This is a genomic window from Paractinoplanes maris (genome assembly GCF_023544465.1).
Classification (GTDB): domain Bacteria; phylum Actinomycetota; class Actinomycetes; order Mycobacteriales; family Micromonosporaceae; genus Actinoplanes; species Actinoplanes maris.
In genome coordinates this window covers 278,190-333,848 of sequence record NZ_JALPVL010000015.1, presented here as the reverse complement: position 1 = coordinate 333,848, position 55,659 = coordinate 278,190, and the positions used below count along the sequence as shown (strand labels likewise).

The 55,659-nt window shown below is 70.9% G+C and carries 48 protein-coding genes and 1 pseudogene (1 of these 49 cut by a window edge); 10 read left to right on the top strand and 39 right to left on the bottom strand.

Going from position 1 to position 55,659, the window contains the following annotated elements:
* Positions 1 to 410: 410 nt before the first annotated feature.
* Positions 411 to 1,667: a tyrosine--tRNA ligase gene (gene tyrS, locus NAG42_RS38120; protein WP_250037209.1), complete on the bottom strand. Its 1,257-nt coding sequence runs from the start codon at positions 1,665 to 1,667 to the stop codon at positions 411 to 413.
* Between the two features lie 84 nt (positions 1,668 to 1,751).
* On the opposite strand from tyrS, the gene NAG42_RS38115 reads away from it, so the two are divergent.
* Positions 1,752 to 2,501, top strand: a complete 750-nt coding sequence (locus tag NAG42_RS38115; RefSeq protein ID WP_250037208.1) for a polyphosphate kinase 2 family protein — start codon at positions 1,752 to 1,754, stop codon at positions 2,499 to 2,501.
* Here the strand turns inward: NAG42_RS38115 and NAG42_RS38110 are convergent.
* From NAG42_RS38110 to NAG42_RS38070, 9 genes are all read right to left on the bottom strand, one after another.
* Positions 2,498 to 3,154 (bottom strand): adenylate kinase family protein, encoded by a 657-nt coding sequence (locus tag NAG42_RS38110; protein WP_250037207.1) that lies wholly within the window; start codon positions 3,152 to 3,154, stop codon positions 2,498 to 2,500. The genes NAG42_RS38115 and NAG42_RS38110 overlap by 4 nt on opposite strands.
* A 1-nt stretch (position 3,155) precedes the next feature.
* The gene (locus NAG42_RS38105; protein WP_250037206.1) at positions 3,156 to 3,755 is read right to left on the bottom strand and encodes a hypothetical protein; all 600 of its coding nucleotides are present in this window, start codon (positions 3,753 to 3,755) and stop codon (positions 3,156 to 3,158) included.
* A gap of 52 nt (positions 3,756 to 3,807) precedes the next feature.
* Positions 3,808 to 4,293 carry a type II toxin-antitoxin system PemK/MazF family toxin gene (locus tag NAG42_RS38100; RefSeq protein WP_438872502.1) on the bottom strand — a complete coding sequence of 162 codons (486 nt, stop codon included), beginning with the start codon at positions 4,291 to 4,293 and terminating at the stop codon, positions 3,808 to 3,810.
* 38 nt (positions 4,294 to 4,331) lie between these two features.
* Entirely contained in the window at positions 4,332 to 5,105 is a 774-nt protein-coding gene (locus NAG42_RS38095) for a CAP domain-containing protein (protein ID WP_250037224.1), read from the bottom strand.
* A 200-nt stretch (positions 5,106 to 5,305) separates the two neighbouring features.
* Positions 5,306 to 5,935: a DNA-3-methyladenine glycosylase gene (locus tag NAG42_RS38090; RefSeq protein ID WP_250037204.1), complete on the bottom strand. Its 630-nt coding sequence runs from the start codon at positions 5,933 to 5,935 to the stop codon at positions 5,306 to 5,308.
* A gap of 57 nt (positions 5,936 to 5,992) precedes the next feature.
* Positions 5,993 to 6,652, bottom strand: a complete 660-nt coding sequence (locus NAG42_RS38085; protein WP_250037203.1) for a response regulator — start codon at positions 6,650 to 6,652, stop codon at positions 5,993 to 5,995.
* Complete coding sequence (locus NAG42_RS38080; protein WP_250037202.1) at positions 6,649 to 7,806, bottom strand: sensor histidine kinase; 1,158 nt, start codon at positions 7,804 to 7,806, stop codon at positions 6,649 to 6,651. The genes NAG42_RS38085 and NAG42_RS38080 overlap by 4 nt, the downstream gene beginning before the upstream one ends.
* Positions 7,803 to 8,648 carry a CPBP family intramembrane glutamic endopeptidase gene (locus tag NAG42_RS38075; protein WP_250037201.1) on the bottom strand — a complete coding sequence of 282 codons (846 nt, stop codon included), beginning with the start codon at positions 8,646 to 8,648 and terminating at the stop codon, positions 7,803 to 7,805. The genes NAG42_RS38080 and NAG42_RS38075 overlap by 4 nt, the downstream gene beginning before the upstream one ends.
* A gap of 77 nt (positions 8,649 to 8,725) precedes the next feature.
* Positions 8,726 to 8,956: a hypothetical protein gene (locus NAG42_RS38070; RefSeq protein WP_250037200.1), complete on the bottom strand. Its 231-nt coding sequence runs from the start codon at positions 8,954 to 8,956 to the stop codon at positions 8,726 to 8,728.
* A 6-nt stretch (positions 8,957 to 8,962) separates the two neighbouring features.
* Here NAG42_RS38070 and NAG42_RS38065 point away from each other — a divergent pair, with 6 nt between their 5' ends.
* Together NAG42_RS38065 and NAG42_RS38060 are read left to right on the top strand one after the other, a co-directional pair.
* Complete coding sequence (locus NAG42_RS38065) at positions 8,963 to 9,727, top strand: RibD family protein (RefSeq protein WP_250037199.1); 765 nt, start codon at positions 8,963 to 8,965, stop codon at positions 9,725 to 9,727.
* A gap of 43 nt (positions 9,728 to 9,770) precedes the next feature.
* Positions 9,771 to 10,325 carry a hypothetical protein gene (locus NAG42_RS38060; RefSeq protein WP_250037198.1) on the top strand — a complete coding sequence of 185 codons (555 nt, stop codon included), beginning with the start codon at positions 9,771 to 9,773 and terminating at the stop codon, positions 10,323 to 10,325.
* Positions 10,326 to 10,824: 499 nt separating this feature from the next.
* Here the strand turns inward: NAG42_RS38060 and NAG42_RS38055 are convergent, their stop codons facing one another.
* Genes NAG42_RS38055 through NAG42_RS38035 form a run of 5 tightly spaced genes read right to left on the bottom strand, consistent with a single transcriptional unit; the run spans position 10,825 to position 15,488 of the window.
* Positions 10,825 to 11,580, bottom strand: coding sequence for a hypothetical protein (locus NAG42_RS38055; protein WP_250037197.1), 756 nt, complete (start codon positions 11,578 to 11,580; stop codon positions 10,825 to 10,827).
* Between the two features lie 58 nt (positions 11,581 to 11,638).
* A complete protein-coding gene (locus NAG42_RS38050; protein WP_250037196.1) occupies positions 11,639 to 12,454 on the bottom strand; it encodes an ABC transporter permease in 816 nt (271 codons plus the stop codon).
* Entirely contained in the window at positions 12,451 to 13,284 is an 834-nt protein-coding gene (locus NAG42_RS38045) for an ABC transporter permease (protein ID WP_250037195.1), read from the bottom strand. The genes NAG42_RS38050 and NAG42_RS38045 overlap by 4 nt, the downstream gene beginning before the upstream one ends.
* A 1-nt stretch (position 13,285) precedes the next feature.
* Positions 13,286 to 14,452 carry an ABC transporter substrate-binding protein gene (locus NAG42_RS38040; RefSeq protein ID WP_250037194.1) on the bottom strand — a complete coding sequence of 389 codons (1,167 nt, stop codon included), beginning with the start codon at positions 14,450 to 14,452 and terminating at the stop codon, positions 13,286 to 13,288.
* Positions 14,453 to 14,474: 22 nt separating this feature from the next.
* Positions 14,475 to 15,488 (bottom strand): ABC transporter ATP-binding protein, encoded by a 1,014-nt coding sequence (locus NAG42_RS38035; protein WP_250037193.1) that lies wholly within the window; start codon positions 15,486 to 15,488, stop codon positions 14,475 to 14,477.
* Between the two features lie 88 nt (positions 15,489 to 15,576).
* Between NAG42_RS38035 and NAG42_RS38030 the strand changes: the two genes are divergently transcribed.
* Both NAG42_RS38030 and NAG42_RS38025 read left to right on the top strand, forming a co-directional pair.
* Entirely contained in the window at positions 15,577 to 17,010 is a 1,434-nt protein-coding gene (locus tag NAG42_RS38030; RefSeq protein ID WP_250037192.1) for a PucR family transcriptional regulator, read from the top strand.
* A 175-nt stretch (positions 17,011 to 17,185) separates the two neighbouring features.
* The gene (locus NAG42_RS38025) at positions 17,186 to 17,737 is read left to right on the top strand and encodes a DUF1062 domain-containing protein (RefSeq protein ID WP_250037191.1); all 552 of its coding nucleotides are present in this window, start codon (positions 17,186 to 17,188) and stop codon (positions 17,735 to 17,737) included.
* A gap of 37 nt (positions 17,738 to 17,774) precedes the next feature.
* Here NAG42_RS38025 and NAG42_RS38020 read toward each other — a convergent pair whose 3' ends face one another.
* From NAG42_RS38020 to NAG42_RS37995, 6 genes and pseudogenes are all read right to left on the bottom strand, one after another.
* On the bottom strand, positions 17,775 to 18,527 hold the full coding sequence (locus NAG42_RS38020) for a GNAT family N-acetyltransferase (RefSeq protein WP_250037190.1): 753 nt from the start codon (positions 18,525 to 18,527) through the stop codon (positions 17,775 to 17,777).
* Between the two features lie 110 nt (positions 18,528 to 18,637).
* Positions 18,638 to 19,492 carry a nucleotidyltransferase domain-containing protein gene (locus NAG42_RS38015; RefSeq protein WP_250037189.1) on the bottom strand — a complete coding sequence of 285 codons (855 nt, stop codon included), beginning with the start codon at positions 19,490 to 19,492 and terminating at the stop codon, positions 18,638 to 18,640.
* The gene (locus NAG42_RS38010) at positions 19,489 to 20,277 is read right to left on the bottom strand and encodes a hypothetical protein (RefSeq protein WP_250037188.1); all 789 of its coding nucleotides are present in this window, start codon (positions 20,275 to 20,277) and stop codon (positions 19,489 to 19,491) included. The genes NAG42_RS38015 and NAG42_RS38010 overlap by 4 nt, the downstream gene beginning before the upstream one ends.
* Positions 20,274 to 20,843 (bottom strand): RNA polymerase sigma factor, encoded by a 570-nt coding sequence (locus NAG42_RS38005; protein ID WP_250037187.1) that lies wholly within the window; start codon positions 20,841 to 20,843, stop codon positions 20,274 to 20,276. Before NAG42_RS38005 ends, NAG42_RS38010 begins: the two co-directional genes overlap by 4 nt.
* Before the next feature lie 7 nt (positions 20,844 to 20,850).
* Positions 20,851 to 21,743, bottom strand: a pseudogene (locus tag NAG42_RS38000) (P1 family peptidase).
* A gap of 121 nt (positions 21,744 to 21,864) precedes the next feature.
* On the bottom strand, positions 21,865 to 22,491 hold the full coding sequence (locus NAG42_RS37995) for a GyrI-like domain-containing protein (RefSeq protein WP_250037186.1): 627 nt from the start codon (positions 22,489 to 22,491) through the stop codon (positions 21,865 to 21,867).
* A 17-nt stretch (positions 22,492 to 22,508) separates the two neighbouring features.
* On the opposite strand from NAG42_RS37995, the gene NAG42_RS37990 reads away from it, so the two are divergent.
* Positions 22,509 to 23,666, top strand: a complete 1,158-nt coding sequence (locus NAG42_RS37990) for an amidase (protein ID WP_250037185.1) — start codon at positions 22,509 to 22,511, stop codon at positions 23,664 to 23,666.
* A gap of 49 nt (positions 23,667 to 23,715) precedes the next feature.
* Here NAG42_RS37990 and NAG42_RS37985 read toward each other — a convergent pair whose 3' ends face one another.
* From NAG42_RS37985 to NAG42_RS37965, 5 genes are all read right to left on the bottom strand, one after another.
* Positions 23,716 to 24,966, bottom strand: coding sequence for an MFS transporter (locus NAG42_RS37985; RefSeq protein ID WP_250037184.1), 1,251 nt, complete (start codon positions 24,964 to 24,966; stop codon positions 23,716 to 23,718).
* The gene (locus NAG42_RS37980; protein ID WP_250037183.1) at positions 24,963 to 25,550 is read right to left on the bottom strand and encodes an ArsR/SmtB family transcription factor; all 588 of its coding nucleotides are present in this window, start codon (positions 25,548 to 25,550) and stop codon (positions 24,963 to 24,965) included. The genes NAG42_RS37985 and NAG42_RS37980 overlap by 4 nt, the downstream gene beginning before the upstream one ends.
* Before the next feature lie 48 nt (positions 25,551 to 25,598).
* Positions 25,599 to 26,576, bottom strand: coding sequence for a permease prefix domain 1-containing protein (locus NAG42_RS37975; RefSeq protein ID WP_250037182.1), 978 nt, complete (start codon positions 26,574 to 26,576; stop codon positions 25,599 to 25,601).
* Entirely contained in the window at positions 26,573 to 26,932 is a 360-nt protein-coding gene (locus NAG42_RS37970) for a PadR family transcriptional regulator (protein WP_250037181.1), read from the bottom strand. Before NAG42_RS37970 ends, NAG42_RS37975 begins: the two co-directional genes overlap by 4 nt.
* Positions 26,933 to 27,084: 152 nt before the next feature.
* Positions 27,085 to 28,668, bottom strand: coding sequence for an MFS transporter (locus tag NAG42_RS37965; RefSeq protein ID WP_250037180.1), 1,584 nt, complete (start codon positions 28,666 to 28,668; stop codon positions 27,085 to 27,087).
* A gap of 132 nt (positions 28,669 to 28,800) precedes the next feature.
* On the opposite strand from NAG42_RS37965, the gene NAG42_RS37960 reads away from it, so the two are divergent.
* The gene (locus NAG42_RS37960) at positions 28,801 to 30,786 is read left to right on the top strand and encodes an ATP-binding protein (RefSeq protein ID WP_250037179.1); all 1,986 of its coding nucleotides are present in this window, start codon (positions 28,801 to 28,803) and stop codon (positions 30,784 to 30,786) included.
* Here the strand turns inward: NAG42_RS37960 and NAG42_RS37955 are convergent.
* A complete protein-coding gene (locus NAG42_RS37955) occupies positions 30,755 to 31,087 on the bottom strand; it encodes a hypothetical protein (protein ID WP_250037178.1) in 333 nt (110 codons plus the stop codon). The genes NAG42_RS37960 and NAG42_RS37955 overlap by 32 nt on opposite strands.
* A gap of 149 nt (positions 31,088 to 31,236) precedes the next feature.
* On the opposite strand from NAG42_RS37955, the gene NAG42_RS37950 reads away from it, so the two are divergent.
* A complete protein-coding gene (locus NAG42_RS37950) occupies positions 31,237 to 34,119 on the top strand; it encodes a tetratricopeptide repeat protein (RefSeq protein ID WP_250037177.1) in 2,883 nt (960 codons plus the stop codon).
* 80 nt (positions 34,120 to 34,199) lie between these two features.
* Here the strand turns inward: NAG42_RS37950 and NAG42_RS37945 are convergent, their stop codons facing one another.
* From NAG42_RS37945 to NAG42_RS37925, 5 genes are all read right to left on the bottom strand, one after another.
* Positions 34,200 to 35,702 carry an MFS transporter gene (locus NAG42_RS37945; protein ID WP_250037176.1) on the bottom strand — a complete coding sequence of 501 codons (1,503 nt, stop codon included), beginning with the start codon at positions 35,700 to 35,702 and terminating at the stop codon, positions 34,200 to 34,202.
* Between the two features lie 72 nt (positions 35,703 to 35,774).
* Complete coding sequence (locus NAG42_RS37940; protein WP_250037175.1) at positions 35,775 to 36,377, bottom strand: TetR/AcrR family transcriptional regulator; 603 nt, start codon at positions 36,375 to 36,377, stop codon at positions 35,775 to 35,777.
* A 147-nt stretch (positions 36,378 to 36,524) separates the two neighbouring features.
* Entirely contained in the window at positions 36,525 to 36,938 is a 414-nt protein-coding gene (locus NAG42_RS37935) for a CBS domain-containing protein (RefSeq protein ID WP_250037174.1), read from the bottom strand.
* A 48-nt stretch (positions 36,939 to 36,986) separates the two neighbouring features.
* A complete protein-coding gene (locus NAG42_RS37930; protein ID WP_250037173.1) occupies positions 36,987 to 37,820 on the bottom strand; it encodes an NAD(P)H-hydrate dehydratase in 834 nt (277 codons plus the stop codon).
* Complete coding sequence (locus NAG42_RS37925; protein WP_250037172.1) at positions 37,804 to 38,520, bottom strand: histidine phosphatase family protein; 717 nt, start codon at positions 38,518 to 38,520, stop codon at positions 37,804 to 37,806. The genes NAG42_RS37930 and NAG42_RS37925 overlap by 17 nt, the downstream gene beginning before the upstream one ends.
* 72 nt (positions 38,521 to 38,592) lie before the next feature.
* On the opposite strand from NAG42_RS37925, the gene NAG42_RS37920 reads away from it, so the two are divergent.
* On the top strand, positions 38,593 to 40,983 hold the full coding sequence (locus NAG42_RS37920; RefSeq protein ID WP_250037171.1) for a putative bifunctional diguanylate cyclase/phosphodiesterase: 2,391 nt from the start codon (positions 38,593 to 38,595) through the stop codon (positions 40,981 to 40,983).
* Here NAG42_RS37920 and pulA read toward each other — a convergent pair.
* The 5 genes from pulA to NAG42_RS37895 are packed head-to-tail and all read right to left on the bottom strand — an operon-like array spanning position 40,980 to position 51,797.
* Positions 40,980 to 46,352, bottom strand: a complete 5,373-nt coding sequence (pulA, locus tag NAG42_RS37915) for a pullulanase-type alpha-1,6-glucosidase (RefSeq protein ID WP_250037170.1) — start codon at positions 46,350 to 46,352, stop codon at positions 40,980 to 40,982. The genes NAG42_RS37920 and pulA overlap by 4 nt on opposite strands.
* Positions 46,353 to 46,363: 11 nt before the next feature.
* On the bottom strand, positions 46,364 to 48,145 hold the full coding sequence (locus NAG42_RS37910; protein WP_250037169.1) for a glycoside hydrolase family 13 protein: 1,782 nt from the start codon (positions 48,143 to 48,145) through the stop codon (positions 46,364 to 46,366).
* Positions 48,142 to 48,987, bottom strand: coding sequence for a sugar ABC transporter permease (locus NAG42_RS37905; protein ID WP_250037168.1), 846 nt, complete (start codon positions 48,985 to 48,987; stop codon positions 48,142 to 48,144). Before NAG42_RS37905 ends, NAG42_RS37910 begins: the two co-directional genes overlap by 4 nt.
* Positions 48,984 to 50,558, bottom strand: a complete 1,575-nt coding sequence (locus NAG42_RS37900; protein ID WP_250037167.1) for an ABC transporter permease subunit — start codon at positions 50,556 to 50,558, stop codon at positions 48,984 to 48,986. Before NAG42_RS37900 ends, NAG42_RS37905 begins: the two co-directional genes overlap by 4 nt.
* Complete coding sequence (locus NAG42_RS37895; protein ID WP_250037166.1) at positions 50,559 to 51,797, bottom strand: sugar ABC transporter substrate-binding protein; 1,239 nt, start codon at positions 51,795 to 51,797, stop codon at positions 50,559 to 50,561.
* A 234-nt stretch (positions 51,798 to 52,031) separates the two neighbouring features.
* On the opposite strand from NAG42_RS37895, the gene NAG42_RS37890 reads away from it, so the two are divergent.
* Complete coding sequence (locus tag NAG42_RS37890; protein ID WP_250037165.1) at positions 52,032 to 53,081, top strand: LacI family DNA-binding transcriptional regulator; 1,050 nt, start codon at positions 52,032 to 52,034, stop codon at positions 53,079 to 53,081.
* 611 nt (positions 53,082 to 53,692) lie between these two features.
* Here the strand turns inward: NAG42_RS37890 and NAG42_RS37885 are convergent.
* Entirely contained in the window at positions 53,693 to 54,946 is a 1,254-nt protein-coding gene (locus tag NAG42_RS37885; protein ID WP_250037164.1) for an Nramp family divalent metal transporter, read from the bottom strand.
* 73 nt (positions 54,947 to 55,019) lie between these two features.
* Positions 55,020 to 55,659, bottom strand: partial view of a ferritin-like domain-containing protein gene (locus NAG42_RS37880; RefSeq protein WP_250037163.1) — the 3' portion only. Its footprint extends 278 nt past the window's final position; only the last 640 of its 918 coding nucleotides appear in the window; its start codon lies beyond the right edge, outside the window; the stop codon is at positions 55,020 to 55,022.

Below are 55,659 nucleotides of genomic sequence, written 5' to 3'. Positions count from 1 at the left end.
AACCGACACCCCTATCCGAAGAAAGGAGTAAGCCGGCCGGGGTATTACTAATTGGCACTGGCTTATCAAGCACCCTGTTGAGTTCTCAAAGAACAACCACACCCGGTCAACCGCCCCGGGGCACTCGGTAAACTTTACTCGGGCTTTTCCTTTTCGTCAAACCCCGGTAATCCGCCGGAAATTCGCGATCGGAACTGCTCGAGCCCGCAGAAATCTACACCAGCTATTGCTGAGGTATTTCTCTGGGGTTCCTCCAGGACGGCCGCGCCGGGCCTCTGAAGAGTCCCGCTCGCTCGCCCGTCTCCCTGGCGGCTCGGTAAACATTACAGGGCCGTCCCATGGACGCCAAATCGGCCCCCTGCGAACCACGTCACAGGGGGCCGGGGACCGAGAAACCTCAGGTCAGAGGCCTAAGAGCCGAACTCCACGCCGGCGAACGTGCGCTTGCCGCGACGCAGCACCAGGAACTTGCCGTGCAACAGGGAACTGAGCGGAGGCACGGCCTCGCCATCGGTGATCCGCTCGTTGTTCACGTAGGCGCCGCCCTCGGTGATCGTGCGCCTCGCCTCGTTCGCGCTCGCCACCAAACCCGACTCCTTGAGCAACGACGTGTAATTCGGCAGCTCCCCGCGTACGGAAAGAAGCCCGGCCTCGCCCAGAGCCGCCCGCAGCGTCTCGGGGGAAAGCTGGTCGAGGGAACCTCGGCCGAACAACGCCTGGCTGGCCATCACGGCCTGCTGTGCCTCGGACTCGCCGTGGACCAGGGCAGTCATCTCCTCGGCCAGCGCCCGCTGGGCCAGCCGGGCCTGCGGGCGGTCGGCGGTGGCCTTCTCCAGCTCTTCGAGCTCCTCGCGGCTCTTGAAGCTGAAGTAGCGCAGGTAGTTGTTGACGTCGCGGTCGTCCGCGTTGATCCAGAACTGGTAGAACGCGTACGGCGAGGTCATCTCGGGGTCGAGCCAGACCGCACCGCCCTCGCTCTTGCCGAACTTGGTGCCGTCGGCCTTGAGCACGAGCGGGGTGGTGAAGGCGTGCACCGGACCGGCCCCGCGGCGCCGCACGAAGTCGACGCCGGCCGTGATGTTGCCCCACTGGTCGGAGCCGCCGAACTGCAGCGCACAGCCGTGGCGCTCATGCAGCTGGTAGAAGTCGTTGGCCTGGAGCAGCTGGTAGCTGAACTCGGTGAAACTGATGCCGCTCTCGAGCCGGTTGCGCACCACGTCGCGAGCCAGCATTTTGTTGACCGGGAAGTGCTTGCCGACGTCGCGCAGGAACTCGATGACCGACGTCGGGCCGGTCCAGTCCAGGTTGTTGACCAGCGTGGCCGCGTTGTCGCCGTCGTAGGTGACGAACGGTGCGAGCTGGGCCCGAATGCGCTCGACCCAGCTCTGCACCACCTCCGGTGAATTGAGGGTGCGCTCGCTCGACTCGCGCGGGTCGCCGATCTGACCGGTGGCCCCGCCGACCAGCAACAGCGGGCGGTGGCCGGCGCGCTGGAGCCGGCCAGCCGTGATGACCTGCATGAGGTGACCGACGTGCAGCGACGCGGCGGTGGGGTCGAAGCCCACGTAGAACGTGATCGACCCGCCGGTCAGTGCCGTGGCCAGCGCGGCCGGGTCGGTCGAGTCCTGGATCAGTCCACGCCATGTCAGGTCGTCTACGAGAGTCACCAGGCGATTGTCCCGCACCACCCGGCCGCGACGACACCGGGTTTGGACGCTGCGAAACGTGAGCGACAGGACCATGCTGTACGGATGAGTCGCTTGGGTAGCGGTGATCCGCCGATCGAGATCTCGAAGAAGAAGGCCGTGGCCCGGCTCGAGGAGGCCCAGAAGCGGCTGCTGCGGCTGCGGCTGCTCCTCGGTGGTCAGATCGGCGAGCAGAAGATCGGGCCGCCGCTGTGCTGCGTCTTCGAGGGCTGGGACGCATCGGGCAAGGGCGGGGCCATCAAACGGCTGGTCGCTCCGCTCGACCCGCGGTTCGTCCGGGTCTCCCAGTTCGCCGCACCCACGTACGACGAGAAGCGTCACCACTTCCTCTGGCGTTTCTGGCCGAAGCTGCCCGGCTGGGGCGGGATGGCCGTGTTCGACCGGTCCTGGTACGGCCGGGTCCTGGTCGAGCGGGTGGAGGGTTTCGCAACCAAGGAGCAGTGGTCGCGGGCCTACAACGAGATCGTCGAGTTCGAGCGGACGCTCGTGCACGAGGGCATGATCATGGTCAAGTTCTGGATGCACGTCTCCCCGGAGGAGCAGCTGCGCCGCTTCGAGGACCGGTCGGGCGACCCGCTGCGGCAGTGGAAGCTCACCGATGAGGACTGGCGAAATCGCGAAAAGCGCCCGGCGTACGAGGCCGCGATCGAGGAGATGCTCGAGCGCACCGACCCGACGTGGGCCCAGTGGCACGTCATCCCGGGCGACGACAAGCACTACGCGCGCTTCGCGGTGGTCGAGGCGGTCTGCGACGCGATCGAGGCCGAGCTGACCAAGCGCGGCCTCAAGTACTAGCCCGCGGCCGGCTTGTAGGGCGGCAGCCCGAGCGTGTCGCGGATGGACTGCTGCACCACGTCGGCCGACGGGCAGGCGTCGATGTCGTGGATGAACTCCTTGCGCGCGAAGATGTCCAGCACCGGACGGGTCTTCTCGTGGTAGTCGCGCAGCCGGGCGTCGAGCGCCTCGGGGGTGTCGTCGGCCCGGGTGATCAGCTCGTGGCCGCAGATGTCGCAGCGGCCCTCAACCTCGGGGCGGTCGGCGATCAGGTTGTAGTCCATGCCGCAGTTGGGGCAGAGCCGGCGGCTGAGCACGCGACGGCGTACCTCGTCGTCGGGGATCTCGAGGTGGATGACGCCGTCGATGTCGTAGCGCTCCATGAAGAACTCGGCCTGCCGCCCGTTGCGCGGGAAGCCGTCGATGACGAAGCCGTAGTTCCAGTCGTGATTGTCGAGGCGCTCGCGGACGACCGACTCGACCAGGTCGTCGCTGACCAGCTCGCCGGCGGTCATCGTGCGGCGGACCTGGGCGCCCAGTTTGGTGTGGTTCTGCACGTTCCACCGGAAGATGTCGCCGACCGAGATGTGGACCAGGTCGAGGTCGGTGCAGAGCAGCTCGCTCTGGGTGCCTTTGCCGCTGCCCTGCACTCCCATGATGACGAACTTGCGCATGTCAGCTCTCTCCGTCGGCCGCGCCGATGCGCAGCGGGCCGGGCGCGGCGCGCCCGGTCAGGGTGGTCGGGTCGATGCTCCAGGCGTTCGCCACGGTGAGCACATCCTTCTCGCCCACCAGGACGGTCGTCTCCTCGTCGAGGACGCCGGGCAGGCCGGCGTCGCGTTCGGCCGGGTCGGGCTCGCCGTGCCACGACGTGACCTCGCCGGTCTGTCCCACATACCCGAAAGTGCGGATCAGCTCACCTGCGGCGGCCCGCTGCCAGCGGTGCAACTCGGTGACCCGGTGGGTCGCGAAGAACTGCACCTCGGTCGCGAGCACGGTGGAGAGCTCGACGACGTCGACCGAGATGTCGGGCCGCAGCAGCCACCGGCCGGTGGCGAGCACCCACAGCTCGTCGCGGGCGCCGGTCAACGGCGGGGTGACCGCCACCCGGTCGTCGGTGAGGTGGGCCAGGTCGATGCCGTCACGCCACGGCACGGTGCCGAGGTCGCGCAGGCCGAGGGCGGCGATCACGGACTCCGGGCCCGCCTCCGGCCCTTGACGGACGGCGAGCCAGGCTTGCTTGCCGCCGAAACCCACCATTACGTCCTTATCCATGGCGTCAACGCTATCCGGCCGACGCGCATGGCTGTCCAGCAACGGTCGCCGTTCAGCGCCAGCCGTACTCCTGGCGTAGCCGAGCGGCGACCTCATCGAAGCGGGAGCGGTCGAGGATCGCGCCCTCGCGCCGGATGCCGTCGTGGTCGACCTCGATCACCCGGTCCAGGCGGATCCAGCTCGGGCGGTCCTCGCGGTCCCAGGCGCCGGTGCCGAGCGGGAGCCAGTTGTGCTCGCCGTCGCGGCGGTCCTTCGACGACAACATGAGGCCCAGGACCGTACGCCCGGAACGGCCGACCACCAGGACGGGGCGGTCCTTGCCCTGGGTGGGGTCGTCCTCGTACGGGACCCAGGTCCACACGATTTCGCCCGGGTCGGCGTCGCCGTCGAGATCGGGGCAGTATTCGATCTGGCGGCCGCGCTCGTGGGTCGGGACGTGGCGCGGCCGGGATGGCGACGCGGTCGGCTGGGGGGCTTGCGCCGGGACGCGAGCGGGGGCGACAACGTCCGCCACCCGGCGCAGGAGGGACTTGAGAATCTTGACCACGGGAGCACTCTAGGCCGCGGGCTCCCCGGTCAGTTCACGAAGTCCTGGGTCATCCAGGTGACGCCCTTGCCGTCGCGCACGATGCTCAGGCCGATCCGCTTGAAGTCCGGGTTGAGCAGGTTCTTGCGGTGGCCGTCGTTCGGCGGCACCTCGGCCAGCATGCTGTCGGTCAGGCCGTTGGCCGCCTTCACCTTGGCCGAGTCACTGGAGGCGCTGGAACCGAAGCCGATGTTCTCGCCGGCGCCGGACCACTTCACGCCCTGCGCGCTGAACCGGTCGCCGAGGCCCTTCTCGCCGGAGCACTGATGCGACAGGCCGCAGCCGTCGATCATCAGCTGGGTGTGGATGGCGGCCGCCCGGGAGAGGTTGGTGTCGAGGCTCAGCGTGCCCAGGCCCTCGGCCTTGCGGGCGGCGTTGATGTGGGCCAGCACCTGCTCGGCGACCGAGCCGCTGGTCTGCGGGGCCGGCGTCGAAGGCTTCTTCGTCTTCTTCTTCGTCGGCGCCGGCGTCGGCTTCTTGGTGGTCGGCTTGGGCGCCGGCGGCTTGCTGGTCGGCGCCTTCGACGTCGGGGTGGCCGACGGCGAGGTGGAGGCGGACGCCGACGGCGAGGGGGCCAGCGTGGGCGCGGCCGTCTCCTCGGGGGCCGGCGTGCCCGTCTCGGCGGCCAGAGCACCGGTGTTCACCGTGGTGGTCGTCTCGGCCTTGGCGTCCTGGGTGAGCCCGGCGACAGTGAAGCCGCCGCCGATCACCACGGCGGTGGCGCCGGCCACCAGTGTGTAACGGAAGCGGGCGGCAGCGGACATCGACACGGGGAAGGTCACCTCAGGCATAGGGGGACAGCGCGACCCCACTATGCGTGGTCCCGGCGGCGTGCTCAGCCTGGCTAATCAGGCCTTAAGGTTCGGCACACGGAGATCTAAAGATCGAACCCTTTCGTGATCTGCCGAGGATGGCGCCGCGGCCGACCTGTACGTCCATCAGGTCTCCGGCATGCAAGTAGGGGTCAGGACATGCCTCCAAGGTCTTTCCTGCCGCTTCGTGGGACGTGGCGACGGTAGGCGCTGACGGTCGGGTCACCGGCGATGGAGAATCGCCACGCCAGATCGTGAGCGGCGGTGACGCCTACACGCGGGCCGGCTACGACGCGTTCGTCCGGGACCGGCTCCGTCGGAGGATGCAGGGTCAGCGGGCCCGTGCCGTCAACCACCGATGTCCCATAGGCCGTGAGCGGCAGACCCAGCGCCTCGACGAGGCGCGCCGGCCCGGAAGCGAGATCGATATCGCGCTTTGCCGCAGGCCGCCGCGAGCGGGCGACGTCGGCACCGCCCACGACCTGCCCGGCGCGCAGGAGGACTGCCGCAGGCTCCCCCGCCGGTCCGCACGTCACATTGGCGCAGGTATGCAACCCGTATATGCGGTAGAGATAAAGGTGACCCGCCGGTCCGAACATGACCGCGTTACGTGGGGTTCGCCCTCGATGGGCATGGCTGGCGGGATCGCCGCCCAGGCCCGCATAGGCCTCGGTTTCAGTAAGCCGGATCGTGACGCCGTTGGCGACCGCCAGCCAGCCAAGGAGCTGGCGCGCGGTATCGGCGACTGCGGTGGCGGGAGCGTCGAGCCAGGCATACGTCACGTTTCCAGCAAAGCAGAAGGCCCCCGCATGCCCCCGGGCGGTGGCTCAGCGAGGCGCTCAGTTCACCAGGCCTCTGCGGTAGGCATAGACCACTGCCTGCACGCGGTCGCGCAGGTCGAGCTTGGTGAGGATCCGCGATACGTACGTCTTCACGGTCTCGTGGCTGATCACCAGGGTCGCGGCGATCTCGCTGTTGGACCGGCCGTCGGCGATCAGGCGCAGCACCTCCAGCTCGCGCGGGGTCAGCGGCGCGTCCGGTGGAGTGTGCTCGGCGGGACGGATCCGCGCGGCGTACCGGCCTACGAGCTGCCGGGTCACCTCCGGAGCCAGCAACGCGGCACCGGTCGCGACCGTACGGATGCCGTGCAGCAGCTGCGCCGGTGGGGCGTCCTTGAGCAGAAATCCGCTCGCTCCCGCGCGCAGTGCCTCGTAGACGTACTCGTCGAGGTTGAACGTCGTCACCACGAGCACCTTCACCGGGTGGGTCACCCCGGCGCCGGCCAGCAGGCGGGTCGCCTCGATGCCGTCGAGCACGGGCATCCGTACATCCATCACCACCACGTCCGGCCGCAGCCGGCCGGCCAGCTCGACCGCCGCCCGCCCGTCCCCGCACTCGCCCACCACCTCGAGGTCGGGCTGGGCACCGATGATCGTGGCGAAGCCCGTACGGATCAGCGGCTGGTCGTCGCAGACCACCACCCGCAGCGACGCGGTCACGACGGGCTTCCGCTGGGGATGCGGGCTCGCACGACGAAGCCGCCGCCGGTCTGCCGGCCCGCGCTGAACTCGCCGCCGAGCACCGCAACCCGCTCCCGCAGCCCGGCCAGGCCCCGCCCGCTGCCGCCGAGGGACGCGCCGCCCGGACCCGGGCCGCCGTCGGTGCTGACCTCCACGGTCGTCTCCTTCTCGCCATGGCGCACATGCACAGTGGTGCGGCTGCCGTAGGCATACTTGAGGGCGTTCGTCAGCGCCTCCTGCACGACTCGGTAGGCCGCGACCTCGGCGCTGCCTGTGCTCGCCGCTGGTGTGCCGCCCTCGGTGAACTCGACCGGCTGCCCGGCCAGCCGGGTCTGTTCCACCAGGGTGTGCAGCTCGCCGACGGACGGCAGGCGCGGCTCGGTGCTGTGGTCGGGGTTGAGCAGATCGAGCAGGTGCCGCAGGTCCGTGATGGCCCGCCGGCCGGTGCCGGTGATCGCGGTCAGGGTGTCGTCGAGACGGTCGGGGCTGGCGGTCAGGTAGCGCGCCGCCTCGGCCTGCACCACCATGGCGGTCACGTGATGGGTCACGACGTCGTGCAGTTCGCGGGCGATGCGGGTGCGTTCGGCGGTTCGGGTGGCCTCGGCAACGTGCCGGCGCTGCTCCGCCTCGGCGGCCCGGGTTCGCCGCATCCAGGCCCCGACGCCCCAGGCGATGGCCAGCGCGAGATAGAACGTGACGAAGTCGGCGACGGTCTCGATCGATCCGCTCCGGCTCAGCGCCACAGCCAACGGGACGTACGCCACGGAGAGGAGCACCACGGTGGTACGCCGGTGGCGTTCCTGGTGCAGCGCCGTGCTGAGCAGGGCGATCGGCAGGGCAATGCTCGCGACCGTGTGGTAGGCGCGGAGCTGATCGATCGCGAAGCCGAGCGAGACCAGGGCGACGCTGAGGGCGGGCCGGCGCCGTCGTACGGCCAGCGGCAGGCACTCCAGGGCGACCACCAGCGCCGTCAACGCGTCGAACGGGCGGGTCGGCAGCTCGCCGAGCTGCGTGCCGCGTTGGTGCAGCGCCGGCACCGTCGACAGGAGGATCAGCAGCAGCGCGAACGGAAGGTCCCGGACGGTGACGTCCCAGTGCCGCCACCGCTCCGGGACCCGCCGGAGGTCGATCATCGGGAAACTGTAGCGGTCGCCGCCGGTTCCCCGGCCGCGCGGCGGCGACGCGGGACGATGTGACCGCGGCGGTGGGCCAGCCACATGAACACGACGGTCATCGCCACACCCGCCGCGACCGCGTACAGGCTCGCCTCGGGACCGAAATCACCGCCGGTGACCACGGCCCGGCCCGACGTTGTGGCGTCCAGCAACCCCTTCGACTCGCCGTTGCCGGAGACCACGACACTGAAAACGGCCCCGGCGGCGAGGTTCCAGCCGAAGTGCAGACCGATCGGCACCCACAGGTTGCGGGTGGCGGCGTAGCAGGCGGCGAGCATGAAACCGGCCTCGATCGCGATGGCGGTCGCGCCCCACAGGGTCGCGTCCGGGTTGAACAGGTGCATCAGGCCGAACACCACGCCGGTCAGCAACAGCGAGATCCAGGTGCCGATCCGTTCCTCGATGACGCGGAACAGCACGCCACGGAACAACAGCTCCTCGGTCACCGCGGCGGCGGCCATGAACCCGACCAGCCCCAGCGCACCGGTCACCGAACCCAGGCCGTGGACGTGGACGTGGTAACCGTCGAGGAAGGCGACGTTGGCGATGACGGCCGCGAACATCCCGGCCCCGATCAGTGCTCCCCGGCCGAGCCGCGCGACGGCCCCAGCACGGGCCACCTCCGTGGGTGCGCGGTGTTCGGTGCGCCGGACCACCCACGCGTAGACCACGACGGCGAGCACCGCTGTCACGAGCCCGAGGATCAGGGTGAGCCACGGGTTTCCCTGCACCGCGCCGACGCCCTGACCACCGATGAAAGCGACCGCCGCAACTGCCAGGAACTGCTTCACCAGACGCATGTCGACTCCTCCTTGGGGCCGGCGGCTCCAGCGCCGCGGGCTGCCCTGAACGCTATGGATTCGTCGCGCCGGAATCGTCACCGCGCGGTGGACACTCTCGGGTAGCTCGCACGGGGGACAGGGTCGAACAAACCCTGCTCAGCGCCCCGGTCCGGGCCGAGGTCGATGCGCAGCTGCTCGCGGGTGACGCCGTTGCGGGTCATGAAGCCTGGGATGTCGCCGCCGTGGGTCCAGTAGCCGCCGCAGGAGTTCTGCGTCCACACGATGCCCAGGCCGCGCCGGAAAGTGTCGTAGGCCGCTGCTACCAAGGAGGCATGGACAAGCCTCGGGTGGTCGTGTCGGTGACAACGTCGGTCGATGGGCGGGTCAGTCTGCGGCGTGATCGCCCGCTGATGCCCACCGACGACGGCAAGGTGTGGGAGACGTTGCGGCCGCCCAGTGCCCCGGGTGTCGAGGAGGCGCGGGCCGCGTTGCTCGAGCGGCTCTACTCCCCCACGGTCACCCTGGAGGGCAGCGGGTCGATGGTGCCGCCCTCGGCCGGGCCGCTGACCGGGCTGCCGCCGGCGTCCGCCTCCGCCTCCGCCTCCGCCGGGGAGCTGTACGAGGATTTCGTGGCGGTGGACGCCTCGCGGTGGTTCACGGTGGTCGACGGGCGGGGGCGGGTCCGCTGGACGATGAAGGAGGCCGGCGGGCAGCATCTGCTGGTGCTGGTGTCCCGGGCGACGCCGGCCGCCTATCTGGCGTATCTGCGCCGGGAGGAGATCAGCTATCTGGTCGCCGGCACCCAACGGGTCGACCTCGGGGCCGCGGTGCGGCGGATGCGCTCGCTGCTCGGTGTCACCTGCGTGGTGTCGACCGGCGGCGGTGAGCTGAACGGCGCACTGCTGCGGGCCGGCCTGGTCGACGAGATCCAGCTGATCGTGCTGCCCGCCGCGGTGGGCGGCAGCGGCACGCCGGGGCTGTTCGACGGGCCGGCACTGGCCGACGGTGAGCTTCCGACCCGGCTGCGTCTGCTGTCGTCGCAGACCGAGGCCGACGGCACGCTCTGGCTGCGTTACGAGGTGGTGCGCTCTCGCTGAAAACGGCCTCGCGCGGGCGGCCGGGCCGCTAGCGTCCGAACTGATGATTCCGCAGCGGTGGTTGATCGTTTGCAGCGCCATGTGCTCCGCCGGCCTGCTGTGGTCGGCCGTGCTCATCGTGGCGCTGGTGGCCGGGGTGAGCCTGGTGCCGACCGCGTGGGCGGTCGGCGTGGCCGCGGCGCTGACCGTGCCCGGGGTGATCGCCGGCGTGGTCGGCAATCGCTGGTATTACCGGACCACCCGCCCGCGGACCCGGTGGAGCCTGACCTCGTGGGTGCCGCCGCACGTGCCGCACTGGGCGAGCGTGCTGGCCGGGGTGTTGTTCTTCGCGTTCTGGCTGGCTGTGGTGGTGGCTTTCGCCGGGCTGGACGGCGACCCGGAACTCCGCGACGGCCAATACGTGCTGACCCAGGACGGCCGCACGACGGTGGTGACGGAATCCGACTACTCCCACCAGAGCGACCTCGAGCAGCAGATCTCGCTCGGCGTGCTGGGCGCGCTGGCCGTCGGAGCCACCTTCATGACCGGCGCCATCCTGACCCACCACGCGGCTCCCCAGCCGACCGAGACCCAGTCGGCCGGCCTGCCGCTGGCCTGACCGGCCGCCCACCCGTGCGCCTCGGCGCTCGACGTCTGGCCGGCGCTTCCACGCCCAACGCAGGCAGCGCCGCAAAGCCCGACGCCGGTCAGAGCGCTTGATACCCGAGCAGGCCGACACAACGCGCGGCGTGGGCCGCGCCGCAACGCCCGGCACCGGTCGGCGTCTCCCGCCCGAGCAGGCCGACACACAACGCCCTGCGTGGGCCACGCCGCCGCAACGCCCGGCACCGGTCGGCGTCTCACGCCCGAGCAGGCCGACACACAACGCCCCGCGTGGGCCACGCCGCCGCGACGCCCGGCACCGGTCGGGTCTTTCATGCCCGAGCGGGCCGGCGCACAACGTTCGGCGCCTGCACGCCCGCACAAGCTGGCGCCACAACGCCCGGGTAGTCCAAGGCGCGATCGGCGCAGGCCGGCGCCTCTCCGGCAGCACAAGCCGGTGCCACGCCGCGTCACAACGCCCGGCGTGAGTGGGCGCCTCGCACGGGCCCGCGTCTTTACGCCAGGCGGAGGCCGTCGTCGATGGCCCAGCGGAGGAAGTCGTGTGTTTGCCGGCCTCGCTCGGTGGGGTCGGTGTAGGTGGTCGGGTCCTGCGGGCGCTCGCGGATGCGCAGGGCGTCGATGCCGAGGGGGCGCCAGCGGGGGTCGAGCTCGGTGACGATGTAGCGGCCGGCGCCGCTTTTGGAGGTCAGCTCGTCCTTGGTCAGCAGGTGGTGCAGGCGGGCGACGCCGAGCACGACCCACAGCACTGACGGCTCGTGGCGGCCCAGCTCGGCGACGTCGCCCTCCTCGATCTGGGTGAGGATCGACCGCCAGTAGGTGTCGAGGTTGGTGCGGGTGAACTCGCGCAGCTCGGCCTGGTCGGTGTGCACGGGCGGCAGGTCGCCGCGGATGGTCACGGCTCGGTGGGCCAGTTCGTGCCACGTGACCGGGTTGATGTCGATCTTGCCTTGGGGATCGAACTTGCCCTGGAAGAAGACGGGGCGGGGGCCGACGGTCAGCGAGGAGACGGCCAGGTCGGCGGGCGAGCAGTGGAAACCGTCGAAGACGACCTCGGGGTGCCGCGCCTTGGTGGCCTCGTGGGCTTCGGCCAGGGCGGTGTGGTCGGGTGGCTCGCCCCACACGCCGACGAAGTCGACGTCGCTGCCGGCGAAGAACTCGCCCCAGCCGAGCGAACCGTGCAGGAACAAGCCGGTGAGCGCATCCGGCTGCCGGGTGTCGATCTCGGTCAGAAACGTGCGGGCGACATCCACGCGGGGCACCCTAGCGGTTCGGGCCGGCCAAGCCGGCAGCACGGACACGACGATGCGGTCACGTACGGCTGGCACCCGCCGCCGGACCGGCCAGGCGCTGGGCCAGCCAGACGGGCAGCACTGACACGACGATGAGGACGGCCGCCACCACGTTGACCACCGGGGCCTGGTTGGGGCGGAACAGGTTGTTGAAGATCCAGATGGGCAGGGTCTGGATGCCGGGTCCGGCGGTGAACGTGGTGACGATGATCTCGTCGAACGACAGGGCGAAGGCCAGCAGGCCGCCGGCCAGCAGGGCCGAGCGCAGCAGCGGGAACGTGATGTAGCGGAACGTCTGGGTCGGTGAGGCGCCCAGGTCGGCTGAGGCCTCCTCGAAGGACACCCCGCTGCGGCGCAGCCGGGCCAAGACGTTGTTGTAGACGGTGACCACGCAGAACGTGGCGTGACCGACGATCACCGAGAACAGGCCCTTGCCGATGCCCAGCGGGGCGATCACCGAGCGCCAGGCACTGTCGAGCGCGATGCCGGTGACGATGCCGGGCAGGGCGATCGGCAGCACGATGAGCAACGACACCGTGTCGCGGCCGAAGAACTTGAAGCGCTGCACGGCGAAGGCCACCATCGTGCCCAGCACCAGGGCGATGGCCGTCGCGCCCAGGCCGGCTCGGACCGAGGTCCACAGGGCGTCGCGGGCGCCGCCGTTGCGCCAGGCGGCCGACCACCACTGGGTGGTGAAGTCGTGCGGGGGCCAGGCGAACGTACGGTCGCCGTTGAACGAGTTGACCAGGATGAGCAGCAGCGGCAGGTAGATGAAGAGCAGGCCGAGGGCCATCACCGTGCGCAATGCCCAGCGGCCCCAGATACTCAGCGTCACAGCTCCTCCAGGGCGCCCGAGCGGCGGACCGCGGTCAGGTAGACGACCATGATCAGGACGGGGACGGTGGCGATCGCCGCCGCGAAGGGCAGGTTGTTGGCCGCGCCCACGTTGGCGTACACCAGGTTGCCGATCAGTTGGGTCTTGCCGCCGACGATCTGCACGGTGATGTAGTCGCCCAGCGACAGCGAGAACGTGAAGATCGAGCCCGCGAAGATCGACGGCACCAGGATCGGCAGGACGATCCCGCGAAACGTACGACCGGAGCGCGCCCCCAGATCGGCCGACGCCTCCAGCAGCGAGTCGGGCAGCCGTTCCAGCCCGGCGTAGATCGGCAGGATCATGTACGGCAGCCACAGGTACGACAGCACGATCACGACGGCGAACAGGCCGTAGCCGGGCGTGCCGACCAGCGTGTCGAGCGGGCCGCCGTTGGCCAGCAGAACCCGCCACGCGTACGCCTTGACCAGGTACGAGGCCCACAGCGGGGTCAGGATGGCGATCACCAGCCAGTGCCGGGCCCGCGGCGACGCCACCTTGGCCATGTAGACGGCCATCGGCAGCGCCAGCAGGACGCAGATGACGGTGACCGCGACGGCCACCCCGAGGCTGCGCAGGGTGACGTTGCGGTAGACCTCCTCGGTGACGATGGTCCGGAAGTTCTGCAGCGAGAACTCCCGGACCACCTCGCCGGTGAACCCGTTGACGGTCCAGAAGGCCGAGACCAGCAGGACGGCCAGGGCCCCGAGGTAGGCGACAACCAGCCACAGCATGGGCGCCGAGAGCAGCGCGGCCAGGCGCAGCCGCGGGTGCCGGTGGAAGAAGGACACGCTATCCCTTGATCGTGGTCCAGGCCTGGGTCCAGGCCGCGTAGTCCTTGCAGGTCACATCGGCCCGCCCGTCGACGCACCGGGCGAGCGGGGTGGTCCAGAACCAGACCTGGTCGAAGTAGGGCTCGTCCTCGGCGTGGAAGGTCTTGCAGTGGTTTTTGTCGGCGGTCTGCGCGCAGGACAGCTTGTTGGACGGCGCCTCACCGAACCACTCGGCCACCCCGGCGTTGGCCTTCGGCGAGATGATGTGGTTCATCCACAGGTAGCCGCAGTTCGGGTGCTGGGCCTTCGACGAGATCATCCAGGTGTCGGACCAGCCGGTCGCGCCCTCGGTCGGCAGGATCGCCTCGACCGGTGCCTTGTCGGCCGTGGCCAGGTTGGCGATGACCTGCCAGGTGGTGCCGAGCACGGAGTCGCCGCTCTTGAAGGCCTGCACCTCCTTGGTGTAATCCGACCAGTACTCGCCGATCAGCTTGTTCTGCTCGGTCAGCAGGTCGGTGGCCGCCTTGAACTGGGTGTCGTCCAACGCGTACGGGTTCTTGATGCCCAGGTCCGGCTTGGTCTTCATCAGATAGAGCGCCGCGTCGGCGATGTAGATCGGCGAGTCGTACGCGGTGATCTTGCCCTTGTAGGGCGAACTCGGGTCGAAGACCGCACTCCACGAGGTCGGCGCCGGTTTGACCGTGTCCGTGCGATACATCAGCAGGTTGGCGCCGCGGCCGTGCGGCACTCCGTAGGCCGCGCCGTCGACCGAGTTCCACTGCTTGTTCTTGAGCCCCTCGAAGACGTCTTTGTAGTTCGCGATCAGGTCGGTGTTGACCGGGGCCACGTCGCCGCCGTAGATCAGCCGCAGCGACGCGTCGCCGGAGGCCGAGACCACGTCGTACTCGCCGGTCTTCATCAGTGCGACCATCTCGTCGGAGGTGCCCGCGACCTTGGTGTTGACCTGGCACCCGGTCTGCTTCTCGAAGTCCGACACCCAGTCGACCTTGGGGTCGGTCGAACCGTCCTCGACGTAGCCGGCCCAGGCGATGACGTTGACCGCGCCCTCCCCCGCCCCGATCGACGCCAGCTTGTCGACCTTCGGCACGCTCATGCCGCCGGGTCCCGAGCCGCTGCCGCTGCCACCGTCGTCGCCACCGCACCCGGCGAGCGCGAGCACGCCCACCGCCAGAACCGCTGTGAGAGATCTATGCCGCACGGTTAGCTCCAATCTCGATGACGTGTTCCCGCAGCCAGGTGAGCTGGACGCGGTTCCCCCGCAGGCCGGCCAGGGCCGCCGTCCCCGTACGGCGGTTCTGCTCCACGACGACCATCCGCACGCCCGCGTCCAGGTCGACGACGAATCGGGTGACCGGGCCGGCGTAGATGACCTCGCTGATCGTTCCCGGTGCTCCCTCGTCGGCGATGGTGATCTTTTCCGGGCGTACGGAAAATGTGCCGTCCCGCCCGGTCAGCCGGCGCGCGGCGGGACCGGTGATCAGGTTGGACGTTCCGACGAAGCCGGCCACGAACGGGGTCGCCGGGTGCTCGTAGACCTCCTCGGGCGTGCCCACCTGGGCGATCCGCCCGGCGTCGAAGACGGCCACCCGGTCGCTCATGGTCAGCGCCTCGTCCTGGTCGTGGGTGACGAAGACGAATGTGATGCCGACGTCGCGCTGGATCTGCTTGAGCTCGACCTGCATCTGCTCGCGCAGTTTGAGGTCGAGCGCGCCCAGCGGCTCGTCGAGCAGCAGCACCCGGGGCCGGTTGACCAGCGCCCGGGCCAGGGCCACGCGCTGCCGCTGACCGCCCGACATGGCGCTCGGCCGGCGGGCGCCGAAACCGTTCAACCGTACGGAATCGAGGGCCTCCTCGGCGCGGGCCCGGCGCTCCTTGCGCGCGACCTTGCGGACCTTGAGGCCGTACTCGACATTCTCGATGACGCTCAGGTGCGGGAAGAGCGCGTAGTCCTGGAAGACCGTGTTGACGTCGCGGTCGTAGGGAGCCAGCTGGGTGACGTCGCGGCCGTTCAGGGACACCGTGCCGGCCGTCGGCAGGTCGAAACCGGCGATCATCCGCAGCACCGTGGTCTTGCCGGAGCCCGAGGGCCCGAGCATCGAGAAGAACTCGCCGTCGGCGATCTCGAGATCGATCCCGGCCACCGCCTCGACCGGGCCGAACGTCTTGCGCAGCCCGGCCAGGTGGATCGCGGGGGTCCTCATAGCAGGACCGTAGAGGCGCGACTGATGTTGGTAAATGGACAGTGGAACAGTCCTTACGCGGGGCCACTGTGCAGTCGTACAGTCAGGCATGACGCTGCGATTGGCCGACGTGCTCGCCGATCCCGACCTCGGTCTGCGCCTGGTCGGGGGCGAGCCGGCGGCGCTGCGGCAGCCGGTGCGCTGGTGCGCGGTCACCGAGCTGGCCGACCCGCGGCCCTTCCTGTCCGGCGGCGAGCTGGTGCTGACGACCGGGTTGAGCCAGACCGGCGAGGCGGCGCAACGGCAGTTCGTGGCCCGGGTCGCCGAGGGGCGGGCGGTCGGGCTCGGCTTCGGGGTCGGGCTCTCCCACGTACGCATCCCCGCGGCCACCCTCGACCAGGCTCGCGCCACCCGGCTGCCGGTCGTGGAGATCCCGTATTCGACACCGTTCATCGCGGTCGACCGGTTCGTGGCCGACCGGGTGCTGGAGGAGCAGTACGGCCGGTTCGCCGACCTGCTCGACGAGCACGACACCCTGGCCAAGGCGCTGCTGTCGGGGCGTGGGCTGGGGGCGCTGATCACGGCGCTGCACCAGATCCTCGGCGCGCCCGCGATGGTGCGCGACCTCTACGGACGGGTGCTGGCCACCGCGCCGGCCACCGCCACGTGGCCCGCCGTTCCGGCTGGGCAGTCACCCGACCTGCCGACCGTGCTGCCGGTCAGCGTGGAGGAGACCGTGGTCGCGCATCTGTGCTGCCGCCGGCCCCGGCGGTCGGCCGACGTCCTGCCGTACGCGGTCTCGCTCGTCGGTCTGGAACTGGCGCGCCGCCAGGCCGAGCTGGCCGGCAAACGGCGGCTGGCCGGACAGGTCCTGGAGGATCTGATCCGGGCGACGATCGGCCCGCCGGAGGCGGAGCGGCGACTGCTGCCGTTCGGCATCCGGCCCGAGGACGAGCACGCCCTGCTGGTGGCCACAGTGGACGACGGGCGCGGGCTGCTGTCGAGCCCGCCGATGGCCGGTGCGACCACGGCGGTGTTGAACGACTGCCTGGTGGCCGTGCTCGAGCCCGGCCGGTCGGCGCGCGAGGCCGCGACCGAGCTCGGCACCTACCTGAGCCGCCGCGGCGATGACGTGCGGGTGGGGATCGGCGGCTGGTACTCCGGGATGAACGGGCTGCGGTGGAGCTATTACGAGGCGCACGAGGCGATGACCCGCGGGCCCGGCATCAACGAGCGCGCCCAGATGAGCCTGTCCGGTCTGCTGCTGGCCAGCGAGGACGTGCCGCTGCGCGACCTGGCCCGCGACGTGCTGCGCCCGTTGCGCGACTTCGACGCCGCGCACGCCGGTTCCCTGGTGGCGACGCTGCGGGCCTATCTGGACGCGGACGGCTCGGTGGTCACGGTGGCCGACCGCCTGATCGTGCACCGCAACACGGTCCGCTACCGCATCGAGCAGATCGAGCGCCTGACCGGACGGTCCCTGTCCCGCACGGCCGACCGGGTCCAGCTCTGGCTGGCGATGGCCGCCGCCCACCTCGACTAGGACGTAATTAATCGCTGTCGCGGCGGCTCGGTGCCCGCATACGGTGCTGGCGAAGTCGTCTGCTGAAGGGCCGGCCGTTGTACGTCCTGTGAGACCTCCCACGTGCTGATTCACAGCGCGCCGCGTTCCCGCGCCGCGCTGCTTCTCGCTGCGGACTTCTCACTGGAGTACCTCTGTGTCCACCAACTGGACCGTCGTGCCCACCCGCTTGCCGCTCGTCCGCCGCCGCTGCCACGCGTGCGGTTCCGAGCGTTTCCGGGCCGACGGCAAATTTCGCCTCAACGCCAACCACAAGCTGCTCGACGCCTGGCTCCTCGTGCTCTGCGTCCGGTGCGGGGAGACCGTGAAGCTCACGATCCTGGAGCGGGTCACCGTGCGCTCCGTCCGGCCCGAGTTGCTGGCTCGCTTGCACGATAACGACCCGCGACTGGCCGCCGAGCTGCTTCAGGACCCGATTGTGCAGCGCCGCAACCGTTTCGCCCTCGACTGGGACGACGCGTGGCGCCTCGACACCGGCGGATCGGACCACCGGGACAGCGAGGTGCTCGACGTCGCGGTCCACTTCCTGGCGCGGATCCCGCTGCGCCCGGTGCGGCTGATCGCCGAGGGCTGCGACCTGTCGCGGGCCGAGGTCGAACGGCTGATCAAGGAAGGAGACCTCGTGTCGGCGGTCCGGTTGGGCGCCCGGCTCTCCGGCGACTTCACGTTCACCCTCAAGCGCAAGTAGGTGCCGGCCCGGGCTGCGGCCCGGGCCGGCCAACCAGTCAGTCCAGCGACAGATAGAGCCGTTGGCCGGCCGGCCGGAAGCCGACGCGTTCGTACACGCGCCACGACTCCCTTCCGGATGCCTCCAGCCAGGCGGTGTCCACCCCGGCGGCGAACAGACGGGTGGTGACGGCCGCGGTCACGGCACCGGCGAGACCCCGCCGGCGGTACGGCGGACGGACGGCTATCCCGGCCACCTCGCTGACCCCGTCGTGCGGGGCCACCGCCTGACCGCCGCCGGCACAGGTGCCGTCACCGTCGACGGCCAGGACCGCGACGCCGCCACCGGCCTGCAGGCGCCGGACCCGGGCGACGTCGGCCCCGGAGGCCGTCGGCTCGCCGCCGAAGGCCTCGTTCTGAGCGCTGATCAGAGCGGCCCGCTCGGGATCGGTGGTCGCCTCACCCAGCCGGAACCCGTCCGGCGCCGGCGGAACGCGGAGCGAGGACGGTGAGCAGACCAGATATTCGTGCCGCTCCTCGACGCGGAACCCGGCCGCGGTCAGGAGCGTCTCGAGGCCGGGCGCGCCATCGACGACGTATTCCAGCCGGGGCCGGCGCCCGGCCTGCCGGAAGGCTTTGACCAGCTCGGTGACGTCGTCCGGCGTGATGGTGGCGCCGGGCCGTGGGGTGGCGTAGTTGATGTGCGGGCTGTCGGTGCCGGGATCGAGCCCGATGACGAACGGTCCGGTCTCGACCGGTGCCGGCCGGGCCGACAGATTGGCCACGACGGCCTGCTGAATGCGGGTACTCAACGACAAGGTGAACCTCTGCGCATGATGAGGGACGTGGACGGGACGTCGGGCCGCCACGGAACGGTGAATCGAACGAACGCCACCGGCTGACCGGCGGGGTCGCGAATACCTCAGGCGGCCGCTGGGCGCACTGAGATCACAGGCGTCATTCCCTCATGCTGAGCGTCCACGCCGGACTGCGCGGGATCCCGGGACGGTGTCACGGTGATCCACCGGCTGTCAACGAGTTGACGACCCGCGAGGAGCGCGGCGCTGACGGCCTCGACAAAGCCGCACACGTCGGCCGGGCGGCCGGGGTCGGTGTCCTGGCCACCCTCGTACCACCAGGCGCGAGCCCACTCGATGAGGCCGGCCCACTCGGGGAACGCGGCGGCCGTCGGGGCGGCGGCCTGTCGCTTCGACAGCTGGTGGCCGAAGCGCACCCGCTGGACGGCGCGGCACATGGTGAGCACCGAATAGGACTGGGCGCCGGGTGTCGTCATGCCGCGGACCCAATCCGGCCAGTCGCGGACATGGTCGAGCAGCGCGGCGCGAACCAGCTCGGCGTCGTACGGCGGCCACAGCGTCTCGGCGGGGGGACCCAGCAGCGGGCGTCCGCTGCGGTGGACCGTCGCCCAGGTGACCAGTCGGTGGCGGGTCGCGGGGAGCAGATGCAATTGCTCGCCTGGGCTGACGCGGGCGATCAGGTGCCGGCCCTCGGCCGCATCGGTGAGCGCGGCGAGCGACACGTACTCGACCTCGATGCGGCCCGCCCACTCGGGGTGGGCGGCGTCGAGCTCGGCGTGCAGACCGGCCAGCACACCGAGCAGCCGGTCGTCGGGGTCGGCGGTCAGTACGGCGAGCACGTCGAGATCGCTGCGGGCGGGCGCGAAATCGCCGGCGATCAGGGATCCGTGGACGTAGAGGGCGAGCACGTCGGCCCGCCATCGGTCGCGCAGGCCGGCCAGGACTGCCTCGTGGGTCACTTGATCTCCAGCCGGTTCGCGTACGGGTTGACGGTCTTGACGCCGGCGGCGGTGCGCACCTTCAGCTCGAGGCCGGTGGGGTCGCCGCGGTCACTGGGCCACCAGGCGCCCCACATGCCGTTGCGCAGGGTCGCGGTGATCCGCAGACCGTTGGTCAGCACCAGGTCGACACCGGTGACGGCGGGGCCGCTCAAGCCGTACACCTGGAAGGGTGAGAGTTGGGGACCACCCGGCGGCGGTGTCTCCAGCGAACCGCCGAGCACCAGCACCGAACTGCCCTGCGGCCGGGCGAACGGCTTGTCGGTGACGGTGGACCACATGCCGTTCAGATCGTCGTCGTCCGCGTCGGGCTTGACGCCGGACAGCGCGATCAGCGGGTCGGACGCCGTGCCGCTGCCGAGCGAGACGTCGACGCAGAACGTGTAGCCGCCTCGCCGGTCGATCAGCACCTCGCGCTTCGCGGCCGCCTTGGGGCGGGACGGAACACCTTCGATGCCCACCCCGCCGACGCCCAGGTCGCTGCATTTGGAGGACCACTGATCGATGTCGTCGCCGGGTTCGCTCAGCGGTGGCGCGGCCTGGGGGACGGCAGTCCACGGGGCGTTGACGCGCGGAGCGGGGCCGGGCCGGACGGCCACGGCGATGGCGACGGTGGCGATGACCGCGGCGGTGACGGCGATCAGGGCCTTGCGTCGCGCGGTGGGCCGGGGCCGGGCCTCGGCCACCAGGACGCGCCGGATGCCGGCGTGGCGCTGCGGGTCCAACCGGCTTCGCAGGTCGGTCATGGCATCTCCAGTCGCTGGGCGGTCAGGGCGTCGGCCGTCGCCTCGAGCCGGGCCCGGGCCCGGGACAGCCGGGATCGGACCGTGCCGACGGGTACGCCGAGCGCGACCGCGGCCTCGGCGTAGGTCAGGCCCTGCCACACGCAGAGCACGAGCACGTCGCGGTCGGGCGGTCGCAGCCGGTCCAGGGCGGCCCGGATGCGCGCGAGCTCACGCTCGTCGTCGAGACGGTCGGTGACCGCCTCGGCGTGGTCGGGAGAGGCCGGCGGGGGTGGCAGCCGGTCGAGCGCCCGGCGGTGCCGCAGCGCGGTGCGCCACCGATTCTGCAGGGTGCGGCGGGCTGTCCCGTACAACCAGGGCAGTGCGTTGCCGTCGACCAGCTCGACGTCGTCGCGCCGGCGCCAAGCCTCCAGGAAGACGATCGAGACCAGGTCGTCGGCGGCGTCGAGCGAGCCCGACCGGCGCGCGCAGAACGCCCGGACCGCCTCGGCATGCCGGTCGAAGAGCATCCCGAAACACTCGGGCTCCCCCGCGCGGGCCCGTCGCCACAGCTCTCCGTCGTCGCTCACGTCTGGCTTATGACCGCAGCGCCCGCAGAGTTCCCTCATGCGGCACGGCGATTTTGGTGTGCCCGGCGAACCCGGTGGTGGTCGTGGCCATGAACAACGAGTTGAGCACGGCCTCCTCGGTCGCCTCGAGCACGGCCGCGAAGGCGGGTTCGAGGTCGGACTCGGGCGCGGCCGGTCCGGGGCCGGCGGTGCTGAACGCGATCGCGTAGTCGCCGCTGCCACCGGCGAAGTCGGAGCCCACCCGGCCCAGGGCGAACACCGCCCGCCGGGCCAGCCGCGACAGTTGGCGCGCGTCGAAGCGGCCGTCGGTGGCGACGACGATGACGCAGGAGTTGCCGGCCGGCTCCGGCGGCCGGACCGGCGCCGGGATGGGCACGCCGAGCACGTGCAGCACGCCGGAGAAGTTCGACTGCACGAGTACGCCCACCGTCGCCCCACCGGCCAGCCTTGATGCCGTGCCGATGCCGCCCTTGAAGCCCAGCGCCCCGGTGCCGGTGCCGGCCCCGACCGCGCCCTCGGCGGGGCGGCCGCCGGTAGCGGTGTCGAGGGCGGCGTACACGTGCCCGGCCCGGATCGGGCGGGCGCGGATGTCGGACAGGTAGCCGTCGTTGGTCTCGGCCACCACCGGGTTCAGCGACTGCACCGCCTCGCGGCCGGGCTGGCCCAGGACATACGTGAGCAGCGCGTCGGCCACCAGGACGTGGACAGCGTGGCGGTGAGCAGCACCGGCGTCTCGATCTCGCCGAGCTCGGCCAGCTGGGTCGAGCCGACCATCTTGCCGTGACCGTTGCCGACGAACAGACCGGCCGGCAGGGCGCGTCGATCGGCGAGCTGGCCCGGGACGATCGCGGTGACCCCCGTACGGATGCTGTCGCCCTCGATCAGGGTCGTGTGCCCCACCCGCACGCCGGCCACGTCGGTGATGGCGTTGAACGGGCCGGGCGGCCGCGACCCGACGACGATGCCGAGCTCCCGGGCCCGCCGGGGCACCTGCGTGTGGTCCACCCCGGCAGGCTACGCGTCAGCGGCGGCGGGCCTCCTCGACCGGCTGCCTCAGGATCGTCCGCAGTTTGGCGGGCGCGACCTTGCGGGCGTCGCTCAGGTAGATCTCGTGATGCCGGCCGGTCATCGTCAGGCCCTGGGCCGGGATGAACTCGTCGTGCATCCGGGCCAGCAGACCGGCCTCGTCGTCGTACGAGCCGACGTGCAACGTCTGCACGCAGCGGCCCTCGGCCAGCGACGCCAGGCGGACCTGGGCCAGCCGCTCCGGCGCACCCTTGGCGGTGACCTGGTCGACCGCCTCGGCCACCATCGCCTCGGTGATCCAGTCGGGCGTCATGATCATCAGGGTCCAGTCCCATTGCGACTTGTCGCGGGCCGACGTGAACGTGGCCATGTCCCCGGCCCACCAGAGGCCCTCCAGCGGCATGACCACGTAGTCGCGCTCCAGCTTCTGTTTGCTGGCGAACTTCAGCTTGTAGGCCAAGGGGTACAGCGCCTCGGTGGCCGCGGCGAAATCCCCGCCGCTGTTGGGGTCGCCGTGCCCGTCGATCATCAGGTACCGCAGCTCGGGCACGTCGACGATCGCGAACCGGCCCCGGGGAGCGCGGTAGACGTCGAGGTCCTTCTTGAAGTCGGTCTTCTCCACCTGGGTATGGTCGCCGCGTGGCGATCTGGATCACAAGCTTCGATCAGCCCGTGTCCGGCGGCCGGGTCCGGGTCGCGGTCAAGGACGCCTTCGACCTCGCCGGCGAGATCACGACGGCCGGCTGCGCGGCGGTCCGCGACCGGGCCGAGCCGGCCACCTCGGACGCCCGCTGCCTGGCCGGCGCGCGGTCGGCCGCCGTGATCGTGGGCAAGACGACGCTGACCGAGCTCTGCGTCAGCCCCGTCGGCGACAACGCGGTCTTCGGCACCCCGGTCAATCCGTCGGCCCCGGACCGTATCCCGGGTGGGTCGTCGAGCGGGAGCGCGGTCGCGGTCGCGACCGGCGCGGCCGACATCGGCTTCGGCACCGACACCGGGGGCTCGGTGTGGATCCCGGCCGCGTGCTGCGGGATCGCCGGTCTCAAGACCACCTGGGGACGGGTGCCGGTCGAGGGGGTGTGGCCGCTGGCGCCGAGCCTGGACACGGTGGGGCCGCTCGCCGGTGACGTGGCCGGGCTGGCCGCCGGGATGCGCCTGCTCGAGCCGGGCTGGACGGTCGCCGAGGACCCGGCCCGCCGGGTCGGCCGGCTGCGGATCGACGGCGTCGACGCGGCGACCGACGACGCCGTCGACGCGGCGCTGCGTGCGAGCGGGCTCGACGTGCTCGAGGTGAGCCTGCCGGGGTGGGAGGCGACCTACGACCCGCTGGAGGCGATCATCCTGGCCGAGCTGTGGCAGTCGAACGGCCCGCTGCTCGGCGCGGACGGGCTGGGCGAGTTCGTCAGCGGCGGCCTGCAGGCCGGTCGCCTCGTCCCGGCCGCGCGGCTGGCCGGCGCCCGGACCGCCCAGGCAACGTGGCGGGCCGAGGTGGCCGCGGTGTTTCAGGAGGTGGACGTGCTGGCCCTGCCGACCCTGGTCGCCCCGCCACCGCTGCTGACCGGTTTCGCGGGCTTCCCGCTGACCCGGCTGACCGCGCCGTTCAACCTGGCCGGCGTGCCGGCGCTGGCCATGCCGATCCCGTCGCCCGGCTTGCCGGTGCCGGTGCCGGTGCCGGTCAGCCTGCAACTGGTCGGACCGGCCGGCCGGGAGGACCTGCTCTGCACGACGGCCCTGGCCATCGAGAACGGCGTCGGCGCCCGGCTTCCAGGAGGTCGGCCGCGCCGGCGCGTCGCCTGATCTCGCGAGGCGTGTCGTCAGCGGCCGTTGAGGAAGGTGACGTCGCCGGTCACTCGCCTGACATTGTCCTGACGGGAACGCCGCGCAGTGCTGCCTCGACCCGGCGGTTGGTGGTCATGGTCGCCGTGACGGCGGTCATGGTGAGCAGGAGGCCGGCGGCGGCGTAGAGCGGGGTGCGCACGTCGAAGGTGGATGCCAGCCAGCCGCCGAGGAAGGCGCCGAACGGGGCCGCGCACATGGCGAGCATGCGGGAGGTGGAGGTGACCCGGCCCATCAGGTGGGCGGGGACGATCGCCTGTCGCAGGGAGGGCGCGAGCACCATGGTGGCGCCCATGCCGGCTCCGCAGACGGCGAGCGCGAGGCCGGCGACGTACGGATCCGGGGCCGCCGCCAGCCCCAGGATGGCCAGCCCCTCGACCAGGGCCGTGCACGTCAGCGCGGTCCCGGTGCCGAGTCGCCGGCCGAGGAAGGAAGCGACACCCGCGCCGAGCAGACCGCCGGTGGCCTCCGCCGTGAGGAGCAGTCCGAAGCCGGCGGCGGCGAGGCCGAGACGGTCGTGCGCGAAGAGCGCGAGGATGGTCTCCACCGCGACGAAGGCGATGTTCCCGACCGCCGGGCGCAGCGCGAGCCCGAGCAGCAACCGGTCCCGGAAGACGTACGAGGCACCGGCCCGAGCCTGCCGGAGCAGCGACTCACGGGCCTGCGGCCGGGGCCGTGACGTGGCCGGCAGCGACCGCACGAGCAGCGCGGAGAGTGCGAACGACACGGCGTCAGCGAGCAGCGGAACTGCCCGCCCGAGCGCGAGCAGGGCACTGCCCGCAGGCGGCCCCACGAAGCCGGACGCGGCGGTCTGGGTGCCGCGCATGCGGGCGTTGGCGCGCTCCAGGAGCGCGGGTTCGCGGCCGAGCAGATCCGGCAGATAGGCCGCGGCGGCCGTGTCGAAGAAGAGCCCGCCGAGGCCGAGCAGGAAGGCGACGGCTGCGAGAAGCGGAATGCTCAGCACGTCGAGGACGGCCGCCACGGCCGGTATCGCCAGCAGCACCGCACGCGCCGCGTCCGCGACCCACATCGTGCGCCGCCGTTCCCAGCGATCCACCAGCGCACCGCCGAGCACCCCGAACAGCAGCCACGGCAGCGTCCCGGCGGCCGTGACAACGGCAAGCGCCATCGGATCGCGGGTCAACGTCAACGCGAGCAGCGGCAGCGCGGCATGCGTCACCCCGTCACCGAGCGAGGACACCGTCTGCGCAGCCCACAGCCGCCCGAACCCGGTCGGCAACGTCCGGGAGCCCGAGGTCATTCGGCGCCACCTCCGGCCCGCGCAGGCTGTGCCGGCCGGAACAGCGCGAAGACGAGTGACACGTCCGGCAGCGCTGGATCGGACACCTCGCGGTACTCGTCCGCCAAGGCCTGCAACCGCGCCCCCAGCTCCGCGAACTGGTCCTCGCTGAGCCGCAGATGTGCCATCCGGACGTGCCGCTCGCTCGCCGCGGGCGCGGCCTCCAGGTCGGCCACCGCGTGCCGCATCAGCACGTCCGGCCCGCCCTCGCCGGGATCCGGCAGCTCGATGGACCGCGCGGCCATGGCGTAGTACCGCTCGGTGACCCCCCGGACCTTCCGTGTCCGGACCACCTTCACCAGGCCGGCTCGTTCGAGAAGCCGTACGTGGTAGCTCGAACTCCCCTTCGCGAGGCCCACCCGATCGGCGATCTGCGTGATCGTCGCGGGCTCGAAGCGCAGCACGGCCATGATCCGATGGCGCGTGAGGTTGGAGACGGCGCGTAGCTGCTCGTCGGTGGTGACGTGGAACGTTCCGGGACGGTCATCGGCAGACATGCGAGCTTGGTTCACGTTTTCTTCACATTGGATCACGGTTGTTTCCATGGCGCCGCGCCCCTCGGAGAACCGAGGGGCGCGCCGGTGGTGCGGGGATCAGATGACGCTGTAGGAGTTGCCGGTGCCGGGGACCTGGGCCGGGATGCCCTTACGGGCCCGCTCGGTCTTGCGGGTGACGTCGAAGATGTCCCACAGCGCACCCAGGATCACCGCCACGATGACGGCCAGCGACACCCAGCCGCGCAGGTCGGCCTCGGCGTCGAAACCGGTGAAGCCGGGGTTGAAGAACTTGTCGGCGCTCAGCAGGTAGACCTGGACCGCGGCGGTGACGACGGCCAGGACGGCGTTGGCCACGGCGACCGGGCGGGTCCACTGACCGATCCGGAAGACCCAGACGGCCCAGACACCCTTGAGCGCGATCAGGACGATGAGCAGCGGCCACCAGAAGGACCAGTTGGCCGGGTCGAGCACGGGCTCGTCGGTGAAGGCGAACTGCTGCAGCACCAGGGCCACGATCAGCAGGGCGGGCCAGACCAGCAGGGCACCGAGGTCCATGCGGGAGAGTGCACCCGGCTCGTAGCGGGGCAGTTTGGCCAGTGTCCACGGTGTGTTGAGGTCGTCCAGGCCGGCCCCGGTGCGTTCGACGATCCAGAAGGCGAGCGTGGTCCAGAAGGCCAGGTGGACGCCGACGGTCAACGTGGCACCGATCGCCGCACCGATGACGGTGCCCACCGTGACGTCGGCGGCGAAGAGCTCGACGACGGCGACCACGGTCACGACCATCGGCAGCACGGTGGTGAACAGCACCTTCATCGTGCGGCGCCACACCCCGTAGAGCTCGGGGCCGATCAGGAAGTTTGATCGGCCGGCATAACTGTCGGCCAGGCGGTCGGGATCACCCAGCTCGAGCAGCGTGCGCTCGATCGCCGCCTCGCGGGTCTCGCCGGCGTCGACCCGGGCGTCCACCGCGTCGTCGATGGAGGCGCGCAGCTCGCGGTCGATGTCGGCGCGCTGCTGCTCGGGCACGCGGCGCAGGGCGGTGAAGACATAGCGGTCGGTCAGGCTGGCGCTCATTTGTCGCTCCCGGGGGTCGAGACGGTGTCGGTGGAGAGGTCGCCGATGGCCTCGTCGAGGCGGGCCCACTCGATGCGCAGGGCACCGGCAACCGCGTTGCCCTGCTCGGTGGTGGTGTAGAACTTGCGCGGCCGGGCCTCGTCGGTGTTCCACGCGCTGGTCAGCAGGCCCTGCGCCTCGAGACGGCGCAGCAGGGGGTAGAGCGTGTTGGCCTCGACCTCGAAGCCGGCCTCGCTCAACGTCTCGAGCAGTGAATAGCCGTAGCCCGGCGTGCGCAGCACGGTCAGGCTGGCGACGACCACTGTGCCGCGCCGCAGCTCCTGCAAGTGGCTGGCTAGTGTCGCGTCCGTTGTCATGTCCAACACCATACTGTGTCTCACACACTATGGCAACACATTACACCAATGCGCCTGCAAGGACGTTGTTACCGCGACTCGGCGGAGCGGGCCTCCGGGCCAGGCTCGGCAGAGGGGGTTTCCGGCCAGACTCCGCGGAGCGGGTTTCCGGCTCAGGCCCCGGCGGAGCGGGTTTCCGGCTCAGGCTCGGCGGGGTGGACCTCCGGCCTGGGCTCGGCGGGGCGGGCCTCCGGCCTGGGCTCGGCGGGGCGGGCCTCCGGCCTGGGCTCGGCGGGGCGGGCCTCCGGCCTGGGCTCGGCGGGGCGGGCCTCCGGCCCGGGCTCCGCGGTGACCGCGTCCGCCGACTTCGGAATGAGCGCCGCCAGCACCACCATCACGATGGCCACCAGCACCAACCCGATGAAGATGCGGTGCACCGCCGTGGTCAGCCGGGCCGGATCGACCTCGTCGCCGCCGATGATGGCGTTGGCGATCGCGCCGAAGACCGCCGCGCCCAGCGCACTGCCCAGCGAGCGCAGGAAGATGTTGTTGGCCGTGACGACGCCGCGCTCGGACCAGCCGACGCTGGACTGCGCGGCGATCAGCGTGGGCGCCGCCGTCAGGCCCATGCCGAGACCGATGAAGAGGCAGAACCCGCCCACCGCCCAGACCGACGACTCCGCGCCGAGCAGCAGGAGCAACGCGCAGCCGATCAGCACGAGCGTGCTGCCGATCAGCGCGCACACCCGGAAGCCCACCCGCAGATAGATCTTGCCGGCCTGGCTGGCCGAGAGGGGCCAGCCCAGGGTGAGCGCGGCCAGGGCGAAGCCGGCGACCAGCGGACCGTACCCGAGCACGTCCTGCACATAGATCGGCACGTACGAGCTCAGGCCGAGCAGGATCGCGCCGACGCCGATCGCCAGCTGACCGCTGGTGACCAGCAGCCGCCGCCGGAACACCCACAGCGGCAGCACCGGCTCGGGGGCGCCCCGCTCGACGAAGCCGAAGATCACCAGCAGGACCAGCCCGCCGCCGAGCACGCCCAGGCCGCTGAGTGACGTCCACGCCCAGGCCTGGCCGCCCTCCAGCACGCCCAGGATGACCAGCGTGAGACCGGCGGTGAGCAGCGCCGCCCCGCGGTAGTCGATGACCGGCCGGTGGCGCTCGGCCCGCTCGTGGAACTTCGTGAAAATCATGCCGCCGGCCAGCAGGCAGAGCGGGACGTTGACGAAGAAGATCCAGCGCCAGTCGGCCCACTCGCTGAACACACCGCCCAGCGCCGGCCCGATCACTGACGAGATGCCCCACACGCTGGCCACGTAGCCCTGCACCTTGGCCCGCTCGCGGACGTTGTAGAGATCGCCGACGATCGTGATGGTGGTCGGCGCGATCGCCCCGGCCCCCAGGCCCTGCACCAGCCGAAAGATGATCAGCGAGAGCATGCTCCAGGCCGCGCCGCACAGGATCGAGCCGACCAGGAAGAGCCCGATGCCCCACAGGATCACCGGCTTGCGGCCGAACAGGTCGTTGAGCTTGCCGTAGATCGGCACCGAGACGGCCTGGGCCAGCAGATAGATCGAGAACAGCCAGGGGAACTCGGTGAAGCCGCCGATGTCCTTGACGATCGACGGGACCGCGGTCGCGATGATCGTCGAGTCGATCGCGATCAGCGAGGTCGACAGCATCACCGCGACGAGGACGGGGCCGCGCTCGGACCGGAATCCGACGCCGTTCTCCGAGACTTTGTTCTCTGGCACCCTGTTGAACTACCCCTGTGCCGGGCGCCACGCGCGGCGAGGCGGGGCGGAAGAGTCGGAGATCACCCCTATGCGGGGATTGATCCGGCGAATGTCCCCGGACGGCAACGCGGCCGCCCTAGCCTGGTGGTCGTGGCATGTGTGGTGGTGGCCGAGGACAACCTCGATCATCAGCGGGTGATCGCTGAGGTCGTCCGCCGGCTCGGGCACGACGTGGTGGTGACCGGGGACGGGCGGGCGGCTCTCGCGGCGATCGCCGAGCACCGGCCCTCGCTGGTCGTCGCCGACGTCGACATGCCGCATCTCGACGGGCTCGAGCTGTGCCACGCCATCCGGCACGACCCGCAGATCGCCGGCACGCCGGTCGTGCTGATCACCGCGTACCTGCTCCCCGGCGACCCGCGGCTGACCGCGACGGGCGCGCTGGCCGTGATCGGCAAGCCGTTCGGGGTGCCCGAGCTGACCGAGTCCCTGCGCAAATATCTGGGCACGGCCGCGCCCGCGGACTGTCCCGAGCCAGTCGGGTCACCGGGCCAATGCGACGCGGCCGTGTTCGACGCACTGCTGGACTGCCTCGACGCCGGGGTGGCGGCGTGCGACGCGACGGGCCACGTGGTGCTGGCCAACCGGAAGATGCAGGAGTTCATCGGGCCTGGCGTCGGTGACGTGCCCATCAGCGACGCCACCCGCAGGTTCGTCCTGCTGCATCCGGACGGCACCCCCCTGCGTACGCATGAACTGGCCCTTTCCCGGGCGTTGGCCGGCGAGCACGTGAAGCAGGCGGAACTGCTCGCCCACGACGAGGCCGGCCGGCCCCGGTGGTTCGCGGTGAACGCCCGGCCGGTGCGGGACACGGCTGGCAAGATCACCGGGGCCGTGGCCGCGATCCACGACGTGACCAGCCAGCACCGCAACCGGCAGTACCAGGACTGCGAGAACGAGGTGCTGAAGGTCATCGCCGACCATCCGCACGCCGCCGACGCCACCGACCGGATCCTCGAGGCCATCGGCGGCGCGCTGGGCTGGCCGTACCTGAGGTTGTGGCTGGTCGACGAGGTGACCGACCTGTTACGCCCGGCCGGTGTCTACACCGCGCCGGACACGCGCCCGCCGCCGGTGCCGGTCAGCATGGAACGCGGGTCCGGGCTGGCCGGAACGTGCTGGCAGCGGGCCGACGTGGTCTGGGTGCCCGACCTGGACGCGCCCGACTCACCGGTGCTGCCGGGCCTGGTCGCCGGCACCGATTTCCGGGCGGCCGGCGCGGTGCCCGTCCGCAGCGGCGAGCGGGTGGTCGGCGCGCTCGCCTTCTTCTCGTACGAGCGGCAGGAGCCCGACCCCGCACTCGGGGTGCTGCTGACCGGGCTGGCCAGTCTGATCGGGGCATTCCTCGAATCGCGCCGCAGCGAGGTGCTGGCGTTGCACCTGGCCGCGGCCACCGACGAGTACATCGCGCTGGTCGGCCACGAGCTGCGGACGCCGCTGACCTCGATCGGCGCCTACGTCGACCTGATCGCCGAGTCGAGCGACGACGTGCGGCTGGCCGACGTGCGCGACCTGCTCGACGTGGTGCAGCGCAACAACGCGCGCCTGCGCGACCTGGTCGAGAAGCTGCTGGACCTGGCCTCGCTGGAGTCCGGGCACGCCCGCCTGGCCGTCCAGCCGGTCGACCTGACCGAGGTGGTGACGGCCGCGATCGACGCCGCCACCCCGGAGGCGGCGGCCCGCGAGATCATCGTCCGGGCGGCGTTGCCCGGCCGCCTGATCGTGCCGGGCGACCCGGAGCGCCTGCGCCAGGTCGTCGACGCCCTGCTGACCAACGCGATCAAGTTCAGCCGGCCCAACTCCCCGGTCGCCGTGACACTTTCCGACGACCAAGGCGAAGCGGCCGTGCTGGTGGTCGGGGACAACGGCACCGGGGTGGCCGCGGCCGAGCAGCCGCGCCTGTTCCGCCGGCTCTATCGGGGCGGGAACGCCCGCCACACGGGGATCCCCGGCGCCGGACTCGGTCTGGCGCTCTGCCGGGTGGTCGTGGAACGCCACCACGGCTCGATCACGCTGGCGTCGCACGAGTCCACCGGCACGGTGGTCACGGTGCGCCTGCCGCGCGAGGCGTCGTGAAGGTGATGAAAGTGTCGGGCGGCCGGGTCTCGGGGACCAGCCCGTCGGCGATCTGCCAGCGGTCACCGGCCACCTCGGTCGCCACCCGCGACCAGAACCGCTCGGCGCCCGGGTTGTAGCGCTGGAAGCCGATCGTCCACCGCCCCGGGCAGAGGGCGATGAGGAGCCCGAAGAACTCCGACATGTCGTGCCGGAAGAGCTGCCCGAGGTGGCCGAGCACCGCCCGATGGGTCCGATCGACCGGCACCAGCTCCACCGGCCACGCCTGCGGCCGAGGCGGGTTCGGCAGTTCCCACGGCATCCCCGCAGCCTTCCACACACCCGACGGTGAGCGTCGACCTCCCGGGGGATCCCCGGTGGCCGGAAATCCGAGCAATGTGGTCGGTCAGGACCGATCAACGGAGGCTGTGGATGCGCCGGCCATGGATACGGCAAGGACGATCGGCAGGCGTGTCGACGCTGCTGGCGGTATTGGTCGGTGCGTTGACCAATCTGGCGACCGGCGGCTGGTCGTTGCCGCTGACCATCGCGCTGGTGGTGCTGGCCGGCACGTGGATCGTCATCGAAGTGCGGCAGCGGGCCCATGAGCAGCGCACGGCTGCGATCGAGGCACGCGACCGGGTACTGGCAACGCTGGAACACAAGGCGACAACCGAGAAGGTGAGCGCGTTCGATCTGCTGATGGCGACTCGCCAGGTGATGCCGTTTCAGGGGCGCCGCAATGAGCTTGACGAGTTGGAGCATTGGTGCGACGGCGATGCCCCGGCGGCCGTGCTGATTCTCGCCGGGCCGGCCGGGTCGGGAAAGACGCGGCTGGCGATGGAGCTCGCCCGCTCACGGCCGGCGCACTGGGCCGGCGGATGGCTCACCATGGGCCGGGGAGGCGAGGCGGTCGAGAAGATCGTCGCCGGCGGTGACCCGGCGGTGGTACTGGTCGACGACGCGGGCACCCGACAGGATCTGCCCGCCTTGGTGACCGCGCTGGCGGGACATGAAGGACCCCCTTCCGTACGGGTTTTGCTGATCACCCGGGATGCGGCTGGGCTCCAGGCCGCACTCGAACGCGAAGTGCCGGACTCGGCGCGATGGCTCGCCCGAGCACGGGTGGTACGGATCGGACCCCATGGCGGGGAGGGTGACCGGGAACGCTGGTACGTGCAGGCCGTCGGCCGATTCGCGCGGGAGCTCGACATGCTCGCGCCTCCGACGACTCAGCTCACCGGCCGGGTCGGTGCGCCGGACGAGACGATGCTGTTGCTGCTCGCTCGTGCGCTGCTGACGGTGTACGCCGCGGGAGAACGGAGTCAGCCGGCCGACCGGGTGCGCCGCCTGCCGGTGGCCGAGGTGATCGAGCAGCTGTTCACCCACGAGGCGGCGTGGTGGGAGTCGGCCGCGCAATCGCCGGCTTGGGCCGTGTCCAGATTGGGCACCGAAACGCGGCAACGCGCCATTCTGGCCCTGGTCCTGCGAGGCGCGGACGACGAGGAAGCCGCGGTTGAGGTGTTGCGCCGGGTCCCCGACCTGTCGGATGCCGCTGAGATCGACCTCCGCAACACAGCGCGGTGGGTCGCCCACCTCTACCCGGCTGCCCGCATCGAGCCGGATCTGCTGGGCGACTGGTTCATCGTCGACCGCCTAAGTCGTCATCCGGCCCTCGCCGAACGCCTTCTAGCTGACCTCGGCCCGGCCGAGCACCGGCACGCGGCACTCGTCCTGACCCGAGCGACCACAGTCTTCCCAACGGGAATGCCGGTTCTGACCAAGCTCTGGGAGTCGGGCCATTCCGACGGCATAGCCGTTGCCGTCGAGATCGCCATGGTGCATCACGCAAAGCTCGTCGACGAGCAACTCGCGCTCTTCCTCAGTGACCGTGACCTGCCGGAACAAACCCTTGTGTCTCTTGACGATCGGCTGCCCGAATTCGCCCTTCCGCGGGCCTGTGGGGTTGTCAGCCGGCTTCTGGTCGCACACTGCCGGGCGGCGTCCTGCGACGGCCCTGTCGATCACGCCCGGCTCGCCCGCGCTCTGAACAGCCTGGCTCATCGGTTGTCGAACCTCGGAGATCACCGCGGAGCCCACAGCGCGATCAGCGAGGCCGTCGAGCTGTGCAGGACACTGGCCGCCGACGACCCCGCACACCGGCCCGCTCTCGCGGGCGCCCTGAACGGCCTCGGTACCTGCCACGCGGCCCTCGGAAATCATCAACAAGCTCTCGCTGCGGCGAGCGAATCCGTGGCCCTGTGGCGCACCTTGACCGCCGATGAACCGTCCGCTGTATCCGGTCTGGCCGACAGCTTGATCGGTCTGGGTGGCCCTCGGAGATCGCTCGACGATCGGCTAGGTGCGCACGCTGCCGCCACCGAGGCGGTCACCTTGTTACGAGTGCTGGCCGCGGAGGACTCCCGCCATCGTCCCAGCCTGGCTCGCGGCCTGAACAATCTCGGCGTCATGTGGGCGGCAGTCGGCGACCATCAGCAGGCACGCTCGACCATCAGCGAAGCTGTCGAGACCTGGCGAGCCCTGGTGGCCGAGGACGCCAGATTTCAGCCCAATCTCGCTCGGGCCCTGGACAATTCCGGCATCCAGGCCGCAAACTTCAGCGACTTCCCGCAAGCTCATGCCGCGAGCACCGAGTCTGTTTCGCTGTGGCGAGTCCTGGCGGCCGACAACCCCGCCTACCGGCCCGACCTCGCTTCGGCCTTGAGCAGCCTGGGGAACCGCTGGGCAGCAGTTGGAGATCATCGACAAGCCCATAAGGCGACTCAGGAGTCGGTGGCTCTTTGGCGAACTCTGGCCCCGGACAATCCCGCCCACCATCCCCAGTTCGCCGGCGCCCTGCTCAACCTCGGCGCCCGGTGGTCCAGTCTCGGAGACCACCGGCAGGCCCTTTCGGCGGCGGCCGAAGCCGTCACCCGCTGGCGAGCGCTGGTCGCTGACAATCCGGCTTACCGTTCCGAGCTGGCCGGCGCCCTCAACAACCTGGGTCTTCACCGGGCGGAACTACGCGATCATCGGCAGGCTCACATCGACTTCAGCGAAGCCGTCCAGCTCTGGAGGACGCTCGCCGCCGACAACGAGGCCCGGCAAGCCGACTTCGCCGCCACTTTGACCAACCTCGCGGTGAACCGTTGCAAACTCGGTGACCACGACGAGGAATTCGCTCACCGTCGCGAGGCCGTGTCGGTCCTGCGAACCGCTGCCGACCGCGACGCGGAGCTGTACGAGGGGCGTTACCAGCGAGCGTTGGCCAAATTGCGATCCGCGTATGTCCGCCACGGCCGGGAGGCCGAAGCGGTGCGTCTGAGCCGGCCGAGGCAAGCTGACTCTTCCTAGCCGAGGAGTAAGCGTGGCCGCCATCGGCGTTGATCGCGCCGGTCGCGGCGGGGGTGCCGCCGCGACCGGGGAGTGCGGGATCAGACTGCTACCGGGAGTCCGGTGTCGGTGGCGAGCTCGTCCTTCTTGGCGCGGATCAGGACGAGGGAGGCCAGGGCGGCCAGGCCGATCAGGGCCGCGCTGACCCAGAAGGCCACGGTGTAGCTGTGCACGGTGGCCACTGCCTGCAGGGCGGGCAGCTGGTCGGGGTTGGTCACCTCGGCGCGGTGGTCGGTGATGTAGGCGGCCACGGCCGTGGTGAAGATGGTGTTGAGCAGGGCCGTGCCCAGCGAGCCGCCGATCTGCTGGGTGGTGTTGATCAGGGCGCTGGCCACACCGGCGTCGTGGCTGGACACGCCGACCAGGGCGGTGCTCGACATCGGGCCGAAGGTGATGCCCAGGCCGAGGCTGAGGACCAGCTCGGCCGGGAAGACGTGGCTCCAGAAGCCGGTGTCCACGCCGATGCGGGTCAGCATCACCATGCCGATCGTGCCCAGCAACAGGCCGCTGAACATCAGGACGCGCGGGCCCAGGCGGGTCTGCAGCTGGGCGGCCAGGCCGGCGCCGCCGATGATGCCGAACGTGAACGGCAGGAAGGCCACGCCGCTCATCAGGGCCGAGTAGCCCAGGGTGAGCTGCATGTAGAAGGTCAGGAACAGGAACATCCCGAACAGGCCGGAGCCGATCAGCAGCGAGGCGATGAAGGCGCCGCCGCGGTTGCGGTCGAGCAGGACCCGCATGGGCAGCAGCGGGTGCGCGCTGCGGAGCTCGATCACGACGAAGGAGACCAGCAGGAGCACGGCGGCGACCAGCCAGGCGACCGTGACCGGGGAGCCCCAGCCGTCGTCGCTGGCCTTGGTGAAGCCGTACACCAGGGCGACCAGACCGGCGGTGGAGGTGAAGGCCCCGGGCAGGTCGTAGCGGGTGTTGCCCTCGGCGCGGCTCTCGCCGACGAATCGGACCGCGGCCACCGCGGCGACGATCGCGATGGGCGCGCTGACCAGCAGCGTCCAGCGCCAGGAGGCGTACTCGGTCAGGACCCCACCCAGCAGCAGGCCGACCGCGCCGCCGCCGCCGGCGATGGCGCCGTAGACACCGAACGCCCTCGCCCGCTCCTTGGCCTCGGTGAAGGTGACCGTGAGCAGGGACAGGGCCGCGGGAGCCATCAGCGCGCCGAAGGCACCCTGCAGGGCACGGGCCGCGAAGAGCGTCTCAGCGTTGGTGGCCAGGCCGCCCAGCGCGGACGCGGTGGCGAAGCCGAGCAGGCCGATGATGAAGGCCCGTTTGCGGCCGGTGAAGTCGGCGATCCGGCCGCCGAGCAGCAGCAGGCCACCGAAGGCCAGGGTGTAGGCGGTGATCATCCATTGCCGGTTGGCGTCGCTGATGTTCAGCGCGGTCTGCGCCGTCGGCAGGGCGATGTTGACGATGGTCGCGTCGAGCACGATCAGCAGCTGGGCGACCGCGATGACGGTCAGAGCCAACCACCGGTTTCGCGGTTTAGGCGATATATCCGGCGGAGTCGAGGCGTCGGCGGTGATGGACATGGAACGTCCCCCTTGGAGGCATGCGGAGATCCACCCTCGTCAGTGACGGGGTGCTGTCGAGCGGGAGCGGGTCTAGCTGCGTTTGAGCAGCGGCAGGACTATGTCGTCGACGAGGTGGTCGAGGAAGGCCTGGTCGAGCGGCTCGCCCAGGGCGAACCGGCGCATGAAGACCAGGGCCGGGACGATCTCGTCGATGAGACGGACGTCGTAACCGGGGGTGAGCTCGCCGCGAGCCTCGGCCCGCGCGCAGATGGTCTCCGCGAGCGGGATCTTGGACTCGCGCATCTGGCGCAGCTGCGCCGCGAGCTCGGGATCGGTGTGCAGGGCCATGAACAGGCCGGCGAGGAGCGGACCCTCCTCGCTGCCGATCATCGTGGCCATGTCACAGAACCAGGCGACCAGGTCGCCCCGCAGTGTCCCGGTGTCGGGCAGCGGCCCGTCGGCCGCCTTGCACGTGCGGACGGCGTCGGTGACCAGCTCGGCCTTGGTGGGCCAGTGCCGATAGAGGGTCGCCTTGCTCGCCTGCGCCCGGGCCGCCACCGCGTCGACCCGGAGCCCCTGGTAGCCCGTCTCGCCCAGCAACTCGTAGGCCGCGCGCAGGATCGCCTGCTCACGGTCGCTGTCGAGCCGACGGGCACGCGCGGCCGGCGAGGCGGATCGCGCCTGCTCAACCATGGTGGTCCCCCGTCATCATCGCTTTGCGAAACGAAACTGTTTCGTACACTACGCCTCCCGATCCGCTCCCGCGATCTCCGAGGCCAATTGTGACGCAGCGAACGGCGCCGCCCCCGAAGGGACGGCGCCGGTGAACGCGATGCGCGATTACTCGCTGATGGCGTCGATCAGGTCGCCGACCGGGCGGTCGGGCAGGGCGCGGGCCACATCGGCGACCGCGACGATGCCGACCAGCTGGTGGCCGTCGATCACCGGGAGGCGGCGCACCTTGTGCTCGGACATGGTGCGCAGGATCTCGGTGGTGTCGTCGTCGGCGCCGATCGTCACCGGCTTGCCCTGGGCGAACTCGGAAACGGTGCAGGAGGCCGGGTCGCGTCCCTGGGCCAGCGCCTTCACGACGATGTCGCGGTCGGTCAGCATGCCCTTGAGCCGGTTGTCCTCGCCGCAGATGGGCAGCGAGCCCACGCCGAGGTCGGCCATCTTGCGGGCGGCGTCGGCCAGGCTCTCCTTCTCGCCGACGCAGGTGGCGTCCGGAGTCATGATCTCGCGTGCGGTGGTCATGCGGATCGTTCCTTTCCGTGTCGGGGGGTGTTACTCGGCGTACCCCGCTCAGACGGTCGCAATCGTGCGCGCCACCTCGTCCACCAGCTCGCGGGCCAGGAAGCCGGTGCGGCCGTGGCGCGGGGTCAGGCGCTGACCGCTCACCGCGTGCACGTAGGCGCCCCAGCAGGCCGCCTGGGCCGGGTCGGCCCCGCGGCCGAGCAGCCCGGCGACGATCCCGGCCCGGGCGTCGCCGCTGCCCGAGGTGCCCAGCCCGGCGTCGCCGCTCTCCTCGACCCAAGCTTGGCCGTCGGGCGTGGCGATGTGGCCGTAGAGCGAGACCACCGCGCGGTACTTGCCGGCCAGCTCGGCCGCCGCGGCGCCCAGGTCGTCGCCCGGCTCCCGGCCCAGCAGGTGCTGCGCCTCGACCACGTTCGGGGTGAGCACGGCCCGGCGCAGCGGCAGCAGCTCCGGGTCCTTGCTGAGCGCGCCCAGGGCGTACGCGTCGAGCACGACCCCGGTCTCGGGCCGGGCCGCGCCGAGCACCTCGCGCATGAGCTTCGTCGTCTCGTCGATGTCGTCGAGACCGGGGCCGAGCGCGATCACGTCGGCCGACTCGGCCAGCTCGCGCAGCTTGTCCTTCTGTGCCAGCCCGATCACCTTGGCCTCGGGCACGGCGATGCTCAGCTGCACCGCCGTCTCCTCGGCCACCGCGAGCTGCAGGCGTCCCGCGCCGGCCCGCAGCGCGGCCTCGCCGGCCAGCAGCACGGCCCCCGGCGTGAACTGGGAGCCACCCACGACCAGCACCGTGCCGCGGGCCTCCTTGCTGCCCTCGGGGTCGGGCAGCGGCCAGTCCCGCAGCACCCGCAGGGTGATGGCCCGCTCGTCAGACCGGCTCGTCATCGACGTCCTCCTGCTTGGTCGGCGTCGTCCCCTCGGCGTGCAGGTGATCGACGGAGTTGAACAGCTCGGGCCGCAGCTCGCCGTCCTCGGCCCGCCAGCTGCTGATCGAGCAGTTGGCCACGGTCGTGCGGTGGGCGATCTCCATCAGCTCGGCCTCGCTCAGCCCCTCGGCCAGATAGCGGACGAGCAACACGATGGCCTCGTGACCCACCAGCACCACCCGGCCGTCCGGGTGGTCCTCGCGCAGCTCCCGCAGCAGCGAGCGCAGCCGCAGCAGCACGTCGGCCCACGACTCGCCGCCCGGCGGGCGGTAGTAGAACTTGCCGTGCCGGGCCCGCCGGGCCGCCTCGCCGGGCAGCCGCTGCTGGACGCCGTACGCGGTGAGCAGATCGAGGACGCCCAGCTCACGGTCGCGCAGGCGCTCGTCGACGACCACCGGGACGTCCAGGCCGCTCAGCGCGAGCTCGGCCGTCTGACGGGTGCGCAGATAGGGCGACACGACGGCGATCCCGGGGCGGGCGCCGGCCAGGACGGTGCCGACCGCCTTGGCCTGCTGCCGCCCCAGGTCGGAGAGCGGCACGTCGGCATCCCGCTCGGGGATGTCGATCTCCTCGACCCCGGCCGTCTCGGCGTCCTGGGCGGTGACGTTACCGGTGCTCTGGCCGTGCCGGACCACGGCGAGCCACTGCAGCTGTCTCATACCCGCAGCGTTTACCCCGGCGGCAGCGCGGAGAACGCTCACGCGGTCGCAAACTGCGCCGAACAAGAAGGGGTGAACGTTCGGCAGAAGCTGCTCGGCGGTTTCCTGACAGTGGCCGCCATGGTGGCCGTGACCGGTGCCGTGGTGTTGCACGCCGACTCGGAGACGACCAGCAAGGCGGCGATCACCGAGGCCGAGCAGGTGGCCCGGGGCATCGCCAAGGACGTCGCCTTCGGCCTGGCCGTGGATACGCCGGGCGAGGAGCCACCCACGCTGATCGACCAGCCGGACGCCCTCGCCGCGTATCTCGAGCGGCTGAGCGAACTGCAGGACCGGGATGTCGTGGTGGTCGACACCGGCAAGCGGATCCTGGCCGACGCCATCCCGGAGAACGTGGGCACGGTGTTCGACCACGACACCGGCAACGAGATCGGCCGGACCATCGCCGACGGCCGCTCCCGCGTCTTCGTCGAGACGAGCGAGGACTACCCCGAGGGCATCCGGCAGGTCGTCGTGCCCGTGCTGGGCGAGAACGACGTGACCCTAGGGGCCGTGGTCCTGGAGTACACCCCGCTCTACGAGCAGATGGAGGCGGCCACCGGGGACGCCGAGATCGTCATCCTGGTCACCGGCGTGATCTGCATCCTGCTCGTCCTGGCGCTGGGCGTGCTGACCGCCGAGTCGATCACCCGGCGGATCCGGGCGCTGACCGCCGCGGTCGAGCGCATCCGCGACGGCGACTACTCGCAGCGGGTGGCGCTGGGCCGGCGCGACGAGATCTCCCGGCTCGGTGACGCGTTCAACGACATGGCCGGGCGCCTCGACCGGTCGGCCCGCGAGATCCTGGCCAAGGAGTACACCGACCGCATCCTGGCCAACGCGGGCGAGGGGATCTGCGGGGTGGACGCGCGCGGGCGGATCACCTTCGCCAACGAGGCGGCCGGGCGGATCACCGGGCTCGGCGTGGAGGGCCTGCTCGAGCTGGAGGCGGGCACGCTGCTGCCGGAGGCGCACGACGGGGCCGAGGTCACCCTGCAGCGGCCGGACGGCAGCTCGGTGCGGGTGGCCTACACAGTCAGCCCGATCACCACGGAGAGCCGGCGGATCGGCGCGGTGGTGGTGCTGCGCGACGTCACCCGGCAGCGCGCGCTCGAGTACGACCTGCGTCACCAGGCCCTGCACGACGCGCTGACCGGCCTGCCCAACCGCAAGCTGCTCCTCGACCGCCTCGAGCACGCGATGGCCCGGGCCCGCGCCACCGGGGAGAACGCGGCCATCCTCTACCTCGACCTGGACGGCTTCAAGAAGGTCAACGACAGCCTCGGCCACAACGCCGGTGACGTATTGCTGCGCACCGCGGCCGAACGGCTGACGGTGGCGCTGCGCCCGCTCGACACAGTGGCCCGGCTCGGCGGCGACGAGTTCGCCGTCCTGCTCGAGAACGCCGGCCCGGGCACGGCCGAGAGGCTGGCCCAGGCCTGCGTCGACACCCTGGCCGAGCCGTTCCTGCTGCACGGCCGGGAGGCGGTGGTCAGCGTGAGCGTCGGCGTGGTGCCCGAGGTGCACCAGTACGACGACGCGGACGCGGTGCTGCGCAACGCCGATGTCGCCATGTATGCCGCCAAGGAACACGGCAAGGCCTGCTACCAGGTCTTCGAGACGCGGATGCACGAGCAGCTGCTGGACCGGCTGGACAGCGAGTCCCGGCTGCGCGACGCGGTGCACCACGGCCAGCTGCGGCTCAACCTGCAGCCGGTGGTCGAGGTCGCGACCCGGCGCACCCTCGGAGTCGAGGCGCTGGTGCGCTGGGCCGACCCCGAGCGCGGGCTGCAGCAGCCGGGCGCGTTCATCCCGCTGGCCGAGGAGACCGGGCTGATCACCGAGATCGACCGGTGGATGCTCAACGAGTCCTGCCAGGTGGTCCGGCACTGGCAGGAGACGGCCCCGGCCACGGCCCCGGAGTGGGTCAGCGTCAACCTCTCGGCGGCCAACCTGGGGGTGCCCGACCTGACCGACCGGGTGGCGCACGCGCTGGCCACCAGCGGTCTGCCGCCGCGCTGCCTGGTGCTCGAGCTGACCGAGACGGTGCTCATGCGCGATCTGGCGGTGACCGCGGGCCGGCTCGAGGAGCTGCGGGAGCTGGGGGTGCGGATCGCCATCGACGACTTCGGCACCGGTTACTCGTCGCTGGGCTATCTGCGCGACATCCCGGTCGACGTGCTCAAGGTCGACCGGTCGTTCATCACCGGGCTGGCCGGCAACGAACGACAGCAGCAGCTGGTCAGCGCGGTGCTGCAGCTCGGGCACACCCTCGGTCTCAAGGTGGTGGCCGAGGGGGTCGAGACCGAGGAACAGCTCGACCTGCTCGCGGCCATGGACTGCCGGTACGCCCAGGGTTACCACCTGGGCGTACCGGAAGCACCGGCCACCTTGATGAGCCGGGTGGCCGTGGCCGTGAGCTAACTCTGCACGAACACCGCCGTGGTGCGGGCGGGCACGGTGAACGTGCCGGTTCCCTGGGCGTACGAGGCCGTGCGGACCACCGGGTCGGCCGAGCTCCGCTGCACGGGGTGCAGGGAGATCGCCCGGCCGGCCAGGCCCGGGACGGTCTGGGTGGTGGCCGCCGAGGTGCCGTTGAAGACCACCGTCACCGATTTCCAGGTGCGGTCGATTCCCCGTCCGTCCAGAGTCATCGTGATGACCCCCGGGGTCTCGGCCGCCCCGGAGAGCGGGAAGGTGAGCCTCTTCTGCACCTCGGCGGCGGTCGGCAGGCCGAAGACCGGCGACGAGCGGCGGATCTTCAGCAGTTCCTGATAGCGGGCGTCGGACAGCGCCACCGCGGCACACGACGGCACCAGCGCCGGGTCGGCCAGCAGCGGCCGGGCGAAGACCCACTTGTCCTCGTTGTCGGCGGCCGGCGGCAGGCCCCGGCCGAAGCCGTTGCCCTTCGCGCAGTCCCAGACGATCTCGTTGAACCAGTCGCCCGAGTTGTAGGAGTTGCGATCCAGCGATTTCGACCGCAGCCGCTCGGAGCCGGTGGCCACGAACCCCGCCCCCTGCCCCAGAGCCGTGGTGGCCAGGGCGACCGACTGGGCCCGGGCCCGCTCCACGGTGTCGGTGGCCGGGGGCAGCTTGAACGCCATCGCGTCGTACAGGATCTCGTTGTCGTGCGCGTCGACGTAGGTGATCGCCTCCCCCGGGGCCGCCGTGTAACCGGCCGGCGAGCCGTTGTAGTCCACTTCGGAGCCGGTCACGGTGGTCCCGGCCGACGACACGAACCGGTAGGACGAGAGGTTGCCGCTCAACCCGACCTTGATCAGGTCCTGGTAGTGCCGCAACCGCGCCTCCTGCGCCGCGGTGTCACCGTTGACCGGGTCACCGTTGGGAGCGCTGAGCAACCCCGTGCCGAAGCCCTGCACCCGCGGGTTCTCGTCGAACGGCCCGCCCCCGCGCACGGCGTCGCGCAGCCGGTCGTTGAAGGTGGCGATCCCGGTGCCGGCCATGTTGGCCTGGGTGGCCTGTTCGAAGCGGGCGTCACCGGCCACCTCGCCGAAGTCCCACCCCTCGCCGTACAGGTTGATGCCCTTGCCGTCGACCCCGTCACGCGCGAGGGTGAGCCGGTCGAGCGCCGCCCGGACGGCCAGGATGTTGGCCTTGGGGTGATGGCCCATCAGGTCGAAGCGGAAACCGTCCACCTTGTAGGCCTGGGCCCAGGTGACGATCGAGTCGACCACGAGCTTGCCCATCATCGCGTTCTCGGTGGCCGTGTTGGCGCAGCAGGTGGAGTTGGCCACCGTGCCGTCGGCCAGCAGCCGCTGGTAGTAACCGGGCACGATCTGATCGAGCACCGAGGTGGGCTCGGCGCCGGCGGCCGATGTGTGGTTGTAGACGACGTCCATCACCACGCGCAGCCCGGCCCGGTTGACCCCGGCCACCATCTGCCGGAACTCCTTGGTCCGCTGCACCGGGTCGACCGCGTAGCCGCCCTCGGGGACCGTGTAGTTCAGCGGGTCGTAGCCCCAGTTGTAGCCGTCGGTGGCGGCCACCTCGGCCACGCACTTCTGCTGCTGGTCGCTGTCCGGCGGCAGGGCGGCCAGGTCACACGGCGGCTGCTTTTGGTCGGCCCGCTTCTCCGGGATGGTCGCGAAATCGAACACCGGCAGCAGATGCAGGTGCGTGGTCCCGGCATCAGCCAGCGCCTTCAGGTGCTTCATGCCGGCCGTCCCCGGGTCGGTGAAGGCGCCGTACGTGCCGCGTCGCGCAGCCGGAACCGTGGTGTCGGCCGTCGAGAAGTCGCGCACCGACAGCTCGGAGATCTGGATCCGGGCCGAGGGCACCGCGGGTGGCTTCCGCAGCTTCGTCCAGCCGGCGGGCGCGAGAGCCGGATCGGCCAGGTCGACGATCCGGCTCTGCTTCGAATCGGTCGAGAGGCCGAGACCGTACGGGTCGGTGACCGCCGCCGTGAACACGCGGTTCACCGCCGGCTGCCACGCGGTGACCCGGTACTGGTAGTACTTCCCCTTCCACGACGCCGGGCCGCGGACCGACCAGATGCCGGTGCGGTCGTCGCGGGTCATCGCCACGATCGACGGCCCCGACTCGGCGGTGTCGTAGAGCTGGAGGTCGACCTTCTGGGCAGTGGGAGCCCACACCGACAGCGTGGTGCCGACCGGGCCCAGCTGGGCACCGGCCGCCGCGGCCGCGTACAGGTCGTCGAGGACACCGGCGGTCTGCACACCGGTCGCGGCCAGCAGCTCGCCGGCCGCGTCCCGCTCGGCGAGGACGATCTGGCCGCGCAGGATCTGCTTGGCGTCGACACCGGCAGGCAGCCGGAAAGCGTCGTACTGCCACAGATGCGGGAAGCGGGTGCGCTGCCGCTCGGTGAGCCCCGCCGGCCGGGCGGTCAACGGCACTGTCCGGTAGGCGCCGGTCAGCCGGCCGTCCGTGACCCCGATGCCGCCGGGTGCGTAGGCCAGCTCGTACCTCTTGCCATCCGTTCCGCCGCCGGGTTGCCAGGCGATCGTGGTCCGGTCGAGCCACACCGCCGACGACTTGGTCAGGTCGATGACGCCGCCCGATCCGGTGGGCTGGACGACCGGCGCGAGGCGGGGTGAGGTCCCGGCCAGCAACCAGATCTCGCGGCCGCCCTCGGCGAAGGTGAGCCGCTGATCGTCCGGCAGATCCTTGGTGTCTCCGTTGTGGAGCAGGTAACTGAGTGCGGTCGCGCCGGCGGCGAGCGGCACCTCGTAGACGGCGCCGAACGCGTCGGTCCGGGCGGGCGGCAGGGGTGACGCCCAGTCGGTCGGGGTGGCTGCGCCGTCCCAGACGTGCAGGCCCCAGCCGGCGTAGTCGCCGTCGGTCCGCCGGTAGTGGATGACGACCTTTTCCGGGTCCTGGGTGACCGCGGGCGGTGTCGTGGTGATCGTGGCATCGCCCTGCTTGAGCCAGATCTCGCCGTTCTTCGACGGGTCGAACGAGCGGTCGGCCTCGACGTCCTTGACGCCGTCCTTACCGACCACGATGAAGCCGACGTTCTTGGCCCCGGGCGCCAGCTTCACATAGGCGAAGCGGCCGTACGCGTCCTCGCCCGCGAACGGCTGCCCGGCGGGCCAGGTCGTGGTCATCGACGGGTCGACGTCGCCGAAGACGTAGAGCCCGTGGTCGTCGTAACCGCCGGCCGGCCGCTGGTAGTGCACCACGGCGTAGCCGGGACTGGTGGTGGTGACCGGCGTGCCCACCTTGATGCTGGTGGTGGTCGAGGCCAGGCGGCCGCGGCTGTCGCGGACGACGGCCTTGTAGCGCACGGTCGTGCCGCCGGCCAGGCCGACGAGGTCGTGATAGGCCGACTTGCCCCGGCCGACCAGCTTCCACGGCCCGTCGCCGATCTGCGCCGCGAAGGTCACCGTGGACAGCGGGTCGCCGGTGGTCTCGGCGGCCAGCTTCGTGCGGGCCGGCACGACAACGTCCGCGCCCGGTGAGCTCAGCTTGATCGCCGGCGCCGCCGAGGGCGCGGGGGTGGCCTTGTCCGCCTTGATGGCCAGCGCCGAGAGCGGCGGCACGGTGATGGTGATCCTGCCGTCCGCGGCCGCGGTGACCGTCGTCGCGCCGCCGTAGACGCCGCGGAACGTCGTCGAGGCCGACCAGGTGTCGATGGTGACGGTCTGCGCGGTGGTGGCGCTGTTCGTGGCCACCACGTATTCGACGCGTTGGGCCGGGTCGATGCGCGAGGCCGCGTACACGCCGGGGCCGTCGGCCGCGTGCCGGGTGACCTGGACGCCGCCCCGCAGCGCCGGGTGGGCCTTGCGGAGCGCGCCCAGCGTGGCGATCGTGCGATAGATCGGGTGCGCGGTGTTGTAGTTGTCGACCGCGTGGGTGCGATCGGTGCCGATCAGGTCGTCGTCGAGGTAGTCGGCGGTCTTCGAGGCGAACAGGTCCTGGCGGGCGTCCTTGTCGCCGCCCGGCCCGGTGAAGCCCTGCTCGTCGCCGGAGTAGACGACCGGCTGACCGCGGGTCAGGAACATCAGCTCGTGGGCCAGCTGGTCGCGGCGCAGCTTGGCGGCGTCGTCCCCGGTCAGGAACGAGCCGATCCGGCCCATGTCGTGGTTGCCCAGGAAGGTCGGCAGCCGCCCGGCGCCGGTGTCGCGCGCGGTGTAGAGGTCGTCCTTGGCATACAGGTCGGCCAGTGCTCGGGCCGAGCCGTCGCCGGCCACGAAGTTCTTGGCCGCCTCCTGGAACGAGAAGTCGAGGGTGGCGGGCAGGCCGCCCCGGCGTACGTAAGTGCTCTGGACCTCCTGGTCGGCGCTGTAGACCTCGCCGAACATGAAGAAGCCGGGCTTGCCGGCGCGGGCCGCGGCCTTGGTGATGCCGGCGCTGAACTGCGGCCAGAAGTCGAGGCCGACGTGCTTGACGGTGTCGAGCCGGTAGCCGTCGATGCCGGTGGTGGCGATCCAGTACGCGTAGATGTCGGTGAGGCCGCGCACGACGTCAGGCCGCTCGGTCCACAGGTCGTCCAGGCCGGAGAAGTCGCCGTACTCGCTGTTCTCGCCGGTGAAGGTCGAGTTGCCGCGGTTGTGATACATCGTGGGGTCGTTCAGCCAGGCCGGTTTCTTGACGCTCTTGTCGGCGGTGGCCGGAAAGACCGGGGTGTAGGGGAACGAGGCCGTCGAGACCCGGGGGAAGTCGCCCTTGCGGTCGTCGAACGGGCGGCCCTGGGCATCCTTGTAGGGGCTGGTGGCTTTGTCCATGTAGTCGTTCTTGGCCTCGGCGTAGCGGATTACGTCGGCAGTGTGGTTGGCGATGATGTCCAGGTAGACCTTGAGGCCGCGCTGGTGGGCCAGCCGGACCAGCTTCTTGAGCTCGTCGTTCGTCCCGAAGTGCGGGTCGACCTGGGTGAAGTCGGTGATCCAGTAGCCGTGGTAGCCGGCCGAGACGTCGTCGCCGGTGCCCTGCACGGGCCGGTTCTTGAAGACCGGGGCGAGCCAGATCGCGGTGGTGCCGAGACCCTGGATGTAGTCGAGCTTGTCGATCACGCCGGCCAGGTCGCCGCCGTGATAGAAGCCCTTGTCGGCCGGGTCGAGGCCGGTCGCGAGCCGGTCACCGCTGAGCCCGCCCCGGTCGTTCGCCTTGGTGCCGTTGGCGAAGCGGTCGGGCAGCACGAAGTAGAACTGCTCGTTGCCGGCGGGTGCGTCGGTGCCCCACTGGGCCACAACGGCGTCGGACGGGACCGGGGTCGCGGAGGAGGACGGGGCTGCGGCTCGCGCCGGGACGGCTGTCAGGAAGGGCAGCGTGAGAGCTACCGCGGCGGCCAGGAGCCGCCGGCTTCGAGAGACCACTAGGTGCCTTTCTAGGGCAGAGCCCAGACCTGGACGGCCGGGCCGTAACCATCGATGACGGTGGAACCATCGGATTCAATGTGCAGCGGCGGCGCGCCGCCGTAAAGGTTCTCCAGGGCGGTGCCGGGCGGGAGACCGGTCAGCCGCAGTGACGCCGGGGCGCGGGACGCCAGCACGAGCACGCTCTGGGCCGCGCTCTCGCGCAGGAAGACCAGGCTGTCGCCGTCGGCGTGGACCCAGCGGAGCCCGCCCCGGCTCAGGGCCGGCGACGTCTTGCGCAGCGCGACCAGATCGCGATAGCGGCCGAGCGTGGTGGTGTCCCAGGTGTCGGGCCGGGTCCAGGGCATCGTCGCGCGGGCGGTCTCGTTGCCCCCGCCGGTGAGTCCGAGCTCGTCGCCGGCGAAGACCATCGGCGTGCCGGGCAGCGTGAAGAGCAGCCCGGCGGCGACGTGCTGCCGCTCGGCGTCACCCACCACGGTCCGGATGCGGGCGGTGTCGTGCGAGCCGAGCAGCTGCCAGGACGCCTCCCACGACCGCCAGGACATCTGCGAGGCGAACGCCGACATGGTCGCCACCAGCGCGTCCGCGCCGAGCCGGGGCAGCTCCTCGGGGCGGCCCAGGAAGCCGTCGAACGGCACCTCGTCGGCGCGCAGCCAGCACCAGACCGGGCGGGTGAAACCGGCGTAGTTCATCGTGCCGTGCCAGCCGCCGCGGTCGAGGTCGCCGGTCGCGTCGTGGCCGTGCTCGGCGATCAGCAACCCGTCCGGGCGGGCCTCGCGGACGGCCCGGCACAGCAGGGCGGCGACCTCGTGGTTGAAGTCGTCGGCGCCGAAGCGGGCGGTCATGTTGGCCACGTCGATCCGCCAGCCGGCCAGGCCGTACGGCTCGGCCAGCCACCGCCGGGCGATCTCCGCGAACTCGTGGCGCAGCCCGGGGCTCGACCAGTTGAGCTTGGGCAGCGACGGCACGCCGAGCCACGACACGTAACCGCCGTCGGGCTTCGCGTAATAGAAATCCGGATTCGAGGCGAACCACGGGTGCGTGTCGCCGGTGTGGTTGGTGGTGAGGTCGCCGATCAGCCGGATCCCGCGGTCACGGGCGGCCGCGGCGAGCCGCTCGAGGGCGCGGTCACCACCGAGCAGCGGGTCGACCCGGTCGAATCCGGAGGCGTCGTACCGGTGGTTGGAACGGGCCGGGAAGAACGGGGTCAGATAGACGGTGTCGGCGCCCAGCTCGGTCACGTGGTCGAGCCGCCGGGCGACGCCGTCCAGGTCACCGCCGTAGACCACGCGGGTCGCGTCGGGGCCGGCCGTGACCGGCTCGTCCCAGGACGACGGGCGGATCGCCCAGTCCGGCGTCTCCCGCTCGTCGGCGGCGGCCGATCGTGCGTACCGGTCGGGGAAGATCTGATAGACCACGGCGTCGCGCGCCCAGGCCGGGGCGCCCGGGTGGGCCACGAGCCGGAAATCGGTGCTGTCCGGCACGTCGTACGCGGTCAGTCCGAACGCCGTCAGCCAGCGCACACCCGCTGTGGTGCCGAGGAGGAAGCGGTAGCGGGTGACCGGATTGTGCGCGGGCAGGTCGGCCCGCCACCACGTGTCCCCGGAGGCGGAGCGCCGGTCGATGACGGCCGAGGTGAAAACCGGCTCGCCGTCGCGCACCCAGCGCATGTGGACGCGCGACACCCGGGTCCCGCGCGGCACCCGGACGAACACGCTGACCGTGTCGCCGAGCGCCGGAGCCGGATCGCTCAGGTAAAGCTCGCTGCCGTCGTGGTGCGGACGCCGGATCATCCCTTCACCGCCCCTGCCGTCAAGCCGTCGGTGATGTACCGCTGGAGCAATTGGAACACCAGGACCGTCGGGATGGCGGTGAGCAGCGTGCCCGCGCAGAACATGCCGAAATTGGCGTTCCGCTCCCCCGCGACCAGGCCGTAGAGGCCGACCGGCAGCGTCTTGGAGCCGGCGTCGGTGAGGAACACGTTGGCGATGAGGAACTCGTTGATGGTGCCGATGAAGGCGAGCAGCGCGGTGACCGCGAGGATCGGGGCGACCAGCGGCAGCAGGATCCGGAAGAAGACCTGCGCGTGCGAGGCGCCGTCCATCGTGGCCGACTCGTCGAGTTCGCGCGGCAGCGTGTCGAAGAAGCCCTTCATCAGCCACGTGTTCACGCCCAAGGCCCCGCCGAGGTAGAGCAGGATCAGGCCCCACCAGGTGTTGAAGCCGATCGCCGGCCACAGGTCGGTGACCGTGGAGAAGATCAGGAAGATCGCCACGATCGCCAGGAACTGCGGGAACATCTGGATCAGCAGGACCGCGAGCAGGCCCACCCGGCGGCCGCGGAAACGCCGGCGGCTGAACGCGTAGGCGGCCAGGGCCGAGATGAAGACCGAGGCGAGGGCCGACACCGCCGCCACGACGATCGAGTTGACAAACCAGCGGCCGAACCCGGTGTCGGCGAAGAGGCGGGTGAAGTTGCCGAGCGAGGCGCCGGTCGGCACCAGCTCGCTCGACGACAGGGTGCCGAGCGGATTGATCGCGGCCGAGACGACGAAGACGATCGGCACCATCGCGAACGCCAGCACGACGACGCCGACCAGGTGGCGCCACCCGACCTCCCGGAGCCAGCGGGTCATGAGTGGACCTCCTCGAGGCGGCGGGTGCGGCGGAAGCTGATCGCCGACACCACGGCCACGATCAGGAAGATGAAGATGGAGATCGCGGCGGCGTAGCCGTACTGGGCGCCGCCACCGCCGAAGGCGATCCGGTAGGTGTAGGTGATCAGCAGGTCGGTGGCGCCGTTGGCCGGGTTGTCGGCCGGGAAGGGCGCCCCTTCGGTGGTCAGGTAGATCGCGTTGAAGTTGTTGAAGTTGAACGCGAACGACGAGATCAGCAGCGGGGTGAGGGCGACCATCAGCAGCGGCAGGACGATCCGCCGGAAGCCACCCCAGGCGCTCGCGCCGTCGATCCGGGACGCCTCGGACAGCTCGCGCGGGATGGCCTGCAACGCGCCGGTGGCGACCAGGAACATGTACGGATAACCCAGCCACAGCTGCACCAGGATCACCGCCAGCCGGGCCGAGGTGCTGCCCCCGAACCAGTCCACATCGGATCCGAAGAGCTCGTTGACGAGGCCGAAATCGGTGTTGAACATGTCCCGCCAGACCAGCAGCATCGCGAACGACGGCATCGCGTAGGGCAGCACGAGCAGGATCCGGTAGGCGGTGCGGCCCCGCACGCGATCGGAGTGCAGAGCCATCGCGAGCAGCAGGCCCAGCACGAACGTGCCGCCGGTCGAGGCGATCGCGAAGGCGAAGTTCCAGACCAGCGTACGAAGGAAGGGCCCCGCGATGGCCGGGTCGGTGAGCACCCGGGTGAAGTTGCCGAGGCCCACGGCGACCTTCCAGCCCTGGGCCAGCCGATCACCGTCGGCGCCGACGAAGGCGCCCACGCTCTCGTCGGCCGTCCAGGTGCGGCCGGTCGTCGTGTCCCGGATGCAGTCGCAGCCCTCGTCGTAGGCCCGGCCGGCCTTTCCCTCGTACGCCCGGGACAGCCCGGACGAGCGGATCGCGCCCCCCGCCGTGGGCACGGCGAACGCGGTGATCTCGGTGCTGCGCAGGCTGGCCTGGCCGGCGGTGAGCACGGTGTAGCCGGCGGCGGCGGCATCGGTGCCGGGCACCGCGGTCAGACCGCCGGCATCCCCGGCCGAGACCTGCCGGGTGGCCGGGTCGGTGATCAGGAAGACCAGGGGGCCGGTGGCCGGGTCGCCGGTGGTCGCGATCCTCAACGCGTACTGCTGGGACCCGGGCACCTGGGTGACCGACGCGGTCTGGATGGCCACGACGGCCTCCTGCTTGCTGCCCCGGTGGCCGTCACCGAAATTGGTGAAGGCCGTGCTCGCGGTGTAGAGCACCGGGAAGACCTGGAAGAGGACGAGCAGGACGGTGCCCGGCGCCAGGTATTTCAGCGGGATGTGGCGCGGCGTGAGATAGAGGTAGAGCAGACCGGCCGTGGTGGCCACGAGGATCGCCAGGCCGGTCCACTTCTCGTTCTCGATCAGCGGGAAGGCGGCCCAGACGGCGATGGCGATGGCGAGGCCGAGCAGTGTCGCTTTCAGCAGGATCGCCGCCGGGGAGCCGCCACGCCGCTCCGGTTCGGGGGCCGGGCGGGCCTGCGTCACAGGCCCGCCGAGCTTGGTCGCCGTCATTTACTTGATCGCGGCCGCGATGGTCCGGCCGGCGGCCGTGATCGTCGTGGCCGGGTCGGCGCCGCCGACGACGGCGGCCTCGGCCTTGCCGAACGGGTCCCAGATCGCCGCCATCTCCGGCACGGCGGGCAGCGGCCGGCCGTCCTTTCCGGCGGCGACGAACTTCTCGAGGTCGGCGTCCTTGCCCTTGACCTGGTCGAACGCGGCGGTCAGGGCCGGTGGGCGGGGCTCGGCCTGATAGAGCGCGACGGCCAGCTCGGGCGTGGTCACGTAGTTGGTGACGAACTCCTGGGCCAGGGCCTTGTTCTTGCCCTTCGAGGCGACGTAGAATGTCTGCACGCCGAGGAACGGGCGGGCCGGCTGTCCACCCTGGAATCCCGGGACGGCGCTGATGTCGTACTTGATGTTCGCCTTCTTGACGTCGGTGATCGCCCAGGGGCCGGAGACCAGGAACGCGCACTTCTTCGAGGTGAACGTGGCGATCGAGTTCTCCGGGGTGATCGACCGCTTGAGCGCGCCGGAGCCCTTCTCGCCGAGCGTGGCGATCTTCTTGAACGCCGCGACCGACTCCGGCCGGCCGACGCCCAGGTCCTTGGGGTCGTAGTCACCGTCGGCCGACGTGCCGAAGAGGTAGCCGCCGGCACTCGAGTAGAGCGGGTAGAGGTGGTAGGCGTCGCCGTTCTGGCCGACCTGCAGGCAGAGCTTCTCGGGGGTCTTGGCTTTCCCGGCCTCGGCGACGAGTTCCTCGATGGTGGCCGGGGCCTTCGGGGCGAGGTCGGTGTTGCGGATGAGGGCGAGATTCTCCATCGCGTACGGGACCCCGTACGTCTGGCCGTTGAAAGTGACCGCCTTGAGCGCGTTGGGGTTGAGCCCGGCGGTCTGGTCGGCCGACAGCTGTACGGGGTCGACCGCGCCGTTCTGCACCAGGTTGCCGATCCAGTCGTGCGCGCCGACCATGACGTCCGGGCCGCTGCCCTGCTGGGAGGCGGTGACGAAGGTGGTCTGCTGGTCCTTGCTGATGGCCTGCACCTTCACGGTGACGCCGTTCTCGCGGCCGAACTTCTCGGCGAACGGCTGAAGGGCGGCCGAGCGCTTGTCGTCGGCCCAGATCACCAGCTCGCCCTGCTGTTGCTGGGCGCTCGGACCGGTGCCCGGACTGTCGGTGTCATCGCTCCCGCCACATCCGGCCAGGGCGAGAGCGCAGGTCAGGGCGGCGGCAACACCTGCGGCTGGGCGCATGTGTGTCTCCTGTCGGGTTGTCGTATGTCTGCATGAAGTTTCATCAGCCGCACGAGCACGTCGTTCGGCTTGCTCGGGGCGTTCTGGGCGCACGCCGGCTGAAGCACCGTGCCACCCGGCCGATTAGGGATCGGTCGATATCATTGGCGTTGCCGGGACGTTAGCAACTCCTTGCAATCAATGGAAGAGCTTGCAGGAACTCGCCGGCAACACCGCACCACTAGAGTTGGCGTCATGCGTGCACGGATGGCCGACATCGCCCGTCAGGCCCAGGTCAGTGAGGCGACGGTCTCGCGGGTCATCAACGACCGCCCCGGCGTCTCCTCCGAGACCCGCCAGGCGGTACTGACGGCGCTCGACGTGCTGGGCTACGAGCGCCCCGAGCGGCTCCGCAAACGCAGCGCCGGCCTGGTCGGCCTGGTCGTTCCCGAGCTCGACAATCCGATCTTCCCGGCCTTCGCCCAGGTGATCGAGTCGACGCTGGCCCAGCAGGGTTACACGCCGGTGCTCTGCACCCAGTCCCCCGGCGGCGTCACCGAGGACGAGTACGTCGAGATGCTGCTCGACCGTCAGGTGTCCGGCATCGTCTTCGTGGCCGGGCTGTCCGCCGACACCACCGCCGACCACGCCCGCTACCAGCGCCTGCTCGACCGCCCGCTGCCGATCGTGCTGATGAACGGCTACGCCGAGGGCATCGAGGCCCCGTTCGTGTCCTGCGACGAGCGCCTGGCCGGCGACCTGGCCGTCACCCACCTGGTGGCGCTGGGCCACCGTCGCATCGGCATGATCTCCGGGCCCAACCGCTTCATCGCGGTCCAGCGCAAGCTGGCCGGCTACCGCCAGGCGATGAAGCGGGAGCTCGGCATCGCCGACCCGGCCCTGGACGACTACGTCTCGCTGACCCTGTTCGGCGTCGAGGGCGGCGAGGTGGCGGCCGACCGCCTGCTCGCGATGGGCGTGACCGGCCTGGTCTGCGGCTCCGACCTGATGGCGCTGGGCGCGATCCGGGCCGCCCGCCGCCGCGGCCTCTCGGTGCCGGGCGACGTCTCGGTCATCGGTTTCGACGACTCCCCGCTGATCGCCTTCACCGACCCACCCCTGACCACGCTGCGCCAGCCGGTCACGTCGATGGCCGTGGCGGCGGTCCGCTCGCTGATGGACGAGATCAACGGCCACGGTGCCCCGCACTCGGAATACCTCTTCCGGCCCGAGCTGGTCGTGCGCGACTCGACCGCGAAAGCCCCGAAGCGCCACGACCGGCCGGTCGACACGTCGGCCGCCTGACGGATCACTGCAAGTTCTTTCAGATCGCGCCGCTTCGGGCTCGCCTCAAGTCGGCGCCGATGGTGCCGAAGGGAAGCCGACAGCACCATTGCCCGGCCCTACTGCTCGGCCCTCTTCCCCGCCTCCTCCAGCCAGGCCGGGAACTGCGGGAGTTCCGGGCCGGCCTGCCTGCTCTTCCTGCTGCGCCGCCGCGCCCGCAACCGGCTCAGCCAGGCCTACGACGCCCTGCTGGGCCAGGTGACGGAACGGCGCACGCTGCACCAGGCGTTCCACGACGCCCTGACCGGGTTGCCCAACCGCCGCCGGTTCCCTCGCGTCCTCGGCGCCGCCTGGTGCCCGCGCTCGCCGAACCCGCGATGTTCGCGTCCTCGGTGAAATCAGTCGATTGTCATGACGTCCGGGACCATGCAGTCCGGGGACGTGGATGAAACATCCGGCCAGGAAGGGTGCTGCCGGGACGGCGACAGCCCTACAGTGGATCACCAGGCTTGCCCAACGCGCGGGATGCCGGGTAACCGCGCGTCACTGAACCCAAGGATGGCTGCACCGTTCGAGTCGGGCCAGGCTCCCGCGCGATGTCAGCTGACGCCGGCCACGCGGGTGCACTCCTCTCAGAGGAACTGCTGGCCCAGGAGCATGAGGTTGAGTCCGCTGAGGACAGCGACCACGGCAGACATGCAGACGATCGTGACGCGGCCGTTGACGTGCTCGCCCATCAGGCTGCGGCGGCTGGTCAGGATGAGCAGCGCGACCAGCGCGAACGGGATGCCGAAGGACAGCACGACCTGGCTGAGCACCAGCGCCTGGGTCGGGTCGACGCCCGAGCAGAGCAGCGCCACGGCCGGGGCCATGGTGACCAGCCGGCGCAGGGTCAGCGGCACCCGGGCCCGCAGGAAGCCGTCCATCACCATCTGGCCGGCCGCGGTGCCGACGCTCGACGAGGCGATGCCCGAGGCGAGCAGGGCCGCGGCGAAGGCCAGGGCGGCACCGCCGCCGACCATGCGGTCGAGACCGGTGTGCACCTCGTCCAGCGTGATGGCGGCGCCGGAGCCGTTGTTGTGGAACAGTTTGGCCGCGATCGCCAGCATGCTCAGGTTGACCAGGCCGGCGAGGGTCATCGCGATGGCGATGTCGGCCCGCTCGAGCCGGAGCAGTTGTCGTTTCTCGTCGGCCGAGCGGCCGATCGCCCGGCCGCACATCAGGCCCGAGTGCAGATAGATGGCGTGCGGCATCACGGTCGCGCCGATGATGCCGACCGCGAGCAACAGGGTCTGGTCGCCGCTGAACGAGGGGACCAGACCGCCGAGGCTGCCGGTGGCCGAGGGCGGGACGCGCAGACCCAGGTAGAGGAAGCCGGCGCAGATCAGGAAGAGGAGGGCACCGATCGCCAGCTCGAACGGCCGGTATCCCCGCCGTTGCAGGGCCAGCAGGGCGAAGGCGAGCACGGCGGTGACCGCGGCGGCCAGCGGCATCGGCATCCCGAACAACAGATACAGCCCGATCGCGGCGCCGACGAACTCGGCCAGGTCGGTGGCCATCGCGACGATCTCGGCCTGTCCCCACATCACCCAGGACCGGGGGCCGGGGAACGTGTCCCGGAAGACCTGGGGCAGGCTCCGGCCGGTGGCCACACCGAGTTTGGCCGACATGAACTGGATGGGCATCGCCACCAGGTTGGCCAGCACCACGACCCAGATCAGCCGGTAGCCGGTGCTGGCCCCGCCGGCGAAGTTGGTGGCGAAGTTGCCCGGGTCGACGTAGGCGATGGCCGCGACGAACGCCGGGCCGAGGGTGGTGGCCGCGCGCAGCCGGGCCGGCCCGAGCCCCGAACGGCCGAGCGGAGGGAGGGCGTAGGTCTGAGCCATCTTGGTGCGTCCTTCTCCGAGTGCCGGGCCCGCCGGATCGGCGGGCCCGGTGGTGTCCGACCGGCGATGTCGCTCAGGCGCTGGTGTTGAGCGGCCCGTTGACACCCTTCGGGTAGAAGCCACCCTTGGTGACCTTGTTCGCGTTGAGGTAGACGATGTTGAGGACCCGGTCGTAGGAACGGCTGAACGCGATGCCGTTCTTGTCGGTCGGGTTGATGTTGGCGCTCTTGTTGCGCACGATGCCCTGGTCCTCGTCGCCGTAGCCGTCGAGCGTGTTCCGGGCGGCCGACAGCTTCGCGACGTGCGCGCCCAGGTCTTTCTCGAACAGCGAGGAGCGGATGGTCGCGGCGTGGTACGCCTCGACCGAGAGAATGCCGGCGGCCGCTTCGAGGTAGGTCTTGTTGGTGATCAGCGGGGCGGCGCCCTTGTAGGCCGTCACGCCGACGTCCTCGAACAGGAACGCGGCCATCAGGAAGTTGTTCTCGTTGGCGTACGGGTCGAAGATGTCGTGCGCCCCGATCAGCTTGGCCGCCCGCGCCGCGTAGGTGAAGCTCTCGCGGATGTTGATGGCCGGCCTGGAGACCGCCGCCGAGCCGAGCGCGCCGCGCAGGAACTTGACGTGGGCCAGCTCGTCGCCCGCGATCTCGGCGGCGTACTGACGGATGCGGCTGGTCTTGAACGGCACCTTCTTGCCGCCGACGACCCCGCCCCGG

Excerpts from the sequence above, each read along its gene's own strand:
- NAG42_RS38115 (WP_250037208.1), top strand. The coding sequence starts at position 1,752 with ATGAGTCGCTTGGGTAGCGGTGATCCGCCGATCGAGATCTCGAAGAAG.
- NAG42_RS38110 (WP_250037207.1), bottom strand. The coding sequence starts at position 3,154 with ATGCGCAAGTTCGTCATCATGGGAGTGCAGGGCAGCGGCAAAGGCACC.
- NAG42_RS38105 (WP_250037206.1), bottom strand. The coding sequence starts at position 3,755 with ATGGATAAGGACGTAATGGTGGGTTTCGGCGGCAAGCAAGCCTGGCTC.
- NAG42_RS38095 (WP_250037224.1), bottom strand. The coding sequence starts at position 5,105 with ATGTCCGCTGCCGCCCGCTTCCGTTACACACTGGTGGCCGGCGCCACC.
- NAG42_RS38080 (WP_250037202.1), bottom strand. The coding sequence starts at position 7,806 with ATGATCGACCTCCGGCGGGTCCCGGAGCGGTGGCGGCACTGGGACGTC.
- NAG42_RS38075 (WP_250037201.1), bottom strand. The coding sequence starts at position 8,648 with ATGCGTCTGGTGAAGCAGTTCCTGGCAGTTGCGGCGGTCGCTTTCATC.
- NAG42_RS38065 (WP_250037199.1), top strand. The coding sequence starts at position 8,963 with ATGGACAAGCCTCGGGTGGTCGTGTCGGTGACAACGTCGGTCGATGGG.
- NAG42_RS38060 (WP_250037198.1), top strand. The coding sequence starts at position 9,771 with ATGATTCCGCAGCGGTGGTTGATCGTTTGCAGCGCCATGTGCTCCGCC.
- NAG42_RS38035 (WP_250037193.1), bottom strand. The coding sequence starts at position 15,488 with ATGAGGACCCCCGCGATCCACCTGGCCGGGCTGCGCAAGACGTTCGGC.
- NAG42_RS38030 (WP_250037192.1), top strand. The coding sequence starts at position 15,577 with ATGACGCTGCGATTGGCCGACGTGCTCGCCGATCCCGACCTCGGTCTG.
- NAG42_RS38010 (WP_250037188.1), bottom strand. The coding sequence starts at position 20,277 with ATGACCGACCTGCGAAGCCGGTTGGACCCGCAGCGCCACGCCGGCATC.
- NAG42_RS37985 (WP_250037184.1), bottom strand. The coding sequence starts at position 24,966 with ATGACCTCGGGCTCCCGGACGTTGCCGACCGGGTTCGGGCGGCTGTGG.
- NAG42_RS37980 (WP_250037183.1), bottom strand. The coding sequence starts at position 25,550 with ATGGAAACAACCGTGATCCAATGTGAAGAAAACGTGAACCAAGCTCGC.
- NAG42_RS37975 (WP_250037182.1), bottom strand. The coding sequence starts at position 26,576 with ATGAGCGCCAGCCTGACCGACCGCTATGTCTTCACCGCCCTGCGCCGC.
- NAG42_RS37970 (WP_250037181.1), bottom strand. The coding sequence starts at position 26,932 with ATGACAACGGACGCGACACTAGCCAGCCACTTGCAGGAGCTGCGGCGC.
- NAG42_RS37955 (WP_250037178.1), bottom strand. The coding sequence starts at position 31,087 with ATGCCGTGGGAACTGCCGAACCCGCCTCGGCCGCAGGCGTGGCCGGTG.
- NAG42_RS37945 (WP_250037176.1), bottom strand. The coding sequence starts at position 35,702 with ATGTCCATCACCGCCGACGCCTCGACTCCGCCGGATATATCGCCTAAA.
- NAG42_RS37940 (WP_250037175.1), bottom strand. The coding sequence starts at position 36,377 with ATGGTTGAGCAGGCGCGATCCGCCTCGCCGGCCGCGCGTGCCCGTCGG.
- NAG42_RS37935 (WP_250037174.1), bottom strand. The coding sequence starts at position 36,938 with ATGACCACCGCACGCGAGATCATGACTCCGGACGCCACCTGCGTCGGC.
- NAG42_RS37930 (WP_250037173.1), bottom strand. The coding sequence starts at position 37,820 with ATGACGAGCCGGTCTGACGAGCGGGCCATCACCCTGCGGGTGCTGCGG.
- NAG42_RS37925 (WP_250037172.1), bottom strand. The coding sequence starts at position 38,520 with ATGAGACAGCTGCAGTGGCTCGCCGTGGTCCGGCACGGCCAGAGCACC.
- NAG42_RS37910 (WP_250037169.1), bottom strand. The coding sequence starts at position 48,145 with ATGATCCGGCGTCCGCACCACGACGGCAGCGAGCTTTACCTGAGCGAT.
- NAG42_RS37905 (WP_250037168.1), bottom strand. The coding sequence starts at position 48,987 with ATGACCCGCTGGCTCCGGGAGGTCGGGTGGCGCCACCTGGTCGGCGTC.
- NAG42_RS37900 (WP_250037167.1), bottom strand. The coding sequence starts at position 50,558 with ATGACGGCGACCAAGCTCGGCGGGCCTGTGACGCAGGCCCGCCCGGCC.
- NAG42_RS37895 (WP_250037166.1), bottom strand. The coding sequence starts at position 51,797 with ATGCGCCCAGCCGCAGGTGTTGCCGCCGCCCTGACCTGCGCTCTCGCC.
- NAG42_RS37890 (WP_250037165.1), top strand. The coding sequence starts at position 52,032 with ATGCGTGCACGGATGGCCGACATCGCCCGTCAGGCCCAGGTCAGTGAG.
- NAG42_RS37885 (WP_250037164.1), bottom strand. The coding sequence starts at position 54,946 with ATGGCTCAGACCTACGCCCTCCCTCCGCTCGGCCGTTCGGGGCTCGGG.